The organism is Idiomarina sp. 28-8 (assembly GCF_000320945.2).
Taxonomy (GTDB): domain Bacteria; phylum Pseudomonadota; class Gammaproteobacteria; order Enterobacterales; family Alteromonadaceae; genus Idiomarina; species Idiomarina loihiensis.
On the sequence record NZ_DF266789.1, the window covers coordinates 733,113 to 783,257 of the forward strand.

Consider the following 50,145-nt stretch of genomic DNA (forward strand, 5'->3'; position numbering starts at 1 on the left):
CCTCATTATCTGAACAAAAACTGCAGATAAACAACTTTCGGCTCACCGATCATGAAATGCTGTTGTTACTGGCGTCTGCTGAAGAAAAAATTAACGACCCGCACTTATGGCAATTGGTTGTAGAAACACTGTTCAGTGACAGACTTAACCCACTGATTGACCTGACCGTTCACGCAAAAACACTAAAGCAGGCGCTTATTCATTTGTCGCGCTTTCAAAGCCTGCTACAGCCCTTTTTATTTACCCCCACCCAACGCTTTGAAAATTACTTACAACTGGACTTTATTCCGGTTGAGGGGCTGTCAGGGAAAATGAATCAACTCTGCTATTCTGCCAGTTGCAAAATTGGTGTAGCAATACTTTTAATGCTGGGCAGAGCTCGAGGCTTAGCTATTAACCAGTGGCATGTTGCTCTGCCTGATGATATTTCGCCCTTACCCACCTGGAAAAAATGGGTAAAAAAGGTGAGTTCACGCCCTATTTGTGGACTCTCTATTCCGGCGGAACAGCTTCAGGAACATTCGCCTGAGCGCAACTTAGCCCAATATCATCAGGCACTTAGCTTTTGTCAGATGCAGCATCAGACACAGGCTCAAGCTTCTGTCATGCTAAGCGTTTTTAAGTGGCTGGATTATCAGCTCGAAACGGGCCATGACGCCTCGCTAACCGAATTGGCGGCTGAAGTTGGCATTAGCCTTTCCTCGTGCAAACGTCTGCTGGCCAGTCATGGCTACAGCTTTCAACAAATATATGACCTGGTGCGGCTACACAAACTGCTGAACCTGCTGCAAAAGCACCCCTACAGCAATGTCGAGCTTGCGCAGAAGTTGGGGTACAGTAACCCCAACAACTTTCGACGCGCCTGCAAACGCTGGCTGGGTATTGTCCCGGAAGAGCTGCGCCAGCAGCAATCTGCGCTATTTATTTCCAATTCAGCTTTATGATCGGGCTACTCCCTCATCTGACAAGTAGGTAACAACAGCACCCGCAATATGCACAACAAGCAAAGCCGGCAGTACGTAAAGGCCGGTAATTTTATGCACTTCTTCCGCCGGTTCGTGAACAATACTGAGAGCAGTGAGATCAAGATTAACGGTAAACCAGTCAAACACAGCCAGTCCTTCATTTTCAGTAAACAAATACAAGGGACCGGTAATAATCAATAGTGTCAGCCCGAGTAAAATCAAATAGTGAACAACTCGGGCAAATTCGTGACGCCTATCTTGTTTTTTGTGCGCAGGGAAACCCATTTTTAAACGGTAGATTGTGCGCCAGAGCAAAAACCAGAAGGCAAAAAATCCAACGCCAATATGGGCGGCTTCGGCGTATGAGCCAGAGGCTCTGTCATTTGCAAAAAACATCATATAACCCAGAGTCAGTATGACAACCACAAAGATCACGCTGAACCAGTGGTTTATTCGCGACAAACCCGAATATCGAATATCCATAACAACTCCAAAAGGTGTTTAATGACTTGAGTATAGGCACACTACCTTAAGGAAATATTAAGCTTATGCGCTCAACGCCGGGAATACAGCCGCTTATTGATCCGTATCAAAAGTTACAATAAAACAGAACTCATCATCGATATGTCGAAAGTTAATCTGAACGCCGAGTTGCTCGGCCAAATTCTTCACAATACTCAGACCCAGTCCGGAGCCCTCAACATCTAGCTGTTTTCCGCGATAAAACCGCTCGGTAATTCGGTCAATATCAATAACATGGTCTGCAGCGACGCGGTTACAAACAAATATCTGGTTTTCGGTGACTTCGATTCCGATATGAGAGCCCGGAACCGCATACTTAATTGCGTTATCCAGTGCGTTAGCAAACAAAAGATAGAGGTAACTTTCATCACTTGTTTGCTGAAACACAGTAGGAAGTTGTGCATGGTAGCTCAGCCCCTTCGATTCCGCAGCGACGTACTGGTCGGCAAGTACCTGCCTGAGAACACTGGCAACATTCACTTGCTTTAGCTGTTCAGGTGGCAGCTCAGCTTTAGACAACTGCAATAAGCTTTCAACCAATTTAACCAACCGTTCGGTACTGTCTAGCAGAGGCTGAAGCTCATTCTGCTGCTCTGAGGTAGCGCTCCCAAGTCGACTCTGAATCTGAGCCTTCAAACTGGCCAAAGGAGTTCTAAGCTCATGAGCTGCATCTGCGGAAAAACGCTTCTCACGTAAAAACGTTTGCTCTATACGATTTATGTAGTGATTTAAAGAACGTTTTACTAATGCAACTTCCTCTCTGTCGTTATCTTCAACAAAGGCGGTGTAGTCGTCAGCACGTTTACGCCTTAACTCACCAGCCAAGCGATTAAAGCTGGAGAAGTTCCGGTTGATGGTCCACCATCCCAACCAAAGCATAAAAGGTAAAATCAGTAATATCGGAATAACTGTATCGACGGTTAAATCCATTCTAAGTTCAGAACGAAAGCCGTCTTCCTGCAACATTAGTATTCGCTGTCCAGTTGCGTTCTCTAAGCCAAATGCATGCCAAAGTTCGTCTTTCACTCTCTTAACTGAAAAACCCGGGATAAACTCAAAAGCACAGGCATCCGGGGCGCCTTCAGTTTGCATAAGAAGCAGCTCTTCAGTGTTTTCTATCCTATAAGACAGCTTATCTTCATAGTTGTGCGCACCGATTGATTCAATGATCACCCCGGCTTCAGGCAAGCGCTCGGAATTCACGGACATAAATGCAGATAAGGTTTTTGCCTGCTGCAGCATTTCTGCATCAAAGAGTTCATCAACTTCATGGCTCACTTCAAAGTAAATCCATACTGCTGACAAGGTTGAACTGACAAGATACAAAAGAGATACAGCAACAAGAATACGCCTACGAATAGAGTTTAGCTTGTGCCTTACACGCTTAACTAATTGCATTGCAGTCGGTAACCAATACCGCGAATAGTCTGAATCCACTCTTTATGGCCCAGCTTTTTACGTAAATTATGCACATGAACCTCCAGCGCGTTACTCTCTACCTGGGCTTCATTCTGAAACACAACCTGCTCGAGCTTGTCACGGCTGTGCACACGTTCCGGTGCGGACATTAATGCTTTCAGTAGCTCAAATTCGCGTCGGGAAAGGTTAACAGCCAGCCCTTCAACAACAACGGTATGGTTAGCGTCGTCCAAAACAATATCACCCACTTTTAACTCCGGGGAAGCATAGCCGCGCTGGCGACGAACCAGCGCGCGCAGACGGGCAGCCAGTTCGTTCATATCGAACGGTTTGATCATATAGTCGTCAGCGCCGTTATCCAGCTGCTTTACAATTTCACTGGATTGATCTCGCGCTGTCAGAACCAATACAGGCAACGTCATACCCTTTTTTCTGAGGCTGGCCAAAACGCGGGTTCCGTCTAAATCCGGCAACCCCAAATCCAGAACAACAGCATCGTAGTGAGTTCGGTTTAACTCGCTAATAGCCGCCGCTCCCGTGCGTACCCGCTGAACCAGGAACTGACGCTCGGACAAGCCGAGTTCCACAGCCTGTCCTAACATCGCATCATCTTCAACCAGTAACAACTCCATGCGGCCAATTACCTCTTCAGCTCGTGATGAATCTTTTTCAGTAACGCCTGAACCTCTTTGCGTCGCTCCGCATCAGCTAATGGTCTTTGTTCCCGCACTTCAGCGCTCAGCGCGTGCTCTGCGTATTTTCTTGCATCTGAGTACTTGCCCTGTTCATACAGATAGTCGGCGTAAAAGTAGTTAGGGTCAATACCGTCCGGGTTTATTTCCAATGCGCGTTGCAATAATTCACTGGCTTTGTCGTCGTCACCAAAACCAAACGGCCAGCCGGGAACTTTGTAATATAGCGTACCGAGACTTGCATAAGCAGAACCCTGCAAAGCTTGAGGGTCAAGCTGCAATGCTCTTTGCAGAGATTTTCTAGCGTCTTTTGCCAAACCCAGCGCACTCAATCCACCTTCAGCACCGGCCTGAGTACTTTTAATAATACCCAGCCAAATATGCGCTTCGGCGTTATCGGGCTCTTGCTCAACCCATTTTTCAGCTTGCGCCGACAGTTCTTCAAACGCTTTTAGCTGCTCGTCGCCCTCGATCTTATAATTCACTTCAGCCCAGCGTTGCTGAACGCTCAGCAACTGGCTGACTTCTTCTGCAGCAACCGGCGACAGGTAAAGCGTTACAGCTAACGCCATTGAGGTAACTAATACAGTTATTGGTTTCATAGCGATTTTTCCTTGATCAATTGGTGTAATAAAATTCGTGGCTTTTTCATACTGCGGTTAACCAGTTCCGGTAACAGCCCGTTAAGCCGGGCAAATAACTTTTCCGGCCAGCCCAGGGTTTTCAGTGGTTGTTGTTGCTCAATTTGATGAACGATTTGTTGCGCAACCCATTCCGGCGCATCAGCCGAGGTTTTCAACTGCTGGTTTAAACGACTGATAACGCCGTTATTGAGTTGCGTCTGTATTGCTCTGGGGGCGCAGTAAAGCACTCGTACGTCCTCTGGTTGCAACTCTCGCTGCAGCGCCTCACTAAACCCTCGTAGGCCAAACTTGCTGGCGCAATAAAGTGCCTGCCCCGGAAAACCAATGGCGCCAAATACAGAGCCAATATTCATGACCCAGCCATGATTTGCTCTTAGTCGAGGCAGTAGCCTATGAATAAGAGCCACGGGCACGGTTAGGTTGGTGTCGATAACACGCTGAATGTCCTCAGAGGTTGCGTCTTCAAGCAGTCCTTCATGTGTGGTTGCTGCATTATTGATAAGACCGGTAATGCGCAGGTTTTTCTGCTCAATAAACTGGTGCAAATGGCTTACTGCATCGGACGCACAGAGATCCAACACAAAACAGTCCTGCTGCAAATGCGCGGCAAGTGCAGTTAGCTCGGGCTCTGAGCGTCCTAATAATAAAAGTTTTGCTCCTTTAGCACTAAGCAGCTCGGCAAGTTGAATACCTAGCCCTCCGCATGCGCCCGTCAGTACTATGCTTTGTGATTTCCAGTTTATTTTGCTCATACACTCGCTTCCGGTTGTTCACCCGCAAGCTCCGGCAAAGCTCTGAACATATCACCATACAAGCGATAAACGTGTTTAGCGGTTTGAATAATGGCGCGCTGCGCGTCGGCGTCTTCAACTCGGTTCATCAGTTGCTCAAAAAACTGAACGTGCTCCTGATCCAGGTCTCCGTGGGACAGCAAATAACTAAAAGCTGACTCCGGCAAGCCAAGTGTGCTCTGGATTTTATGTGCGGCGGCCGTTGCCAGCTTCACGCTGGTTCCTTCCAGTACGTGTGCCATGCCAAAGAACGCCGTAGGATGCACATTGTCTATCGCGTTATAAACCAAAGACACCATGGCCTGTGTCGGTGTATGTGGCTCTGAGTTCTGCACCATATCCACATCGCCGCCAGCGGCATCGAGGTCGTTGAGTATCCAGCGCTCATGACCATATTCTTCGCCAATGTATTCAATAACCGCTTTGCGTAACCACTCATCGTTTAGCGACAGGCGGCTGCCACAGCGCATCAGCAATGGAACCGTATGCTTTACATGATGGTAAGCCTGACTTAAAAAAGCCTGATAACGAGGCAATGAAATATCGCCCTGCAATGCCTGTTGAATAGGTCTTGCGCTCAGCAAATACTGCTGTTCTGTCTGGGTCTGCTCACATAAAGTGTTAAAAAAGGACATAAAATACCTCTATAGCGTTAATAGCTCGGAATAGTCGTTAGCAATTTGCTGACGACGAAGACGTCCGGTTCCGGTCAACTGTTGGTTGGCCTGAGAAAAAGGTTCAGTGATAAGAAAATACCGCTCGATTTGCGCGTAGTCAGGAAGCTGCTGATTAACCGCTTTAACACGAGCGGCAACAGAGTCGATGTTTTCAGGAGAATATAGCAGCGCGGTAATGGGTAACTCTTCCGAGCCCCAAATGGCCGCTTGTCGGATGTTGGGCTGCAGGCTCAACAGGGCTTCTGGCCACTCAGGGTCAACATTGCGCCCAAACGCCGTAATAATAATATTCTTAATACGCCCGCCAATGCGCAGGTTGCCCTCAGCATCCCATGAGCCAAGGTCGCCAGTTCTTATCCTTTTCGGATACCAGGAGTCTGGCTCACCCAGGTAACCCAGCATGCAGTTGCCGGAGACCACAACTTCGCCCTCATCAATAGTCACCTGTGCATGAGGTAGCGGTTTGCCAACCGAAGCGACAACCGGACGGTCGGGTGAGTTCAATGCGACAACAGAACAAAACTCTGACAATCCATAGCCGTGAACCAGCGGCAGGCCTAATGCCAATGCTTTTGACTCCAACGGCAGGGGTAATTTTGCGCCTCCTATCGCTAACAACTTGAACTGCTGACTATCTAACAAACCTTGCTCAACACCCGATACAATAGCCGCCAACAGTGCAGGCGTTAGAATTAGGCTATCCGGTTGGTAGAGCCGTAGCGCAGCAAAAAAAGACTCTGCACAGAGTGATGATGATCCTTTCAGCCCCAGAGTTTCTGAACCAACCAGAACCACTTCATTACCTAGCCAAAGCGATAGATACACCCCGGCAATATTTTCCAGCAATACAGCAAGCGGCATCAGTACCATATGCCGCTTAACCTTCACCGCTCCCAGACGCTCCGCCAGTGCTTTCACTGTTTCCATCTGAGACGCGGCAGCAAGACAAACTCCTTTAGGTTCACCGGTTGTTCCTGAGGTATAGGTGATTTTAGCTGTCATCGACGGCAATTGCGGCGACGACAAGGTTTGCTGAACCAAATGCTGCTTCTGCTGTTCAGTAAAAAATGGTGGTACCGGGACACTGACTTTGCCCGCCCACAGCAGCGCCAGGTCATCTATAACCCAATCAATGGAGTTGGGTTTGTCGATAAGAACAACAGGGTCTGGCTGTTGCAGGTAATAGTCGCGTCGGGCGGCCACCCGACTAAGTAACGTGTGGTAAGTAATAGCCGTTTGCTCGTCACTTACAGAGAGCTGATTTGGATTACTTTTTGCGTGCGCTTGCAGTTGGTCAAAAAACTCAGTTACAGGCATGACGCAGCCCCTACTGTCGACCTGAAAACAGACGCAGGGCGTTGCTTAGTGAATAACGCATGCCCCTGGCTCAGCCAACCACCCAGCACAAACGGTGTGTGCTCATAGTAATTGCCCCATATATCGCGGACAGACTCGGGCAAAGCGTTTTTCTTAGCTTCGGCTAGAAGGGTTAATTCTATGCCTTGTCTCGCGAAATACTTTTGCAGAGCCCGGGTTGCAGTGAAGACAACAGCGGTTATTCCTCTCGACAAGAGAGAATCGATAACCGCCTGAAACAGCAAAGGTAAATAAGGCGGTGCCAGAGCGGCCATTGAACCGACTTCAGCTATATTTTCAAGCGCTGGCATCGGCTTGTTGCCAACAGAGTATTGTTGCAATGGCTTATCGAGATAGAACTCTGAAAACAACGGCTTTTGTTCGGCAAACTGAATACCACATGCCGCAACCAGAGTGTCGTTTTCGTACAGGGCTAGCAGCACCTCGGGCAGTTGACTAAGGCAGGCATTAAAATTGAGCCAGTAGCGTTCACAGATAAAAGCCTCAACCGACGACCGGTTAGCCTGTGTTGTTGTAACCCATTGGTAGCGCATGACGATTACTCCTTTTCCAGCGGACATCGCTGACAGAATCATTCATGCTGCTACTGTATGAGCGTTTACTTAAGAGAACCTTAAGGGCTATTAAGGAATAGTGGAGCGTTAGTTTGTAGAAAGTTCCTGAACATACCCAATAAATCAAAAAAACAGAATGCTAACCCAGACCACGAGCATAAACAGTAGGGCAAAAAATACCGCTGCAGAGGCTAAGTCTTTCGACCTTCCACTAAGCTCGTGGAACTCTGCCCCAACACGGTCAACAACGGCTTCTACCGCCGAATTAAGAAGCTCAGTAATGAGCAGAATAAAAAGACTTGCAAGCAATAGCAGCCGCTCAGCCAACGATGCTTCAACGTAAAAAGCGACAGGTACCAAAATCAAACACATTAGTGCTTCCTGTCGAAAGGCCGCCTCGTACTGCCACGCACTTTTCAGGCCTCGCAGCGAATTGAAAGTTGCGTACCAAATTCGTTCTAAGCCTTTCTTTCCCGGTTTCATTCTATCGCCCTCTTAGCCATCAACATCTTTAAATAACTTATTAAATGTTTCTTAAGGCTTACTTAAGAATGCGCTGCTAGTTTGCCTTTTATTAAGCAGCAACAAAGAACTAGTACAATATTTATGATCAAACCAATTTTACCAATTGCAGAATTATTGCGGCCAATATTTCTTTTCTTTGTTTCTGCGCTCGCTCTGCTTAGTGGATTCCGCTTTCTTCACTTCTCTCTGTACAGCAACCGTGTCAGCGAAGCTATAGGGTTAGGAGAGTTTTTCATTCTGGGCTTACGAGCCGATCTTATGCAAGTAAGCTATTTTATTATCATCCCATTTCTTGCGTTCCCACTTTTTATTCCTTTTATGAACCGATATCGAGTCCAGAGTCTCTGGTATCGTGCTGCTTTACTGTGGTTTACATTATGCTTCATCATTTTATGGTTCATGGAGATTTCAACACCGGCTTTTTTGGCTCAGTACGACACTAGACCCAACCGCTTATTCTTTGAATACCTAGAGTATCCCGCCGAAGTATTTTCCACACTATGGAACGGATTCAAAACTTGGTTAATGATAGGTGCGGCTTCTACTTTACTAACCATATACATTTTAAAGCGCATAGCCCGTATTATTGCTCAACGATTTCAACCAGAACCAATGCGCCGTCGGTATTTGTTGGGTGTTTACCCTCTTCTTCTAGTGATGGTAGTACTCGGCATCCGTTCAACACTAGCGCATCGCCCGGCTAACCCAGCATTTTTCGCGGTTACCTCTGATGCCATGGTCAATTCATTGATTCTGAATTCCACTTATACCTTAGAGTATGCACTTTACAATTTAAAACACGAATCAAAAGCAAATCTTATATACGGTGATATGAAAACCGATGAAGTTTTAACAACAGTTAAGCAGAACACTCACCTTAAAGAATATGAGTTTCCTTACAAAGATTACCCCACAGTACACTTTCAGCCTGCGACACGGAAAAGAGAAAAACCTCTTAATATTGTCATTATTTTAGAAGAAAGCCTGGGTGCGACATTTGTCGAATCACTTGGTGGCGTACCGGTAACACCTAATCTGGAGCGACTGAAATCAGATGGCTGGTGGTTTGAGCGGCTTTACGCAACAGGAACCCGTTCAGTACGCGGTATAGAGGCTGTTGTTTCAGGTTTTTTACCGACTAGAGCACGAAGCACCGTGAAACTTTCAAACTCACAGCGTCAGTTTTTTACACTTGCCGATGTTTTATCCCGGCAGGGTTATTTCACCGAGTTTATCTACGGCGGCCAGGCTCACTTTGACAATATGGCCAACTTTTTTGTCGGTAATGGCTTTCAATCGATTATCGATCAAGATGATTACAAAACACCGAATTTTACTGGGAGCTGGGGTGTTAGCGATGAAGATTTATTTAATAAACTACATCAGCGATTAGTAGTCAACACAGCTAAACACCCCACCTTCACCCTGGCTTTTAGCTCCTCTAATCACGAACCGTTTAAGTTCCCCGATAACACTATAAAGCTTCATGAGGAGCCTAAAAATACCGTGAATAATGCGGTTAAATATGCGGATTACGCACTCGGAGAGTTCTTTAGAAAAGCCAGACAAAGTAACTACTGGGATAACACCTTATTTTTGGTCGTGGCCGATCATGATACCCGGGTTTACGGTGACGACTTAATCCCTGTCAATAAATTCCACATACCAGGACTGATTTTAGGTGCAGATCTTGAACCCCGAACCATTAAGTCGACAGCAAGCCAAATTGATTTAGCTCCCACATTACTCTCTTTAGCAGGTGTTTCCGCCTATTTGCCAACAGTAGGGCAGGATTTAAGCCGCACAGATAAAGCTCCCGGAAACCGGGCAATGATGCAGTTTGGCGACAACTACGGATGGTTGGAAGGTGAGACTTTAACCGTTCTTAGGGTAAATAAGCCAACTGAGCATTATCGCTATATCCCGGAAGTCGATAAGCAAGAGCCGATAGAGGATCCGCTAAGCCCCGAGCAGTTAAAAAAAATAAGAGCATTCGCTATGTTGCCGTCTATTTTGTATCAATCGCGAGAATATTATGTTCCTAAAGATTAGACTACTTCGGCGTACCAAACAGAATCTTGTCGGCTTGACCAGCTAACGCAATGATCATGGTCACAACCCAAACGCCCAGTATCCACCAAAAAGTTGACCAGGACATCCATGCCAGGTCTAAAAACAGCAAGTCGAAAATCCAGACAATAAATGCCGCGAATAAAATTGAAGGCAGAAATACAACGAAAAGAACGCAAAGGGCTAGAGGTATCGTGCCCAGAGTTTTCATCCAGTTTAACAAAGAGGACATAATGGCTTCAGATTAGTGAGAATGGACTGAAAATTACATTGAGTTGCGGGAGATATCAACTCACCCCGTGATTTCCCGGAAAAATCGACTACTATTTGTTCTTAGGAGGCCTTTATGACTCAAGAAGAAATCAATTCTCAGGAATGGCATGACGAAAGCAACTGGTCACGGCCTTTGTGGCTCGGCATATACTTTAGCAAGAAAGATACGCGCAGCTGGGTGCCGAAATTTTATCCAATGCTTGGCTGGACAATTAATTTAGGAAAGCGGGCTGGAGCTGCATGGTTTATCGCTATTATTGCCGGGGCACTTGCCGCAGCATTTTTTGCAGGGTGGCTAACAGCCAGCAAGTAGCCACCCCTAAACCCTTTATTTTTTAAATTGCTGACTGGCCGATTTCAGCGCCGTTGATAAAGACTCTGTTGCCGACTCAAGTCCCTTACTAACGTCAGACCATGCGTCTTTGCTGGATTTCTTAACTTCTTCCAGCTTAGTTTCTGCATCATTTCTTAACGCTTCAAGTTCACTAATTTTTTCTTCATACTTAATTTCAGACTCCGCTTCCGACTGCTTTGCTTTCGCTTTTAAGCGGTCAATCTCAGCTTTCATTTCTTCTATTTTTGCTTCGTGCTTTTTCTCAAATGCGTCTTTGTTATCCATTTAAACCTCCAAGTTTTTACCGTTACTCAGTAACTTAATTAAAATAAGCATGGTCAAAAGTCGTCGGGGAATCAAGCGCCCCTTGGTTCTCATGTATGATTACTGTAAAGATGCTTGTCCGGTTTATGGTTTTCGGGTTTCATATTCGCATTACCCAATAGACAGGGACGTCATGGCAAAAAGTAGAACAAGCACGCTAGATCGGAGTATCAGGCTCTATGAGCGTTTTAAAGATTATGCCTGGTTAATGCCTGAGCCGGTGCACAATGCTTCCTGACTTTATGCCATTCATAATAAAGCTGATCTTGTCGCAAATAGTCTGCCGATGTCACAAAAGCTTAAATGAACTGTCAACGGCGGTTCATTTAAGCAGAGGAGTATGGACGAAACCCACAGTGGGAGATCGTTATGCCTCAGGCTCGCTTGAACGCCCGAACTTTGTTTATTTCCGACGTACACCTTGGCTCTAAAGATTGCAAAGCCGAATTTCTGCTTCACCTGCTCAAACGCGTTGATATTGAGCGGTTGTATCTGGTTGGCGACATTGTCGACTTTTGGGCAATGAAACGGCAGATATTTTGGCCGGATCAGCATCATAAGGTACTTCAGCAAATACTGGCAATGGCACGTAACGGTGTCGAGGTTATCTACATTCCCGGCAACCATGACGAAGTTATGCGTAAATATCGCCATCCAGATGTGGCCAGTATTCGCATTCAACGTCAGGCTATTCATACTACCGCTGACAACAAACGTTTGCTGGTAATGCACGGCGACGCGTTTGATGCCGAAACCTGCCATAGCCGCTGGCTGTCGTTTGTTGGCGACCATCTTTATGACTTCTTACTGTGGCTTAACCGAACAACAAACCGCATTCGCAACCTGTTTGGCCACAATTACTGGTCATTGTCGGCCTACGTGAAAAGCCAAATTGGTAAAGCCGAAGAAGTCATTGGCCGCTATCGGGCGGCCTCATTCCGCGAAACTAAAAAGCGTGGTTTAGACGGTATTGTATGCGGACACATTCATCACCCAGAATTGGTTGAGTCTGACGGCTTACTGTACGCCAATACCGGTGACTGGGTGGAAAATTGCACGGCTCTGTTTGAAAACCATGACGGCGAGCTGTCGCTGATGAAATACACATTCTCGGATGCTCAGCCAGCTCGCTTAAGTCGCTTTCGTCGGCGCCGTCGCGCCTATAACAACGCGGCCTAAAGGCTAAGTTAAGGTATCGACAATACCGCCTTCGACTCGCAGCGCTGCGCCGGTAGTGGCGCTGGCCTGCGGCGATGCCACGTAAACACTCATATTAGCAACCTCTTCAGGCGTTGCTAAGCGCTGAATAATGGACGAAGGCCGGTTCTCCTGAACAAAGCGGGACTCTATTGTTTCCTGTGAAACGCCCTCTTCCTCAGCCATGTCTTTAAGCATATTAAGCACGCCTTCTGAGCGTGTGGGTCCGGGCAGTATGGCGTTAACTGTCACTTGAGTGCCGCTAAGTACTTTCGCCAACCCCCGGGAAATGGACAACAGCGCTGATTTTGTCATGCCGTAATGCACCATTTCACTAGGAATATTAATGCCCGATTCACTGGATATAAACTGAATACGCCCCCAGTCACGCTCCTTCATGCCTTTCGCATAATGGCGCGAGAGTCTCACCGCACTCATCACGTTCACATCGAAAAATTGCTGCCAGGTATCATCATCCACCTCAAAGAAGTCCTCAGGTCCGAAAATACCGACATTATTAACCAAAATATCAGTGTCTGGTTGCTGTTCAGTCAGAGTTTTACAACCTTCCGCGGTTCCAAGATCGGCTGCGACACCTTCAATGCCAGCATCAGGAGCCGCTTTTTTAATCTTGGCGATGGCTTCATCAACCCGCTGTTGAGTACGCCCGGTGATCACAACATTAGCACCAGCCTTGGCGAGCCCTTCGGCAATTGCAAAGCCAATACCGGCTGTAGAGCCAGTAATAATGGCGTGTTTTCCGTTCAGATCAATGTGCATAAGCTGCTCCTTTTTTCTGAATACCCGTGCTACATAGAAAAACGATGAACGCACGGCTTGTTAAGGAAAACATGGGACTCTTTTTATTATATTCAAGGTGCAGAAGGCCGGAAAGTCGCCGCCTCTTTCTCTTCATTAGACGAAGGTTTACTCAGCTTCAGACTGCCTTCATGTAATACCAGATAGACCTCTGGCTTATCTGCCAAATGATAAGAAGACCACTCACTATTGGACAGGCCTTCAACTTGCTTAAAGGTCGCGTTGGCGATAAAACTGTCTGAGCCATCATGCTTGCTTACGGTTAACTTACCGTTTTCCGAAACAAGGTAGAAACCAGGTGATGCTTCAGGCTGAAACGAAACCGTATTCTTCTCACCGCGTAACGACTGCAGATGCCACAGCTGGCTATAGTTTTCTTTCTCACCTGCAGCAACAGCGGCACCGTCACCCTGATAAGTCAGAAACTCTTTATTTGAAAAGGCCTGCAACTGTTTCGCATTGTAGTGAATACCCGACGCCGTTGGGGTAATTTTCTGGATGCTGCCGTCCTCATTGTACTCAAGATGTTCTATCGAAACCGAACGACGATAATTCCCACCCGTTGGCAGCGCGGCGGTGTGATAAACCAAATACCACTGCTCTTCGAACTCAAGAACAGCCTGATGGCTAGTTCCGCTATCAGGTAACACATCCATTATCAGCCCCTGATATTCCCACGGCCCTTCAGGCGAGTCACTTACCGCATACGCCAGCTCTTCAGGATAATTCATCGCAAATGTCAGGTAATATTTATCCTGGTATTTATGCAGCCACGGCGCCTCAGTGAAGGTACCTGGCATGTTATTGATATCAACTTTATGAATTTCGCTGTCCAGTTCGGTCATATTGTCTTTCAGACGTGCGTAGTAGAGGTGCGTGTTCCCCCAATACAAATACGCTTGTCCGTCATCATCAATAAATACAGTTGGGTCGATATTGTCCCACGGCTCATCCTTCATAAATTCAGGCGATTCTGTCATATCAGCGGTTATCAATGGCCCGCCTATTGCGTCTTTCCAACCATTAACCGGGTCATCCGACACCGCCACTCCTATCGCAAAACCTTGTTTTTCCGGAGCGGGGTCGTCGTTTAGTACGGTTACATACCAGTAAAACTTACCGTCTCGTTCAGTCGCCTGGGCAGCCCAGGCGGTATCGCCTTTTGCCCACTCAAATTCCGTGCGGGGAAAAGCGCCTTCCAGCGTCCAGTCCTTTAAGTTTTCTGACGAATAGATAGACCACTCGCGAAGGACAAAAAAGTCGCCGTCTTCTTTAGCTTCGTCATGGCCTACATACAGATAGACCACACCGTCATGCACTAAGGTTGCCGGGTCGGCGGTAAAGCGTTCTTTAATAATAGGATTTCCGGCCACAGCAGAGCCAATAGCTGAAGCCGCCAGCACAAAGCCCCCGAGCATAGTCATTAATTTATTCGGCATATAACATGATTCCTGGTTTAAGGTATCCGGGAAATAGTTTTAGAGACTACCCCGAACCTAATTCGCACAAAGTTAATTTGTATTACTATAAGACATTAACTTATTTAACTATAAACCCTAAACTTTGTTTGTAAGCTGACTTTGCGTATCATTGAGACAAACGACACAGGAGCAACGCATGGCAGACAATAACAGTAATAAAGCGCTCAGGCTGGATAACCAGCTTTGCTTTGCGTTGTACTCAACCTCACTAGCAATGAATAAGCTCTACAAGCCGCTGCTCTCGAAGCTTGATTTGACCTATCCGCAATACCTTATTTTATTGCTTTTATGGGAGCGCGATGGCGTGACCATTACGGAAATAAGCCGCAAGTTGTTTCAGGAAAAAGGCGCGTTAAGTCCGGTTATTAAGCGGCTGGAGCAGCGCGGGCTAATAACCCGAAAGCGCAATATCGACGATGAGCGACAACTGCATTTATACCTCACCGAACAAGGTCGGCAACTGGAACAGTCTGCCTGCGATGTTCCGGAGCAGGTTTTCTGCGCCACTCAACTGGAGCCTGATGAGGCCCTTGCCTTAAAACACACCCTTGAATCACTGCGGGCGCAGTTACAAGACAAGCCCGACCACTAGCCAAGTCCGATGTATCGAAAATATCGATAACTTCGTTCGGAAAATACTGTTATCGCGATAACTGTTATTGCACTAACATTATGCGTATTAGTTCCCAACACACCAAATAGTGAGGTAATCGTTATGGATATTCTGTACAAAGCTGTAGCAACATCAACCGGCGGACGCGATGGTCAGTCAGAGTCTGACGACGGCCAACTGAAAGTAAAACTGACAACACCTAAAGAACTCGGTGGCGCAGGCGGTGATGGTACAAACCCTGAGCAATTATTTGCGGCGGGTTATTCAGCCTGTTTTATCGGCGCACTGAAGTTCGCTGCGGGTCAGGAAAAAGTTAAACTGCCCAAAGACACTGAAGTTAAAGCCGAAATAGGTATTGGTCAGATTGAAGGCGGGTTTGGTATTGATGCCACGCTGAACATTCATTTACCGGGCATGAGCCAGGACGAAGCGGAATCTCTTGCTGAAAAAGCACACCAGGTTTGTCCGTACTCAAACGCGACTCGTAATAACATCGACGTACGCCTGAACGTTACGGTGTAGCTGCGACTAACACCCGTGGTATTCAGAGTTTCAGCCGATCAGATTAACTGATCGGCTGGCTATTTCAGGCTCCAACGACTCCGCCGTCTTCACGAGTAATAATAACCGTTGCTGAACGCGGACGCGCACCGTTACCGGCAGGCCAGCTACTGCTAAACTTACCAGGCGCCAGTCGGTCACCAGGGTGCTGAACATTCACGAACATGGTTTTCCCGTCGGGCGTTGTAACCACCCCGGTAATTTCGCAATCCACAGGCCCCACCAAAAAGCGCTTCAACTCGCCAGACTCAGGGTTCGCAGCGTACATACCGTTATTACCAAAACTGCCCTCACTTAACAGCTCACCACTCATGTCCGTTTGGATCCAGAGCGTGCCTCTATGATCAAACCACAAGCCATCCGGACAGGCGAACTGGTTGTCAGACGTTAAAGTCAGGTCATCCCCTTCGGCACTTGGAGTGCGGGTACCCGCTTCGCCGCCCATTAAGAAAATGTCCCAGTGAAAGGATTCAGCGCTTTGCTGGTTGCCTTCGCTCCAGCGCACAATATGACCGTAAGCGTTTTCTGCACGTGGGTTCACAGCATTAGTCTGCACTTCAGTACGCCGGGTGTTATTGGTTAAACTGAAGTAGACTTCTTTGGTCGTTGGGTGAACAGCGCCCCATTCCGGACGGTCCATTTTCGTCGCCCCCATAACATCGGCCGCAAGCCGGGTATTTAACAGCACATCGGCCTGAGAATGGAACCCGACGCCCGCTTCGCTGGCCTTTGCCTGGAACTCTGAGTTTTCAATATCTAACGGCAGCCAGCGACCCGTTCCGTCATCATTAAAGTGCGCAACATACAGCGTACCTTCATTCAGCAAATCGCCTGAAGCAGTTGCTTTGTAATAAGGTTTCGCCGAAACAAACTTATAAATATATTCAAAGCGCGAATCATCGCCGGAATAAGCCACCAGCGGCTCTCCTTCCACTGCCGGAGCAAACACAATACCTTCATGAGCAAAACGACCCAGCATGCTTCGTTTAATATGTTGTTTGAAGGAAGCGATGTCAGCACCGCCTGCTATCAGGTGGGTTATGAAAGTCCATCTCAGTTTAGCCGCGAGTATAGCCGCTTATTTGGACAGTCGCCGAAAGCCGACATTAATGAATTCCGAGAGGCGTCTGAAAACAGTTACGCTCAGTTGGCCGGGTGATACTTCGTTTGATTCATTTTTTCGATGGTTGAGATAGATTATTTCTAATTATCTAAAGCTAGCGCACGAGCTAGTATAGGTGCCTCAAAATTGCTTTCACAGCAAGCGCAGTAATTAACAGGAGTACTTAAGTTGTCCGCATTATTTCAACCGTTCGAGTTAAAAGACGTACGTTTGCGTAACCGCATTGCCGTTCCCCCAATGTGCCAATATATGGCTGAAGACGGTGTCGTTAACGACTGGCATTTAAGCCATTACACCAGCCTGGCGCGTGGCGGTGCTGGCTTAGTGATTGTTGAAGCCACCGCGGTTTCTCCTGAAGGCCGCATTACCCCCAACTGCACCGGTCTCTGGAACGACGAACAGGCAAAAGCTTTTGCGCCGGTTGTCGAGAATATTAAAAAAGCAGGCGCCGTTGCCGGTATTCAAATTGGTCACGCCGGACGCAAAGCCAGCGCAAACCGCCCTTGGGACGGTGACGACCATATAGCTGAAAATGATGCTAAAGGCTGGCAACCAATATCGCCTTCTCCTATCGCTTTTGGTGCAAACCTGCCTCGCGAACCTAAAGAAATGTCGCTGGATGACATAAAACGCGTGCAAAATGACTTTGTTTCCGCTGCGGAACGAGCTCGTGATTTAGGATTTGAATGGCTTGAACTGCACTTTGCTCATGGTTATTTGGGACAAAGCTTCTTTTCCCCTCATGCCAACCAGCGTACTGACGAATACGGTGGTTCATTCGAGAACCGCGCCCGTTTTCTGGTGGAGACAGTTCGTGCGGTAAAACAGGTATGGCCAGATAATTTCCCACTAACTGCACGCTTTGGTGTAATTGAGTTTGACGGTAATGACGAGCAGCAGATGCAGGAGTCCGTTAAACTGACTCAGTTGCTAAAAGCTGAGGGACTGGACTTTTTAAATGTCAGTATCAGTTTCTCAACACCAAACGCCGAAATCCCCTGGGGTCCGGGCTTTATGGCACCTATTGCTGAGCGCATTCGTAAAGAGGCGGATATTCCAGTGGCTTCCGCCTGGGGCATTGATTTACCTCAGCTGGCAGAACACACGGTTGCACAAGGGCAACTGGATTTGGTCATGGTGGGTCGTGCTCATTTATCGAATCCTCACTGGCCTTACGACGCAGCCAAAGCACTGCGTGTCGAGAAGCCTTCGTGGGTATTACCAGCACCTTACGCGCACTGGCTTGAACGCTATTAGGTAATAAGTTGTTCGCAGCTCAAGCAAAGGCGGTCACCCTATACGGTGGCTGCCTTTGCTTATTAAGCGCCGAGATCCATTAAGTCGGTTTACGCGTATAAAGGGGTGATGAACAAATAACAGGAGGAATAATGAATACAAGTGATAAAACAGCTGAATTCACCGCCCCTGGGATTAAAGACAAGTCTGCCCAAGACGCTATAGCACTGCTCGACGACCGCCTGGTCGCACTGCTTGACCTTCAACTGACGCTTAAACATGTTCACTGGAACGTAGTTGGTCCAAACTTTATTGGCGTACATGAAATGCTGGACCCGCAGGTTGATAGCATTCGTGAAATGACCGATACCATCGCAGAGCGCATCGCCACTATGGGCGGCGTTCCCGCCGGTACCCCGCAGTCAATTGTGGACCGCCGTTCATGGAAAGACTATTCGATAGGCAGAGGTCTGGTAACTGAACATTTAGTTGCACTTGATAAAGTGTACAACGGTGTAAATAAAGACCACAGAGACGCGCTCAATAAACTCGCTGAACTAGACCCTGTTTCGGAAGACATGCTCACCGGCCAACTAGCCGAGCTTGAGCAATTCCAGTGGTTTGTCCGTGCTCATATCGAGTCAGCATCGGGTGAACTCAAAAGCTAATTAATTTGTACAATTAGTAAACCAACCCGGAAGCCCAGCAAGGATGTTGCTGGGCTTTTTGCTTTTAAAGCCAGACTACTGAAATTAAGAAAAGCCTATAAATACCGGGCTTCCCCCGATATAGCTAACAATTTATAACTTTGTTAATATCATTTGAATTAAAAATAATAATCATAACGAGATCCCCACATGCAAAAGCTTCGCCCACTGTATATTGCTTTATTAAGTGCTGCATTATTGCAGGCCTGTTCTCCTGCGAATCAAAACACCGATACCAGCTCATCGACCTCTAAACAAGTCGTTGAAGCTCCGGTAGCAGAAAAAATCCCTCATGAAATGATCATTCATGGTGATACCCGCATCGATAATTATTACTGGATGCGGGACGATGAACGTAAAGACCCTAAAGTATTGGCTTATCTTGAGGCTGAAAACGCTTATACGGATGAGATGCTGGCTCACACGGAAGATCTGCAGCAAAAGCTGTTTGAAGAAATGAAAAGCCGCATTGCCAAAGATGATAACTCCGTGCCAGTACGTGACGGCGGCTACTATTACTCAACAGAAATGCGCGGCGATAACGAGTACCCGATTTACGTTCGCAGTAAAGATTTTTCCGGTACCAACAAGCAAATTTTGTTAAATGTTAATGAGCTTGCTGAAGGTAAAGATTATTACTCCGTAGGCAGTCTGGAAGTTAGCCCGGACGATGCGATTCTTGCCTATAGTGAAGATACCGTTAGCCGCCGTATGTATGAAATTAAACTTAAGAATATGAAAACAGGTGAGTTACTCCCGGATCAAATCAAAAATACGTCTGGCGATATTGTCTGGGGTAACGACGGACAGCATTTTTACTACATAAAGAAAGACCCGGAAACCCTGCTGGGTTATCAAGTCTATCGTCATAAAGTGGGTACCGAACAGCAACAAGATGAACTGGTCTATGAAGAGCAGGACACAACCTTTTACACCGGCATTCGCAAAAGCAAAGACGACTCAAAAATTTATATTATCCATGATGCGACCGAATCTAAAGGCGTCTCGCTAATTGATGCCAATGACCCCAACGCCAAGCCGGTTGAGTTTGTGCCACGGGAAGACGGCCTAGAATACAGCATAGCTAAACACGGTGATGATTATTATGTGTTGACCAATCTGGATGCCGTGAACTTTCGCCTGATGCGGGTAAGCGCAGATAAGCTTGGCGACAAGCAGCACTGGCAGGAAGTTATTCCACATAAAGAAGACACTCGACTGGAAGACATTGAGCTGTTTGACCAGCATTTGGTTTATAAACAGCGCCAGCGCGGACTAACAGAGGTGTTCGTACGAAACCTAAATACCGGTGATGAACAAGAGCTTTCATTCCGCGACAAAGCTTACACGCTGTATTTTTACGGTAACAAAGAAGCCGATAACCCTGAGCTGCGCCTTTACTACACCAGTATGACCACTCCGGGTAGCCATTATAATGTAGACCTGAACAGTCTGGATAAAACGCTGTTAAAACAACAGCCTGTACTTGGCGATTTTAAACCTGAAAACTACGCTTCCGAACGGTTATTTGTCACCGCCCGGGACGGTGCTGAGGTACCGGTAACACTGGTTTACCGTAAGGACAAATTTAAAAAAGATGGCACCAACCCACTTTATCAATACGGTTATGGCTCTTACGGTTCTACTTCAGAACCCAGCTTTAGCAGCAACCGTCTAAGCTTACTGGATCGCGGCTTTGTTTTTGCTATCGCCCATATTCGCGGCTCACAAATGCTCGGTCGCCCCTGGTACGAAGACGGCAAAAAACTGAGCAAGAAAAATACCTTTAATGACTTTGTTGATGTGACTAAGTCATTGGTTGAGCAAGGCTATGGCGCTGAGGATAAAGTCTTTGCCATGGGTGGTAGTGCTGGTGGTCTGTTAATGGGCGCAGTGATCAATCAGGCTCCGGAACTTTACCTTGGCGTAGCGGCACATGTACCTTTTGTCGACGTTGTGACGACCATGCTGGATGAGAGTATTCCTCTCACTACCAACGAGTTTGACGAATGGGGTAACCCGAAAGAGAAAGTTTATTACGACTATATGCTGTCGTATTCACCTTATGATCAAATCAGCGCACAGGACTACCCTAACCTGCTGGTAACCACCGGACTCTTTGACTCGCAAGTTCAGTATTTTGAACCGGCCAAGTGGGTTGCCAAGCTCAGAGATTATAAAACCGATGATAATCTACTGCTGTTTAAAACCGAAATGGAAGCGGGTCACGGTGGTGTTTCCGGGCGCTTTAAGCGCTTGCAAAACACGGCGCTGGAATACGCTTTCTTTCTCGATTTACTGAAAAGCAAATGAGCCAGTTCACACAGTCTCGAACCTATAAGGCAACATTATGAATATTCGCGGCATTATAAGCAGCGCCCTACTTATGTCGGTTAGTCTGTTCACTCAGGCTGCCGACACCGGGCAAACATCTTCGCACAGCCTAACCTTGTCCGAAGCGAATAAGCTAATCACCCTGCCACTGCATTGTGTCGAGACACCTTATCCATACAAAACGGGAGTAATACTGGGAAGTGCCGATGATTTAAAGGAACCGTCGGTTATACACCCGATTTTTTATGGCTGCTTTGACTGGCACAGCGCTGCTCATGGTTATTGGTCAATGGTGACTTTATTGCGTCAGTTTCCAAACTTAGAACAGGCCGACGAAGTCAAAGCCATACTTAAACGTAATTTAACCGCTGAAAAAGTAGCGCGCGAAGTCGACTTTTTCAGTAAAGATATTAATGACTCGTTCGAGCGCACTTACGGTTGGGCCTGGTTGTTAAAGCTGTCTGACGAGCTCCATTCCTGGCAGGACCCTATGGCCAAAGACCTAGCCGCCAACTTACAACCATTAGCCGATTTAATTGTTGATCGCTATATCAACTTCTTACCTCGATTAGTTTACCCAGTGCGGGTGGGCGAGCATACCAACACGGCCTTTGGCTTAAGTTTCGCCTACGACTATGCCGTTAATCAGCAGCACACCGAACTACAGCAGTTAATTGCCAAACGCGCGAAAGACTATTTTCTGGAAGATAAAAACTGCCCCATAGGCTGGGAGCCCAGCGGCTACGACTTTCTTTCGCCCTGCCTGGAAGAAATTGGCTTAATGCAGCGCGTTCTGCCGAAGCAGCAATTTTTAACCTGGCTAGATGATTTTATGCCACAGCTCTCCGATCCCGAATTCAGTCTGGCGGTAGGTGAAGTTGGCGACAGAACCGATGGCAAACTGGTCCATCTGGATGGATTAAACTTTAGCCGCGCCTGGAACCTCTATGCGCTGGCGAACCAATACCCGCGGTACGGGCATTTACGCAAAATAGCCGATAAGCATATGGCGCACTCTTACCCCAATCTAATCGGCGATAGCTACGAAGGTGGTCATTGGCTGGGCAGTTTTGCTATTCAGGCGTTAAATCAGACCCCGCGGTAGTTGCTGACAGAAAAGACGGGGACAAAAGAGTTTATAAACGGCCACTCATTGAGGAGTGGCCGGTAAGTTAAAAGCTAACCCTGCGAGGAATTACTCCTTAACCACGTTGATTGCCTTAACATTAACAAACTCATGCATGCCAAAACCGCCATGTTCGCGGCCGTAGCCTGAGTCCTTAACACCACCAAAGGGCATCTCTGGTGTTGCAACGCCGAAGCCGTTGATGAAAACCATACCGGTATCGAAGTATTTGCTCGCCAACTCCGTGGCACGCTGCACATCTTTTGAGATAATACCACCACCAAGGCCGTAGCGGCTGTCGTTAGCTATGCGCATAGCGTCTTCGTCATCCTTAGCACGAATCAATGCGGCAACTGGGCCGAACAGCTCGTCATCGTAAGCCGGCTGACCCGGTTCGACATTTTCCAGCACGGTTACCGGATAAAAGGCACCTTTGCCCTCAGGTTTCTCCCCGCCACAAAGTATGCGGGCGCCTTTACTCACGCTTTCTTCAACCTGTTTATGCAATTGGTCTCGCAGATCAACACGGGCCATAGGGCCTACATCCGTATCGCTTTGCGTAGGGTCACCAACTTTCAGAGCTTTCATCTTCTCAACATAGCGCTCTTTGAATGCCTCGTAGTTAGCCTCGGTCACCACGAACCGCTTGGCAGCCACACAAGTCTGTCCGGTGTTGAATACCCGTCCCATAACGCAGGTATCCACCGCAACCTCGAGGTCGGCATCGTCGAGCACCAGGTACGCGTCGTTAGAGCCAAGTTCCAGCACCGTCTTTTTGAGATGCTTAGCAGCCTGAGTCGCCACTTTACGTCCTGCGCCGTCGCTCCCGGTGAGAGTCACACCACGTACCAGTGAGTGAGCAATGACTTCATCCGAAGTCTCGTGGGAAATAACCAAGGTGCGGAACACGTTTTCAGGCAGTCCTGCTTCGCGATAAATTTTTTCCAGCAACAAGCCACTACCGGTAACGTTTTCTGCATGTTTCAGCAGCACAGTGTTGCCGGCCATGATGTTAGCTATCGAATAGCGCACGACTTGATAAGCGGGAAAGTTCCATGGCTGAATGCCATAGACGATGCCTATTGGCGAGTAAGTGACAATACCTCGCTGACCGTTGCCTGGCTTGCGTTCTTCATCAGCCAACTCTTCCGGGCCATGCTCAGCGGTGTAGTCGCATATACCCACGCACAGGTCAATTTCCTGACGTGCCTGTTCGGGCAGTTTCCCCATTTCTTTAACCATGAGGTCGGCAAACTCTTCCTTGTGTTCTTGCAGCGCCTTACCGATAGCTTTCACGCTCTTAGCACGCTGCTCCAGCGACTCAAGACGCCATTGTAAAAATGCAGCGTGGCTCTCCTCGATTATCTGAGTGACCTCGGCAAGATCCATTTTCGTATAGCTTTTCAGCTGTTCGCCGTTAGAGGGATTGATCGTAGTAATTTGGTTACTCATTCTATCTCCCGTTCATTGTCTATAAGTAAACATTGGTAAATTCTCTAAACCAATCAGGTTTTAGATCGACGTGTTTTAACGCCTTGCGCTATAGACGACCGGTCTATTCTTAACTGTAGCGGACAATGAGCAATTCTGTCAAATCGACTCAGAGTGATGAGCCGGTGAACTCGGGTATAGCGGATAACGGCCTTTTAAGCCTTAGTATCGCTGCAATCCAGCATTAGAAGAGTTGAATTCCGCGCTTCATGTAGAGGTTCCTTGTCCTGGCTTAATTTAGCGAGCAATGCCGCACCCATCCACATCTGGTAAAGCACCCGAGCCAATTGAAGGGGAGGAGCTCCATCAGCTAGCGAGCCATCACTACGACCATTCTCAATCAAAGTCGCAATCTTTACTATGAGCTGCTGCACGCCATCATCCAGGATCTGCCGCATAGTCTCAGACATGTCTGCAACCTCAGCCGCAAGCTTCACCACCAGACACTCTTCCGCCCAACCACGTGTCGGGTCATCAGGGTCAGCTATCCAGGCATCCCAGTAACGCATTAAATTGTCTCGGCCACTACCCGATGCCGTAAGCAGCTGCTCAAACTTACATCCGTAATCATTGGTGTACTCTTTCAACAACTCGCAACCAAAGGCTTCCTTCGATGGAAAATAATGATAGAAGGAACCTTTTGGGATACCACAACTCTTAAGAATTTCCTGCAACCCCACCGCAGCAAAGCCTTTTTTAAGTACCAACCGGTACCCCGTCTCAAGAATATGCTGGCGTTTGGTTGCCGCTTTTTTTGTTCGTTGCATTAATAGAACCTCTAATTACGTCGCCTGAACGTTCCTAATTTTCTAAATGGTTTTAAGCGCTACAATATAACTTAAAATAGAAGTGCTTATTAGCAATAGGGTGTAACAAGTGACACCCGTTTATGAAAAAATCGATTCAGTCTGAATTCGAGGTCACTTGTCTCCAGATAGCAAGCTTCGGGTCGGCATTATAGTAAGCGTGTGATACTTCTAATCTTACCTGCAGTTCCACCTTATTAGTGGATGGTGGTGTATCAATTCGTTACGTTTAAAGGTATTGATTATGTCTGACTACACTCGCATTGAAAAAGCCATGACCTATATGTCAGGGCATGTATCGAGCCAGCCGACCCTGGAAGACGTTGCTGCTCATGTTCATCTCAGTCCGTTCCACTTCCATCGGGTGTTTTGTAAATGGGCAGGCACCACACCGAAACGCTTCCTGCAGGCCCTCACGCTGGAGCGAAGCAAACGAATGCTGAAGGGAGAAAGCTCTCTTATGGATGTTTCCCTCAGCATGGGTTTAAGCGGAGGCTCCCGACTGTATGACCACTTTGTAAAGCTAGAAGCCGTAACGCCAGGTGAATACAAGAACGAAGGCCAGGGAGTTACTATCCAACACGGCGTAAATGAAACTCCTTTTGGTAAGATATTTGTCGCAATTACTCCACGGGGCGTATGCCGCATTGAGTTTTTGGGCTCCAGAGCTGTTGACGAGATACTTACTGATTTATGCAAAGACTGGCCCAAAGCCGCGCTCGTAAGCAACGAAAACGCGACGAACTATGTGGCTAACGTACTGTTTAGTCGGTTAAAAGACGGGCAGTCTAACCCCTTGTCATTGCACGTTATGGGTACTAATTTCCAAGTGGCCGTATGGCGAGCGTTATTGAGGATACCACCGGGAAAGCTGGCGAGCTATTCGCAAATTGCCAATGTACTCGATTGCCCAGGGGCATCTCGTGCAGTTGGTAATGCTGTTGGAGCTAATCCTGTTGCAATGCTAATTCCGTGTCACCGTGTTATTCAGAAAAGCGGCGCTTTAGGCGGGTATCGCTGGGGTTCTGCGAAGAAAGAGATGCTTCAGGCGTGGGAGCTGCTGTGCGAAAAGCCAATAGAAGTATAATTGCTGAAAAACTTTATTAGCCCCTACAAAAAAGCCCAGCAAATTACACTGGGCTCGGGATTGCGTAATTAATTACGCTTTTTTAGCAGGTGCATGCTCAGATTGCTTTTGGTCTTTTTGCTGACCGGGTGCTGCCTGCTTCTGTTCGCCTGGTTTGTTTGGCGTTTGTGAACCTTTATTTTTTTGCGTATCCATTGTCAACTCCTTAAAGAGTTTGTCAGCATCATTCAATTATGACGCTATTTAAAAGTATAGACGGCTCTTAGAGATATGTATGTCCATTACTGAAAATAACTTCGTATTTCTGCTTTTTCCTCGCAAGCATCTAACGATATCTCGACGGATAGCAGCCCCACGCATGCAATCCTCTGAATAACTTATTCTGTGGCAATCCCGAAGGCCTTGTTTTATTTCAAATGAACAATATAATCATTCTCATTTAGATTTAATAAAACCTAAAGGGGGAACTGTTTTGAATAAGTTTATCTTTACTGGAGCGGTGTTTTCGCTATTTAGCCCAGTCCTGTTTGCGCAGACAGCGGATGTTGAAAATAGCGATAAAGAAGAGAAACAAATAGAGCGAATTTCTGTCGTTGGCGCCGCCACAAACTTTAGTGTAACTGCAGACGACATAGAGCAGTTTCAGGCGAATGACCTTGCTGACATTTTCCGGGAATCTCCCTCGGTAAGCGTAGGTGGTTCTGTTGGTGTAGCCCAAAAGATTTATATTCGCGGCCTTGAAGATGCATACCTTAATGTGACGGTAGATGGTGCGCAGCAAACTTCCACCCTGTTTCACCATATTGGTCGCGTAACCCTGGACCCAGATTTACTCAAACAAATAGACGTACAGGCCGGCGCTGGCGAGGCGACCAGTGGCCCTGGAGCTATTGGCGGCTCAATACGCTTCAAGACAAAAGATGCTCAGGACTTACTGCACAATGACGAGCAGTTTGGCGGTCGTTTAAAAGCGAACTACTTCTCTAATGATGGCACGCGTTACAGCGGCACGTTATACGGGAAGCTTAATGACTCATTTGGTCTTTTAGGCTATTTCAGTACCGTTGACCGCAACACCATGGAAGACGGTGACGATAATAAAATATACGGTACAGCAGCAGACCAGGACCTCACCTTTTTAAAAGCAAGTGGTGACATTGCCAATAATCATTATGTGTCATTCAGTTTTGAGCAGCGCGATGAAGAAGGTGAATTCTCTGCTCGCCCGAACTGGGTTGTACCCGAAGGTTCGCCGCTTTATCCAAGCGCGGCTAAACGTGACACCTATGTCGCCAATTACCGGTTTGACCACAGTGACGCGGTGTACCTTAAAGCAACCGCTTACCAGACAAGCTCATCGTTTCGCGGTGGCCGTTTTGATTGGTTAGCTGAAATTGACACTCAGGGTTTTGATATTCGCAATACCAGCGAAACTCTCAACCACAGCTTTACTTACGGCGTCGATTACCGCAGTGATGAGGTAGAAAGTGGCCCTGCTGCCGGCCCGAAAGAAAACTCAGAAGAAAGCAGTGTATTAGGCGTTTACGCGCAAGCGCATAGTCATATTACAGCCGATCTTTTGTTTAGCTACGGCGTGCGCTATGACGACTATGAATTTCAGCAACAAATTCTGCTTGATGAGTATTCTGGCGAGCCTGTAACGGATACGCCGGCGAGCCTCGATGACAGTGAGCTTAGCTTTAACGCCGGTTTGTCGTATCAGTTGTCGCAGGCATGGAAGTTTGGATTAAGTTACGCCGAGGCCGCCAGAGGTAAAGAAATTGGCGATGGCTTTACTCTGGACGAATACCTTTACGACGGAAACGATATTCCCGTTGTCGCCGGTGATGTCGTACCGGAAACGGTTGAGAACATCGAAACCTCGATTGAGTACAGTGCTAATAATCTGAATGCAAAATTCAGTGTTTATCAGTCAACCATATATGACGTCATTTTCAGTGGTTTTGCAGGGAACTCTGTCTACAACAACATTGGTGACGTTGAGTCGACAGGTGTTGAATTTAACCTTGCGTATCGTTGGAACTCTCTGGACATGTACTTCGGCTTTTCCAGCGCAGACTCTGAGCTTTCTCCGCGCGACGGCTTGTACACTGAGAGTTATGATTCAATCGATTTGAACGCCTATGAGTTTAATGGTTTGGGTAACAGCCGTGGTAACACTATTGTTTTGGGTGCAGACTACTTTGTTACAAGCGACCTGAGCTTTGGCTTTAATGTGACTCGAGTAGATGACATTCATATTAAGACCCTGCATCAGGCGCTGGAGAATGGCTGGACCGACTTGCTGTATACTTTGAACAAGCCAAGTTATACCGTTGTTGATCTCTATAGCGCGTGGGATATTACTAACAACTTTTCGGTGAACATAGCGGTAACTAACCTGCTGGACGAGCAATACATAAACCATTCAAGTGTCGGCGACTACAGCGAAGTGTTCCCAACCGTGGTGGGGCCTTATGAGGCCGGTCGTGACATTCGCCTTTCTGCCACCTATGATTTTTAAAGCATTGCGTGCGTAAAGAGCCATTCGTCGGTTGATGCGTATAAAAGACTGATGAACAAACGACTCGTAAGCCCAGCAACTGTGTTGTTGGGCTTTTGTGCTTTTACGTAAGTCCATTTAAGAAGAGTGCGAACGCCAGATTCGAAAGCGCGTCACTATGTACCAGATAAGACCGCCGATAAACATAACCAGAGGTATCACATTGATTTCGTTACTTTGTTGAGATTCTTCTGAGGTTAAAAAGAACCAAAGCACACCCACGATAAGAATAACGAGCGATAACACACCTTGTATCTGCAAACTTTTCGATGTGTTCTCAGACGTAATCGCGCTGTTTTCGCCCGGTTGGTTCTCTTGCTCCGATTTTTCACTCTTCACAAAACCACAGGCAGGACAGCTATAGTTATTATCCAGTACCTGATCTTCACACTTTGGACATTTTTCAAATGCCATTGAGGTACCTCTCTGCTTTATTGATGAGTGTTCATTGTTGAGTGTAGTCAAAAACTTTTGTGTTTGTCATTTCCATTACGCTGATGACATCCGTTATAAGCTGTGCCACGTAATAGGATTTTATGTATTTAAGTATATTTCTGACAGCCTTTCTGGCCGCCACAATACTGCCTGCTCAGTCTGAGTTTGTGGTCGTGGCAGCCCAGCGCATGGATTACGATGTCTGGATAATCTGGTGGCTGGCCTCAATCGGTAATACGCTGGGGTCAGTGGTCAACTATGTTCTGGGTCGTTTTTTGGTACGGTATCAGGATCGCCGCTGGTTCCCGTTCAAACCCAAATCTTTAGCCCGTGGGCACCGCTGGTTTGAACGTTTTGGCAAATGGTCGCTGCTGATGGCCTGGGCACCCTTCATTGGCGATCCTCTTACGTTTATAGCCGGTATGCTGCGATTAACCTTCTGGCAATTTTTGATTCTGGTTTTCATCAGTAAAGCTGGCCGCTACGCTATTTTGTTGGGTATTACGCAGTTGTTTTAATAACTCTCATCGCACCATTACACCTACCGGATTCACTCTAAAACGGTGACCTGTTTTTTTTAATCTGTGAACACAGACGAAATTTTTCTTTAAAGCTATACTCAGGTTCGATAATACGAACATAAGGCTTTGCAATGGAGTTTATTGATTATTACGAAGTACTGGGTGTAGAGCCGACCGCCGATAGTAAAGCAATTAAAACCGCGTACCGCAAACTCGGCCGAAAGTATCATCCCGATGTAAGCAAGTTACCAGATGCAGCCGAGAATTTTAAGCGCGTAGCCCAAGCCTATGAAGTATTACATAGTGCTGAAAAGCGTGCTGAATATGATGCTTTGTGCGAGGCTCGCAAACGCGGTTATAACAATCAAAATAGGAAATCGAGCGCCAACTATCACACTAATAATAGTACGATGGGTAATCAGGACTTTACTGACTTCTTTAACTCAGTGTTTGGAGCAGCAGGTTCCCGCAGTCGCCAACAACATCGTCAGCAACCTTGGTATGAGGACGCCAACCAAGCCAAAGGAGCTGATGTTGAATTCGACTGGCCGGTTATGCTCGAAGACACCTTGGCCGACACGACCAAACAAATTGAGTTCGTTATTCCGGTTTATGACCAACAAGGTTACCAGCAGCAGGTAAAAAAATCGCTCAAAGTAAAAATTCCTGCTGGCGCACGAGATGGCGAACGTATTCGACTAAAAGGACAAGGTGCCCCGGCTTACGGTAACGCCCCAAGCGGCGATGCTTACTTAACCATCAAAATACTTCCGCATCCATTATTTGATGTGGAAGCCAATAATCTTTTGCTCACCTTACCGCTCGCGCCATGGGAAGCGGCATTAGGAACTAAAGTAGAGGTGCCGACGCTCTCTGGCAAAGTTCAACTAACCATTCCAGCTAACAGCCAGGCAGGTCAGCGCTTACGTGTAAAAGGCAAAGGCTTGGTCGGGAAGCTCTCAAATGGCGATTTGATTGCCACAATAAAGATTGTGATGCCATCCTCACTAAATGAAAACAGTAAGACCCTTTGGGCTCAGCTCGCGGACAGCGAAGCCTTTGACCCTCGTCGCGAATGGAGCGATAGATAATGACAACCTTACAACAAGTGTACTCACCCAATTTTCACCTGAGTTTCGAAGAGCTCTGTCTTTCTGCAAATGTCAGCGCCGAAACCATGCTTGAGCTGATTGAGCATGAGATTGCGGTACCAGTCACCGGAGAACACCCACGTCAGTGGATGTTTCATGTTACCTCTGTGATGACAGTAAAAAAGGCGGCGCGTCTCAACCGGGATCTAAATATAGACTGGGCCGATCTCTATTTAGTGCTAAACCTGCTTGATGAAATTGAGCAGATAAAAGCTGAGAACCACAGGTTGAAGCAACGGCTCAATAGAAAAATTTAGAAGAGCCGCCGGTAAATCAAACGTCTGGTCGGAGTCGATTACAGCACGTTAAAGCTTATCGAACTCGGATACTCAGAGTTGTGATAAATTTTATGAGTTGCCTTTGTAAAGTCGCTCTCTTTTGCATTAAAAATGTTTTCAACGTAATTCTGGGGGTTAATATCCAGAAACGGAAACATGCTGCTTTGTATTTGAATCTGCAGCTTATGCCCGCGTTTGAACGTATGTAAAACATCGTACAACTCAAACCCAACCTCCGTTGGTTGATTTGGAACGAATGCCTTAGGCTCACTCATACTGTCACGAAAACGCCCGCGTAACACGCCCCAACGCACAAGCTCATGGCGGTTCCCGCGCTCCATGTCAGCCTTATTGGTATTCTCATCAATGGAAGGAAAGACATCGACAAGCTTCACCACAATATCCGCCGCTGATTTATTGGTAGCGAACCATAGGTTAAGGTCGATGGCGCCGGCAATTGTTAAGTCCGATTCCAGCGTATCGGTCTCAAATACCAGAACGTCAGGTCTTCTCGCCGTAAAACGCTGATCTTCTACCATGTATGGTCTATCCCAGCCGCGACTGATTTCGGCAGAATGAGGAACCGGCTTGTTAGGATCACTTAGGTACTCGCTGCTACCCGTATTGTTTTCCTGCTCAACGATTTTTTCGTCATCCGCTAAATACAGGGTTTCTCTAGATGTATCCTTAGGCGGCCAAGCTTCAAAATGACGCCAGCGATTACTGCCGGTTTCGAACATGGTTGCCCTAGTCAGATTGGCTTCATCAGCACCTTTTAGGTGCTCTTTAAAAAATGGCAGCAACACATCTCTTTGAAACCAAGCACTGGTATCAAAACCAAAATGAGCCTCTCCAAGTTCAGTACCGCCCTGCTCGCTTTGCCATTGACCGTGATACCAGGGCCCCATGACCAGTTGAACATGATCCTTCTTATTGTTGTCTGACATGGTTTGATAGGTATAAAGCGGTCCGTAAAGGTCTTCTGTATCATACCAACCGCCAACAACTAGCGTGGCAGGCTTAGTGTTTGATAAGTGCTGTAAGACATTCCGCGCCTTCCAGTAATCGTCGTAATTTGGATGCTGAATAATCTCATTCCAAAATGGGCGTTCTCCGTTAAAGTACTTATCGTTTACATTGGAAAGTGGCCCAAGATTTTTGAAAAACTGATAGCCGTCTGGCGTTTCAGTTTTCATACCTTCAGGCCAGTAAGCGAAGGTGCCATCGCGCTGCTTATCGAAGGTATCAAAAAATATGAAAGCCATAGGCGTGACGAAAGCACCATTTCTATGAAAGTCATCAAAGAACCAATCAGCAATGGGAGCCTGAGGAGAAATTGCCTTAAGCGCAGGGTGACTGTTAATTGATGCCACCGACGTGTAGTAACCGGGGTAAGAGGTTCCCCACATACCCACTTTTCCGTTGTTACCCTTTATATTGTTTACGAGCCAATCAATCGTGTCGTACGTATCTGTGGCGTCATCCGTTGCGTTCTTTCCGCGAGTGTAGGCATCCTGCGGGCGCATGTTGACGAAATCCCCCTCCGACATGAACTTGCCGCGCACGTCCTGGAAGACAAAAATAAAACCGTCTTTTTCAAATGCTTCGCTCGGTCCCAAACGTTTTTTATACTCGTCTACCCCGTACGGTGCAACGCGATAAGGCGTTCGCTGCATCATAATAGGGTAAGATTTGCTGGTATCATTGGGTACGTAAACCGACGTGAATAACTTTACGCCATCGCGCATCGGGATTTGATATTCATATTTGGTGTAGTTAGCCCGGATATAGGCTTCCCTTTCATCCGCTACACTTTGTTTACTGAATGCGGAGTTCACCGTCAGCAAACATATAGCCAGCAAAAAGCTGCGTATAACAACCTTCATGTTCTGTCCCTTTTATTATTGAACCAACTCGTTTACCACCTCGAATGGATGCCGCGGATAGCCGTTTTCGACCTTTCTTTGTTATAAATCCAAAACCACTCAGTAGCAAGTTTTGTGTTTGTTCAAAGTTTTAGTTGTGGGAAGGCCGCCGAAGTCCCAAAAATTCTCTGTCTTCGCGTTAATATCGACTGCTACAGCCATCGTGTATTGGGGAGCCAGCTTTGAGCGCCACGGGACACGCCACCATGATTGGCAAGTATCCTTCTGGGTTAATGAAGGAACACTTCCAAATAACTTTTTAGATCGTTCATATCAGCAGTTTTTTCCTTGCTAGATCCAGAACGCCTTTGGTTATTTGTTCTCCTGTTTCCCGATAAAAGTGTTCGGGAGCATCAGCCCAGGTTTTATCAAGAGCACCCTGCAACTCCTCATTTATCGCACCAATTAATTCTTGAGCAATATCGGGGGAAAGGCCAGAAAATTTGGCATGATTAGGCCAATGCCGAGGTAAAATTTTATGCCAATGATAATGGGAGTTTTTACTTTTTACCCTCATTGCCATTTTAGCTTTTTTCGGCTGTATTTTACCCAGGGTTGGATACGCTGAAAGGACATCATAGATTGGCGTTAACCAATAACCCGAAGCGTCCAAATAAACACTGAAATTCTTTGCATGACCATCAATAGCACACAGTAACCAGAATACGTATTGACTCAAAAAAAACACTTGCTGATCTTTTAAACCTTGCTGACTTGTTGCGAGCAGATCCGATATTTCAAAAGCGCCCGGGCCTCCTTTATCTTCATACTTCGATTGCCCGGCTCTGCCCAGAGCCTGGCACATATCTTCCTGGCTTATCCTTAAAATTTGACCATCTTCATCCGTATGTCTATCAAAACGTTCGACAACAAGTACCTTTTGCTCACCAAAAACTTCTATCTCAGCGTGCGCTACATCAAACCCTAAATGATGCATAAAGCGTAAACAAAACCATTCATTGTCGACACTTTGCTCCATATTTATGCCACTAGGTAACTCTCCCATAGCCATTTTAAAAATATGGGTTGTAGGAGTGTTACCTATCGGTTGATGCCACTGACCACGGTGATAGGTTAATGCTGTTTTTTCCTGAGCTCCTGCAATAGAAATACGAAAAGTATCGTCATCCCCCATTCCGAGGGTATGCCCGGTAACCGCATGATTTAAAATCTCATTGATTTCATTCTCATCGACCGGGTTCATCTGCATAGATGGTTCTGGAGGTATTTCCGTTAAGGAAAGAGATAACGCTCCCACACAGTCACGCCCGATAGCTGATAGCAAATCCATAGTGTCTGTTGAGTAAGCGCCGATTCTATCAACAATTTGCTGACGAACTTCTTCATTATCTGGCAACAAATTATCAAAAAAATAACGAACGCGCTCGCCTGTATGTCGTTTAGATGTCATTGGCAGTGACAAGCTTATCGAATGCGCATATTCTGCTCCCAACCATTCATCATCATAAATAAACTCGAAGGTGCCACTTTTCCGCCTTACGGTTCCTACTTTTATTCCATTAATCCCGCAATGTAATTCTCGTGTAGCCTTGCGCCTTGGCATGACGAATCTTCCTTTTACTTTTTAGGTGGTGATTTTCGAATCACAATAGGCCTACGATTGCTCTTAAGCGCATCAAGAGGCCGATGCTTGGTTTGCGGGAGATTTTCATCCACAGACGCTTTCCTGACCCTATTTAAGACTTCATAACCGTCATCTGCGGAATTAGAAATATCGAACCGAATGTTCAAAGCAGCCATTACTTTCATTAAGTTAGCGAAAGTAATGGATGATGTTTTGGTCTCAACACGGGATATAAAACGCTGATCTTTACCAATCCGTTTGCCTAATTCCATTTGGCTATAACCAGCTTCCTGTCGCCGTTGTGCTATATATTTACCCAAGGAACCGGGAGTGGTGATTCGCATTTTAATTCCTTATATAGAATATAGGCATTTATACTAAATAGAGAATATAAAAATTTAGTTTATATATGGAATATAGTCAAATAATGCATATATGGATTATCTCGTAACTAAACCCACTGAATTGAGTGCATCCACAAGTCTGTTATAAGCTCTCCGATGTCTTTCCTCACTCATTTCTCCAAGATTTTTCAGCTTCCACCTAACCGCCGGTAGCCGATCAACACCATCAAGTCCGAGTAATGACCAATCCGGTTTGCGTGATTTAAACGTCAAAAGAAACGACCTCTCCTCGTCAGTAAATGCCGCATGCATGAGTTTTACAATTTTCCCACGCGCAGCCACAAGCTCCGCGAATGGGACATCGATGTCCGCCATCGATTTAAACTCCCCCTCATAAAGTTCGGAAATATCTTTGAAATGAGGTCGTAATAACTCCGAAATAGGACGGGGGTGGCTGACAATATAAACAAGTAACGCTTTACGAATATCATCAGTGAAGCCTTCGTTATCCAGAAGTAGTTTTACGTCAAACAAATCTCTGGGGTGCTGCCGGTCGAGCGCGGCGCAAATCTTACCAGCATAGAGATCGGCGAAATTAACCACGGAAATTTCTGCGAAGCCAAATTCATTTTCCACCGCTTCAGTAACACTCAAGGTTGTCGGTTTGTAGACAGTTCCTCGAAGTACGGGTGACAGTTCTATCTTTATCTGAACCTTTGTACCGCGAACCTCACGCTCCACCAATAAACGGAGCGCGTCTTTTTTGACTTCAAATGGGCGTATGACAGTCACATTCTGAATTTCGGCTGTGAGCTTTTTACCTATTTTCTCCAGGTGACTAGTGATCGTATTAAGTGCTTCATCTCGATCCATCATAGGTAGAAAAACGAGATCAATATCAACCGACAGTCGCGGAAAGTCTCTGACAAATAGGTTAATCGCTGTGCCGCCTTTGAGCGCAAAGCAGTCATGAGCCGCAACAAATGGTAACACCTGCATAAGCAACTGAACCTGCCGATAATAAATGCTATTTCTATCCATGATAATTTACATCTCCTTGGGTACCGTGATCTGCCATTTGCTTTCCAGGCGACCATTTACCGCGATAGCTCTTTTACCTGAGCCTAGATCGTAGTCTGTTGACACTAAACGTTTAAACCAGGGCTGTTGATTGCGCTCCGCTAGCCAAAAGAATAGCCGTTTTACTTTGACATTAAGGCAGTTTTTTAGCAGCGTATCTAACTTCCGGGGTGATAAGTTATGCAACCCCTGAAGCAGCGCATCAGCATGCTCAAAACTGATATGTTTAGGTACCTCGTTGAGCACTTCCAGATAAGCTTTTTCAACACAAGAATACGTTATTTCCGGCAAACCTTTTGACCATTCATAAGGACGGAGAACGCGCTGGTCGCGCATGAGTGATTCTGGCCACAATCGCTTCGTTCCATGCCATTCGAAAGTAGCTTCCACACCAATTTTATCAACCCATACAGGCAGCTTCTCAGGACAATATAGACCAATCGTAGGTTTTCCACTTTGATTTACGTAATGGCTTACACCATTTAACTCTAGAGCTGTCAGGCCCCCCACATTGACTGCGAACGTAGCTATTCGCTGCAATGAAGCCACAACACCTTGCCAGGTTGGGTAAGCTTCTTCGCGATAATAGACCCCGGGCGTAGCAACGATTAAAGCTCCTCGTCGGACGGAGTTGTCGATATAGTGCAAACTCAAGCCCTGCTCTTGTAGCCAACGCTTTGTTGCTATCATACCGAGAGGAAGTTTTTGCTTTAGCGTTTTGCCCGCTTCATGATTTAACATGTGATGCTCTTTTGGTTTGCAATATACTTTATACACGTTAATTATTGACGTGTATAATGAATTAGTCAAACTGAAGGCACAGGAAAATCGTAAACCTGTGGTTAGCTTCTCTTGACCACTACAGTTAGTGTCGCCCGTCTGTCGTGTATATTTCGTGACCGACACCGACGTTGTTGCTTCATCATTGAGCCTGAATACAGATACCAGGAGAATTTGAATGATTAAAAAATTGAGAGAACGTAAAAATTGGTCTCAAGAACAATTAGCGATAATGTCAGGCTTGAGTGTAAGAACAATTCAACGTATAGAAAGCGGCAATAAAGCAAGTATGGAATCTCTTAAATCACTGGCCTCTGTATTCGAAGTTGATGTGTCGAAGCTAACGGAGGAAATTACTGTGATTGATAAAGAATCTAAATACTGGAAGCAACAACCGGTCTGGTTCAAATTAAGTTTGTTTGGCGTCAATAGAAGAAATAAACTCGTTTGGGTCGAGTACTTAAGCGTGTTACTGGGACTGGCAACCTGGATTATGCATCCAGACATTTTTGCGACGCCTGCTTTTTTCTTAGCTGCTTACTTAATAAGTAAATTGGTAAACAGAGCAGATAGCCGGAAAGTTTGGTAAAGAATAATAGGCAAAGACCTGTTGAAAAAGAACCGTTATACGTAAAGGGAGTTAAACATGTTCTGGCAAGTATCCTTCTGGATTTTAGTTGGGATACTCGTTCTGTCGTTGCCGACTCGGGCATTACTGATGGTTTATAACCCCGTAGCGCCACGGCCGATTCGCAAGTGCCCGAGCTCGGCAACAGCCTGGCTTACTCCGAATCCGCTCCCATAATTTCATAGCCAGATGGCGCTAAGTCGAACATTTCAGGGTCTATCGCTTCATTAAATGCCACATCTGCCTCAAAAACAAAATACGGTCCATCCATTGTCTCTACTCTTATACGAATAGGTAATTCAGTCTTAGGATCGACCCATAAAGTCAATCTCATGTTTTCAGGCTCCACTGTAAAGACAGTCGTTTCTATTCCATCGATAACTACACCTGGTTCACTCTTCACTTCACCGTCGTAATTTAAAATTTTCGTGTGCCAATCAAGTAACTCATTTTCCAGCGCCTCTTTCGCGTTTTGACCAGGCGTAAAATTAATAGGCATGGCAACTTTGCGTTCAGGGAAGAGTATTAACCCCTTACCAAGTTTAGTATCCATCACGTTCACTACTGAAGGTGCACCTTCAATGTCTGGAAGCGGTGTGTTGACCACCCTAATTTTACTGGGCGATTGGTAAAAAACCTCTACTGTCATAATAACTTGGTCATCCGACTGCATTTGTCCTGTGTACACCATACTGGTGATTTCGCTTAACTTCTTGACCACCGATGCAAATGCAGGTTTGCTCACCGACGTGGTGATAATCAACACAGCGGTTAGCACCAAAGCGGCAGCCGTTCCAGCAAAGCCAAATCGCTTTGGTTGTGAGGCGGTTTTTAACCAACTCCAAAGACGAATCATACCGTTGCCGGGTTCTTCTTCATCTACAGGGTTGTCTTGTGCATCAATGGCAGCGTGAAGTCGGGACTGCATTGCTATATCGTCATGTTCCGAAGGCTTTTGTCCCTTAACTTTATTAAGCATAGTCTGAATAGAATCGTGATTAGTGTTCATGACGAGCTCCTAAATATTCTGATTTACCTACGATACTGGAGAGTTTTAGCTGTGAGCGATGCAGGGATACGCCGACTGAATTGCTAGAGACATGCATTAATTCGGCGATTTCTTGGTAAGAGTATCCTTCGACATGACGCAGGCAATATATGTGAGCGTCTTGCTCTGTCAATTGCAAAAGGGCTTGTTTGAACAGTATCAAATCACGGTCTCGTAAAACTTGGTTCAAAGGGTGCCTTGATGTATCACTTTCATTTTCAGGCACGCTTTCCAAGTCGTCTTCCGCTAATCTTTTATTACGACGTAGATAATCAATCGCTGTGGTAACTGCCATAGACTTTAAATAAGCAGGCCAGTTTTTCACCTCGTTCATGCTTTTAAGAGATTTTTTAAACAGTTTAATAAATACGTCTTGAGTCACATCCTCTGCAAGGTGTGTATCGCTTAACAGTCGATATGCGCAGTGAAAGACTAGCCTCCCGTGTTGCAGTGCCAAGTCAGATATTTTCGCTTTGTGTTGCTGCAATGTCATTCTCCAAAAACACATCTCGACTTAAAGACGATCCAGTTGTCGAAAATATTACCGTTTTTTTAATTCTTTCAGAGCAGCATATGTTAATTGTGCTTTGTTGACAGTTAGGAAAGCAATGAAGGGTAAAACGCCCTACTAAAATAACAAAGTTATCGTAAGCGTGTAGTCGGAGATAATTTGGGACACAGAATGGACACAAGAGAAATTGAGTTAATAGTTACTATCAATGCGAGAACTTCAAAAGATGGCGCGCCCGACAGGAGTCGAACCTGTGACCTCCGCCTCCGGAGTAAATAGCGACTGGCTGACGTTAAATGGTGAGAGAAGTTACTAACCGTGCAGGCCACGTTCTATAGGGATCTCAGGAATATTTTAACGAGGCCATTTAGCCAGATGTTTTAGCGTTTTATCTCCAACCCCTGCAAAACTTGCCACAAAAGGGTATGGAAAAAAGGATAGTTAGCCAGATAACCACTACCCTAAATTATGCGTCGATTAGCAATCACCGTGGTTTAAATATTAACTAAAACGCCTATAATTTGGTAGGAGCAAGTGCTCTTGAAAGGGAGCTAAACCTCCCTATGCAGTTTCTGCCTCTGTGTATTATCTTCATTGGACTCTCGGTACTGATGTTAACTTATGCTGTAACTTTGGGAATTTAAATCTACCGGGCGCTTCTTAGCAGCGCCTGGATTCTACCCACTCAGTTTTTACAAGATAAATTCTGGGTTCCTCATTGCCATTAGGCTCGAGACACATCGCTACATGGAGAGAACTCGAGGCCAGTATTGCTAAGGCTGACAAGTTAAGTATCAAGACTAATGCCGTGTACGGCATAAAGCGACCAACCAATCGCCCAGGGACTCAAGCCCGGGACTTTTAGCGGTACTGGAAGGGTAAACAAAATAGAAACTGTCATCGGTTTGAATACTGTGAAACGGCAATTCAAACAAACTTTCTTCACGCTCTTGCTCGGTTGTCATAAACTCATTTAACAGCGCAATTCCCTGTCCGTATTTAGCCGCCTCGGCAGCAAGTAATAAATGACTAAAGTGGTGAACCCTAGCGCTCACAGGTAACCGAAGGTTGGCTTTTTTAAACCAACGCTGCCAGTCGGTTCCCGGTTCGCCGCTGGCAAATGCGCTTATCGCTGACAGTAATGGATATTGAATGAGGTCACCCGCACTTTCGAGCCGATGAGCCTCAGCCCATAATGCTTTTGAACAATAGGGCTTTAACGTTTCATCATACAAATGGTAGCGCTGATAACCCATGCCTGGCGGCTGTGTTGTAATAAAGCAGTCAGCCCACTGGGTATCAAAATTACCATCCTGAGTCAGCATTTGCAGCGTCAATTCCACATTAGGATAGCGTTGTCGGAACTCATCGAGGGCCGGTATCAGCCACTTTACCGCTAACGAACCATGCACCGCCAGCTTTACCTGCCGGGTATCATATTGCCTGACGTTTGCAGTCGCCCCTTCAATCGCGTTAATTGCTCCAGCAACTTCATTAAAATAGTTCTCGCCGACTGCTGTTAACAAAATTTTGCGGCCCCGCCGAACAAAGAGATCATCACCCAAATATCCTTCAAGTAGTGCCACCTGATGACTCACGGCACTTTGTGACACATGTAAGCGCTCTGCTGCCAGGGAAAAGCTCTCGCAACGCGCAACTTCAACAAAATAATGGATGGAGCGAAGCGGAAGGCTCATTATCTAAAAACCTCATGTGAAAATTAGTTAATATCATTATATTTAATAAAAAGAGCCACGTAAAATGCCCTCATCGCTAACAGTTTAAAGAGGAGAACAAAGGTGGATCGCTCATTGCTCATGGCTATTATTATGTTGGTCTTAGGAAATAACATCGTTATTCTCTCAGATTCTTTGATTAAGCTACTGGATGGTTTTGAGGCACCTTTTCAATTTGTTTTATACCGTCAAATAAGTGCCACGCTGATGCTTTTACCGTTTATGTTGCTTTTTAAGCGCCCATTATTGCCTAAGAATATACGTTGGCATGCCACTCGCGCTCATATTTTTTTACTCGGTACGGTGTTTATGGTGATATCATTAACCACTTTACCGCTAGCGACTGCGAATGCCATATTTTATGCGGCGCCTATTATCACGGTTGTATTAGCCCGCATGTTTTTTAAAGAGCGTGTCACACGCTTATCTTTGATTACTGCAGTCTTAGGCATGGTTGGCGTATTGGTAATTGTGAACCCCTCCTCTACAAACATTTTTGCGTTGGCGGCCCTGGTGGTTGCTACAACCCTGGCGCTCAATAATCTGCTAGTAAAAAAGCTTCCGGCTGAACACAGTATTCTGGACACGCTTTACTTAACTAACCTATTGGGTATTCCTTTAGCTTCTGCAATGGCATGGTTTGAAGGTGCCAGTTTTGATGTCAGTACTTTTTTAATTTCAGTGGGCTCCAGTTTGTTTGCGATGATTTATGCCGGTACCTGCGTTTTTGCTTATCGAGCCGCAGAAAGCAACAAAGTCACCAGCGCCGAGTATACAGGCCTTATTGGGGCGGTAATACTGGGGATTGTGTTTTTTACCGAAACCCCTGACGCAAGGTTTTATATAGGTTCAGTCCTTATCATTGCACCACTCACCGTTTTAACTCTGCGGAACTCTAATAGATCGGCTTAAAGTCGGAAGTCTGGCCTTAAATTACTCTTTGCTCAGCCGGTGGCGGCGTGAAGCCGAACCATCCTCTAAAAAGCTTTCAAGGGATCAAGTAACCCCCGTGACGAAGAAATGGCGCGGCTTAAACGCGAGAATTCCCGGCTTAAAAAGGAACGGGATTTTTGCGAGAAGCGGCAACGTTCTTCGCAAAAGACTCGTTCTGAGATATCAGGCGATAGAGCGTTGCCGAGATAAGTTTCCGATACGCTTAATGTGTCGATGTCTGAAAATGTCACCCAACGGATATTACGCCTGGGCAGCACAGCCTCCCAGTGCCCGGGACGTCGAAAATCAGCGGATACTGACGCGCATTAAGGAGATCCACGAGGACAGTGGTGGTGTAATTGGCGCACCACGTATGCATGAAGATCTGTCTATTGAAGGTGAACGAGTGAGTCTGAATCGTGTGGCCCGCTTAATGGCCGTTAATGGCTTTCAGGGCTGGACTCATAAGAAAGGACGAGGCCGAAAGCGACCGGCCGCCAGACCCGCTGGCCTTAAAGATCACCTGGCACGTGACTTCACAGCAACAGAGCCTGAAACTAAATGGCGAAGTCAAAACCACCGAAGGTAAACCGTTTCTGTGCGTTGTGCTCGACTTGTACAGCAAACTGATAGTGGGCTGGTCTATGCATCATCGGCAGGATCGTTACATGGTTGTTCGCGCAGTGGAAATGGCCGTCTGGCAACGAACAGGCAATCAGCCTGTGATTTTACATTCGGATAGCGGTTCTCAATTTACCAGCGGTGATTATCAGCGTGCTCTCAAATTTAATAACCTGATCAGCAGCATGAGCGCAGTCGGTAACTGCAGCGACAACGCCGGCTGTGAAGGATTTTTTGGGATACTGAAGCGTGAAAGAGTGAATTATCGCCATTATCGAACAAGGGATAAAGCTCGTTCAGATATTTTTGATTATATTGAGCGGTTTCATAATCCAAGAATGCGTCGTAGACTGGCAAAACAAGATCAGCAGTTTAGCGCGATTTTAAACCGTCCGTGATAACGAAGTAGAACCCCAACTGGAAGGCGCATGGAATTACTAAAGGTAAGGGGCTTTCCGTAAACCAACGAATTGAGAGCGACATCAAAGCGCTTTGGTCTGTCATCAGAAGTAAACTTGAGCAGGCTGTTGATGACGGCATACTAAAGTAAACCAGCTAAACCGGGGGTGAAGGTTTCAAATGTCTGAAAAATTCATGCTGGAAGCTTTGAATATTTCCAAACAAGCACTTCCCCACTGTGAACCGAATCCTCCTGTCGGATGTGTGCTGGTTAAAGATGGCGAAGTAATATCCAAAGGCTTTACGCAGGCCATTGGTGGAAGTCATGCAGAAGTAGAGGCTTTAAATGCTCATTCAGGAGACCTAAGCGGCGTTACTGCATACGTCACTTTAGAGCCTTGTTCTTTTGTCGGCCGGACTGCTGCTTGCGCAAGCACACTTCTCGCTTCGGGCATCAAGCATGTGATTATCGCAATGCTCGACCCAGACATCAGAAACAATGGTAAAGGCGCAGAGATACTAACGGCGGGAGGCGTAAAAGTTGAGGTCGGCCTGTGTGCTGAACTGGTAGCACAATTCCTTTCCCCCTATTTAGCAAAATCATAAATAGTTTCGCTAAAAACCAGAAAGCTATGGTTTAACAAGGATTAGGTTATAACTACACGAATTTTCAGTCTTTCCAGCCCCTTAAACTCGATTAAAGGTTGAGCACTTCTGTTTACTGGGCAAGAACCGACTACGCTCCAATATTGAATGTAAATATTATGGGCAAAACTACTGCAGAAAAGGACGCTCTTGAATCAGTAGATCCCGGAATAGTAGGTGAAATAATAGGGAAGTGGGATGCCAAAAACGGTTTGGAGACAACGATGTATTTGTATAGCGAAAACGGAAAGCATTATATTGCCCAAGTATTCGGGCCAGGTGAAATTAGCAAGCATGAAGTAACATTAAGCGATATAAAACACGGAACAAAAATTGAGAATGTTGAAGAAAACACGTTTGGCGAATATTTCGTTATGAACGACTCAGGCTGGTTATAGTTCTGGAGCGATAACGGAAATTACTACACAGCTCCACCTGCTAAATAAAGCATGTAGTGAGCCGATTACTTTTTCTCTGGAGGAGTTCGTTTTATTATTAGATTAGGCAAAGGTCAAAATTTACATCCGCTAATTTGTCACCCGCAACCGCGGCCACAATCTGGACACAGAATGGACACAGCCCTGATCCAGCGCCAAATCAGCCACAATAGCTAACGGTCACGCCGAAAAATCAGCAAAGAAAAGAATTTAGAGTAGATACGAAAGGAGGAAAATCTCTGCAGGCTAGGGAAATGGCGCGCCCGACAGGAGTCGAACCTGTGACCTCCGCCTCCGGAGTAAATAGCGACTGGCTGACGTTAAATGGTGAGAGAAGGTACCAACCGTGCAGGCCACGTCTTATAGGGGTCTTAGGGATATTTTAACGAGGCCATTTAGCCAGATAACGCACCTGTTAAAATCAAGGTACCGCCAGAACTCTGCAAAACTTGGCACAAAGGGGTATGGAAAAAAGGATAGTTAGCCAGACGATCGGCTACTGAACTTCCTGTATAAATCAGGTGTTTTTGGTTAAAATCCTGCTCCTTTTTCCCGCTTTAGGTAATCTGCCATGGCACTCAGTGAATTCGAAATTAAGAAATGTGAGAAAGAACTTGAAGCGTTCATGGCGATACGAAGACCGCCCGTGCACATACGACCAGAGCTTGACCTTGCTTACCGAATTGAAAATCAGAGTATTGAGATTTTCGAGATCAGACCGCAATGGCAAAATCCTTCCGAAACCATGGAACTGCCGGTAGCAAAAACAACCTTTGTGAAAACGCAAAACTGCTGGAAAGTGTATTGGCAGCGTGCTGACTTAAAGTGGCATGCATACGAACCATCCCCTAAGGTTAAGCAACTTCGTGAGTTTTTAAAACTTGTGACTGATGACCAGCACGCTTGTTTTTTTGGTTGACCTTAATCTGGTGCATTACGCTGACTGGGTGATTGCTTAAAATCACTGATGAGCTGATGAGGATCCTGTGCGTCACGTTGTTTGAGGCTTGCCTCACACCACCAACGCAACTGCAAAAAAGTACGATTGAAGTAACTATCCCAACGGTCTGCATCGCTAACAGATTCGAGATAATCGCCACTTTCATCAAATACCTCTTGAGCTTTCGGAAAATGAAGCATGGCCGAAACCGGCAAACAACCAAGCTCGCTTAAAAATGCTCTCATACTAATAGCTGCCCGAGCGCCGCCCCATTGACCAGCTGAATAGGTTACGATAGCACTGGGTTTGTAAGAAAATAATGACGCACCAAAGTGATTAAGAAGATTCGCTAATGCTGGGCTCATAGAATGATTATATTCAGGGCTGACCATTACATAAGCATCGGCTGTTTCGATTTTATCTGCAAGCTGGCTTAATTGCTCTGGGGCAGATTGACTTGAATACGCAAAGTGCGGTTTAAAAACCGGATCGAGTTCAATATCCAGCGGGTCAATAATCTCAACGTTCATGTCTGGAAAGTTTGCTTGTAACACACGCTGACAAGCTAAAGCCACTCGCTCGCCCAGTCGCGCTGGTTTTGGTGGGGTACTTTGTCGAACACTGCCAAGAAAAATAAGTAATTTCATAATTTATCCATTTGCATTGTGTTTCATAAGGTTGCCTTCGCTATCTAATATTTGCTCACCATCTTCTTTAAAATAGGGCCCGGGAGGCCACTCATCGAGTAGTGTTAGCACCGCTTCACTGGGTCGGCAAAGCTTAACGCCTTTCGGGGTGCAAACGATGGGGCGATTCACTAGTATCGGATGTTTAAGCATTCCGGACACTAGCTCGTCGTCACCAACGTTTTCATCAAGTAAGCCAAGCGCTTCTGCTGGCGACTTAGTCACCCGCAAAGCTTGTCGCGGCGTTAAGTCAGCGGCCGCAAATAGCGCCAAGAGCTGAGGTTTGCTCCATCCTTCGTGCAAGTAGTCGACCACAATGGGTGAGTAACCTGCATCCTTGATAATCTGCAACACATTTCTGGATGTGCCGCAATCGGGATTGTGGTGAATAACGATCATGGTAACCTCAACTCTGAAAGTGGTGGCGGGTTTTATTCGCGATTCGAACAAGGGCCAGCATCAGCGGGACTTCCACCAAAACACCAACCACAGTGGCTAACGCCGCACCGGATTGTAAGCCAAACAGCGCAATCGCTACCGCGACCGCTAGCTCGAAGAAATTGCTGGCACCAATCATGCCGGCAGGCGCTGCAACATTATGCGGAACTTTCCATTTTTTCGCCCAGCCGTAGGCGATAAAGAAAATCAGGAAGGTTTGAATGATTAACGGGATCGCAATCAACAGGATATGCAACGGGTTGGCAATAATCACATCACCCTGAAATGCAAACAGCAACACTAAGGTCGCAATTAATCCTATAGGTGTAACGCGAGAAATGCGCTTCATAAAAACGTTTTTAAACCACTGATTACCTCGACGTATAATCAACACCTGGCGCACGAAAACCGCTGCAGCCAATGGAATCACGATATAAAGCACGACCGACAAAATAACCGTGTCCCAGGGTACTTGAATATTAGAAACACCAAGCAACAGCACCACAATAGGCGCGAAAGCCACCAGCATGATGAGGTCATTAATCGCAACCTGAACCAAGGTGTAAGCAGCGTCACCCCGCGTGAGATAACTCCAAACGAATACCATAGCTGTACAGGGCGCTGCACCTAACAAAATGGCACCCGCCAAATATTGGCTTGCAGTTTCAGTGGCTAGAAAAGGTTCAAACACCACCATGAAGAAGAACCAGGCAATCGCGAACATGGTGAACGGCTTAATTAGCCAGTTTACTGTGGTGGTGATGACAAGACCTTTGGGTTGCCGGCGCACATTTTTGATTGAGGTAAAGTCAATTTGCAACATCATCGGGAAAATCATGGCCCAAATTAAAATCGCAACAGGAATCGACACCTGAGCATATTCAAACCGTGAAAGTGTTTCGGGAATAGTTGGAGCGAACTGCCCGATTAGCACGCCAGCAACAATGGCCAGTGCCACCCATAACGATAAGTAGCGTTCAAATAAGCCCATGCCCTCGGACGCAGACGGTGTTTTCAAAGCTTTAGTCATTACCAACTCCCTAAATTGAACGCAGATTTACGCGTTGGCTTAACGCATCGGCACTTTCAACACGCTCAGAATACCGGTCAACAAGCAGTGACTGGTTATCGCGCAACAGCAGCGTGAACTTCATCAATTCCTCTAAAACATCGACGATGCGATTGTAATAGGGTGAAGGTTTCATACGATCATTGTCGTCAAACTCAAGATAAGCTTTGGCGACCGATGATTGATTCGGAATGGTGAACATGCGCATCCAGCGGCCCAGCACGCGCAGCTGATTCACAACATTGAACGATTGGGAACCACCACAAACCTGCATAACCGCAAGGGTTTTCCCCTGCGTTGGGCGAACACTTCCTATGCTCAATGGCACCCAGTCCAACTGGGTTTTAAAGATACCAGTCATGGCGCCATGCCGCTCGGGTGAGCACCAAACCTGACCTTCAGACCAGGTCATCAGGTCACGCAGCTCTTGTACCTTTGGGTGCTTCTCGTCTTCCGTGTCCGGCTGAGGTAACCCTTCAGGATTAAAAATTCGCACCTCGGCTCCCATGAGGGTCAACAGTCGAGCGCTCTCCTCAATCACTAAACGGCTGAATGAACGTTTACGAAGCGATCCATATAACAAGAGGATACGCGGTGGATGCACAGATGCGGATGCTGAAAAGTTGGGCCGAATCGGTGTCTGAATTCGTTCAGCGTTTAAATTTGGCGTATCTAGTTGCTCGTTCATTGGCTCTGTCCATTTACCGCTGTGTCAGAAGATATTTGGAAAAGCTCGCTGAAACTCAGTTCTGTTGTTGTCGAGCGTCGATTTAATGACGGCACGGGCCCAATTCGGAAGCTCAGGCGACAATTGGTAGTACATCCATTTCCCCCGACGCTCACTTGTAACGAGCCCACACTTTCGCAACTGCCCTAAGTACTGGGAGGCTTTTGGTTGGTCAACGCGAAGCGCGTCTGTGATTTCGCAAACGCAAGCCTCTCCGGCCTCATGGATTAGGCAAAGGCAGGTCAGCCGATTGATATCAGAGAGGCATTTGTAAAACTTAATAATATCCATACACAACACATTCATTAATTAATATATGTAGATTATTGCATGTATTGGTTTGGTATTCAACAATCGGTATGGTTCTAAAAGTCATGTGCACGAAGGGCGGCAACTCGAAGTCGCATGCTTGTTTCTTTGGTTGAGCATCAATCTACTCCTAACTGTTTAAAAATTTAAATTATTGGGTACTAATAGCTCCTTAATATAAAATAATATAAACTCACAGTTAATTTGGTTTATAAATTATAGTAGGTTGGCACTATGAGTACCGAATCACCATCTAAATTAAACAAGCTACTCAGAGCCCAACCCGCCGGGGTTGTGCTTTGCTCTGCCTGGCTTGCTGATAATGGTTACAGCAACGACCTGCAAAAGCGTTATAAGAACAGTCAGTGGTTTGAATCTGTCGGTACGGGTGCATTAATCCGCTTCGGCGATCAGGTCGATTATCTGGGGGCTGTATATGCACTGCAAACCCAACTGGGTCTATCCGTCCATCCAGGGGGTAAGACTGCTTTGGCGTTGCAGGGCAAATCACATTATTTAGAGCTCTCTCCAAAACATGCGCAACTGTTTGGCGACCAGGGTGAGCATTTACCGCTTTGGTTTAAAAAACGGGATTGGGGCGTGAACATAAAATGCACGCTCACCAATTTCCTACCGCCGGAGCTTGGTTTGATCGAACTATCGCATAAGCAATTTAAAGTGAAGGTATCCGACCCTGCACGCGCAATCATGGAATGTTTATACCTCGCACCAAAGTCACAATCATTAACGGAGCTGTTCGAGTTAATGGAGGGGCTGAACAACCTACGACCGGCATCCGTGCAAAAACTGCTTGAGGCTTGCAATTCAATCAAGGTCAAACGTCTATTCCTTTATATGGCCGACAAAGCAAACCATGACTGGGTACGTTACCTCAATTTAGACAACGTGGACCTGGGCTCTGGTAAGCGCTCGATAGTAGCTGATGGCGTTTATGTAGCGAAGTATCAAATCACCGTACCGAAAGCGCTGGAGTCAATGGCATGAATGAAGCTTATAGAAGACAGGTGAAGCTGCTTCTGAATGTGTTGCCAAAAATCGCGAAAGAGCATTGTTTTGCAATGCATGGCGGTACGGCCATCAATTTGTTTTTGCAGAACATGCCAAGATTGTTCGTAGACATCGACTTAACCTACGTCGAAATAGCTGAGCGAGCTGAAACATTGGATGCCATCAATGCCGCACTTTTGCGCACAAAAGGACGCATAGAAAACTTGCGCTATAACGTATAATGCTGGCAACAAAATAAGCGCGCTGCACCACGCACAATTTTTCGCCATGCACAAAGTATTTCAATATCTCTCGCTTCATCTCTTTTGTCGAATCCAACCTAACGCTCGTCCAACTGTCTTAGAAAGGCGTGTTAGATTTATTTCACTTAGATACCGATCTCAACAAAAGCAAAAAGTGGCTGGAAATCGCCAGCATCAGCGGCGCGAAGGGCGGCAATATAATTTTCACGACGTTTATTGTCAGCTTGCAGATCGAAGCCACTTGCCCATGCAATGGGTGGATGGTCGTATGCTTCTTCAAGCATAATGTCAGTTGCAATACGTGCGTGTCGTCCGTTGCCGTTAGGAAACAGATGGATCTGTACCAACCTATGATGAAAACGAGCAGCCGCTTCCAAAGGCGAAAACGTCTGATGCTCCGCCCAAAAGCTCGCGTTGTCGAGCAGCATGCGTAACTGCACTGAAATTTGAAGTGGATCTATACCGATGTTTTTTTCCGTAAGTCGATACTCACCTGCCCATGACCAAACATCTCCGAAAAGCTTTTTGTGTAAAGTCCTTATAAAACCATCATCAAAGACTGAACCGCCCCGCCTGCGAGATATCCAGGTAAGGCCCTGCTCGATATTGGCTTGCTCCAATTCATCTAGCTCTCCTCGAGTCGCAACATGTTTAAACTTTAGGCCCCGTATTTCATCGGGGTCAAGCGGAGTTGCTCCATCCGGCTCTTCAAACATTATTTAACTTCCCAGAAGTCAGCGGGCATATCCCGGATGAGTTCATTTGCGAGATCATCAATACGCTGCGCCGTTTGCTTGCTCGTCAAGGATTGTTTCTCCAATGCCATATGGGCACTAGCTCGTTTAATATGGTCTTCTGCTTTGCGACGCGCCTGCTTCTGGATAATATCTGAGACTGCTCCGTTCTCAGGCACAATGGCATAAACGAAACGCCCACCCATTGCCTCGGCAAACTTTTGCATCTGTTTGATTGTAATGGCTCCATCAGTCTCGTTGCGCTCAGCTTGATAGATGGCATTACGGCTAACCCCTGCCCGAATTGCAACTTGTGCCCCAGACATACCCAAAGCCTTTCGTAGCACTAAAAGCCACCCTTCTTGGGGTTTTCTTACAGATGCAAGCTGCTTCGCAGCGCTATTTACTATCTGCACGTATTGTTTTTTTACTGTGTTTTTAACACTCATTGCATATTATCTCATTGACTAAAACTCATATATTGAATATTGAATAATATGCAAATAATTCTATATTGTCAATCAATTGATATACTTTATGGTGGATGATTCTCGGTCTATTTCACGCTATGGCAAGAAAATGTTTAGCTGGTAAGTGGCGATG

At 46.3% G+C, this 50,145-nt stretch carries 56 protein-coding genes and 1 pseudogene; 24 read left to right on the forward strand and 33 right to left on the reverse strand.

All coding sequences use genetic code 11. The features are described 5' to 3' along the window. A partial coding sequence (locus RJ32_RS03645) for a helix-turn-helix transcriptional regulator (RefSeq protein ID WP_235598911.1) occupies window positions 1-944 on the forward strand: 944 nt, incomplete at its 5' end. On the opposite strand, the gene RJ32_RS03650 is transcribed toward RJ32_RS03645, so the two are convergent. The 9 genes from RJ32_RS03650 to RJ32_RS03690 form a co-directional block, all read right to left on the reverse strand. Beyond that, complete coding sequence (locus RJ32_RS03650) at window positions 939-1,448, reverse strand: cytochrome b (protein ID WP_034819164.1); 510 nt, start codon at window positions 1,446-1,448, stop codon at window positions 939-941. The two genes, RJ32_RS03645 and RJ32_RS03650, sit on opposite strands and share 6 nt — an antisense overlap. 93 nt (window positions 1,449-1,541) lie before the next feature. After that, complete coding sequence (locus RJ32_RS03655; RefSeq protein WP_235598912.1) at window positions 1,542-2,885, reverse strand: histidine kinase dimerization/phospho-acceptor domain-containing protein; 1,344 nt, start codon at window positions 2,883-2,885, stop codon at window positions 1,542-1,544. Then, the gene (locus RJ32_RS03660; protein WP_034819167.1) at window positions 2,876-3,538 is read right to left on the reverse strand and encodes a response regulator transcription factor; all 663 of its coding nucleotides are present in this window, start codon (window positions 3,536-3,538) and stop codon (window positions 2,876-2,878) included. Before RJ32_RS03660 ends, RJ32_RS03655 begins: the two co-directional genes overlap by 10 nt. Window positions 3,539-3,546: 8 nt before the next feature. Further along, window positions 3,547-4,200: a hypothetical protein gene (locus tag RJ32_RS03665; RefSeq protein ID WP_034819169.1), complete on the reverse strand. Its 654-nt coding sequence runs from the start codon at window positions 4,198-4,200 to the stop codon at window positions 3,547-3,549. Further along, window positions 4,197-4,994, reverse strand: coding sequence for an SDR family oxidoreductase (locus RJ32_RS03670; protein WP_034819171.1), 798 nt, complete (start codon window positions 4,992-4,994; stop codon window positions 4,197-4,199). The genes RJ32_RS03665 and RJ32_RS03670 overlap by 4 nt, the downstream gene beginning before the upstream one ends. Beyond that, window positions 4,991-5,668 (reverse strand): TenA family transcriptional regulator, encoded by a 678-nt coding sequence (locus RJ32_RS03675; RefSeq protein WP_034819173.1) that lies wholly within the window; start codon window positions 5,666-5,668, stop codon window positions 4,991-4,993. The genes RJ32_RS03670 and RJ32_RS03675 overlap by 4 nt, the downstream gene beginning before the upstream one ends. A 9-nt stretch (window positions 5,669-5,677) precedes the next feature. After that, on the reverse strand, window positions 5,678-7,027 hold the full coding sequence (locus RJ32_RS03680) for an AMP-binding protein (RefSeq protein WP_011233354.1): 1,350 nt from the start codon (window positions 7,025-7,027) through the stop codon (window positions 5,678-5,680). Next, window positions 7,018-7,620 (reverse strand): thermostable hemolysin, encoded by a 603-nt coding sequence (locus RJ32_RS03685; protein WP_034819176.1) that lies wholly within the window; start codon window positions 7,618-7,620, stop codon window positions 7,018-7,020. The genes RJ32_RS03680 and RJ32_RS03685 overlap by 10 nt, the downstream gene beginning before the upstream one ends. A 144-nt stretch (window positions 7,621-7,764) precedes the next feature. Beyond that, a complete protein-coding gene (locus RJ32_RS03690) occupies window positions 7,765-8,124 on the reverse strand; it encodes a diacylglycerol kinase (protein WP_011233352.1) in 360 nt (119 codons plus the stop codon). A 123-nt stretch (window positions 8,125-8,247) separates the two neighbouring features. Between RJ32_RS03690 and RJ32_RS03695 the strand changes: the two genes are divergently transcribed. Beyond that, window positions 8,248-10,218 carry an LTA synthase family protein gene (locus RJ32_RS03695; protein ID WP_011233351.1) on the forward strand — a complete coding sequence of 657 codons (1,971 nt, stop codon included), beginning with the start codon at window positions 8,248-8,250 and terminating at the stop codon, window positions 10,216-10,218. A gap of 1 nt (window position 10,219) precedes the next feature. On the opposite strand, the gene RJ32_RS03700 is transcribed toward RJ32_RS03695, so the two are convergent. After that, window positions 10,220-10,468: a hypothetical protein gene (locus RJ32_RS03700; protein WP_011233350.1), complete on the reverse strand. Its 249-nt coding sequence runs from the start codon at window positions 10,466-10,468 to the stop codon at window positions 10,220-10,222. Window positions 10,469-10,582: 114 nt separating this feature from the next. On the opposite strand from RJ32_RS03700, the gene RJ32_RS03705 reads away from it, so the two are divergent. After that, a complete protein-coding gene (locus RJ32_RS03705) occupies window positions 10,583-10,822 on the forward strand; it encodes a hypothetical protein (protein ID WP_011233349.1) in 240 nt (79 codons plus the stop codon). Between the two features lie 15 nt (window positions 10,823-10,837). On the opposite strand, the gene RJ32_RS03710 is transcribed toward RJ32_RS03705, so the two are convergent. Then, window positions 10,838-11,128: a hypothetical protein gene (locus tag RJ32_RS03710; RefSeq protein WP_011233348.1), complete on the reverse strand. Its 291-nt coding sequence runs from the start codon at window positions 11,126-11,128 to the stop codon at window positions 10,838-10,840. 408 nt (window positions 11,129-11,536) lie between these two features. On the opposite strand from RJ32_RS03710, the gene RJ32_RS03715 reads away from it, so the two are divergent. Continuing rightward, complete coding sequence (locus tag RJ32_RS03715) at window positions 11,537-12,346, forward strand: UDP-2,3-diacylglucosamine diphosphatase (RefSeq protein WP_011233347.1); 810 nt, start codon at window positions 11,537-11,539, stop codon at window positions 12,344-12,346. 3 nt (window positions 12,347-12,349) lie between these two features. On the opposite strand, the gene RJ32_RS03720 is transcribed toward RJ32_RS03715, so the two are convergent. Both RJ32_RS03720 and RJ32_RS03725 read right to left on the reverse strand, forming a co-directional pair. Then, a complete protein-coding gene (locus RJ32_RS03720; RefSeq protein WP_011233346.1) occupies window positions 12,350-13,144 on the reverse strand; it encodes an SDR family NAD(P)-dependent oxidoreductase in 795 nt (264 codons plus the stop codon). Between the two features lie 92 nt (window positions 13,145-13,236). Next, window positions 13,237-14,622, reverse strand: a complete 1,386-nt coding sequence (locus RJ32_RS03725; RefSeq protein ID WP_011233345.1) for a family 43 glycosylhydrolase — start codon at window positions 14,620-14,622, stop codon at window positions 13,237-13,239. A gap of 178 nt (window positions 14,623-14,800) precedes the next feature. Between RJ32_RS03725 and RJ32_RS03730 the strand changes: the two genes are divergently transcribed. Both RJ32_RS03730 and RJ32_RS03735 read left to right on the forward strand, forming a co-directional pair. Then, window positions 14,801-15,256: a MarR family winged helix-turn-helix transcriptional regulator gene (locus RJ32_RS03730; RefSeq protein ID WP_011233344.1), complete on the forward strand. Its 456-nt coding sequence runs from the start codon at window positions 14,801-14,803 to the stop codon at window positions 15,254-15,256. 123 nt (window positions 15,257-15,379) lie between these two features. Continuing rightward, a complete protein-coding gene (locus RJ32_RS03735; RefSeq protein ID WP_034819178.1) occupies window positions 15,380-15,799 on the forward strand; it encodes an organic hydroperoxide resistance protein in 420 nt (139 codons plus the stop codon). A 64-nt stretch (window positions 15,800-15,863) separates the two neighbouring features. On the opposite strand, the gene RJ32_RS03740 is transcribed toward RJ32_RS03735, so the two are convergent. Beyond that, window positions 15,864-16,817 carry a PhoX family phosphatase gene (locus tag RJ32_RS03740; RefSeq protein ID WP_235598913.1) on the reverse strand — a complete coding sequence of 318 codons (954 nt, stop codon included), beginning with the start codon at window positions 16,815-16,817 and terminating at the stop codon, window positions 15,864-15,866. On the opposite strand from RJ32_RS03740, the gene RJ32_RS14470 reads away from it, so the two are divergent. The 5 genes from RJ32_RS14470 to RJ32_RS03760 all read left to right on the forward strand — a co-directional run bounded on the left by RJ32_RS14470 (window position 16,797) and on the right by RJ32_RS03760 (window position 22,343). Then, a complete protein-coding gene (locus tag RJ32_RS14470; RefSeq protein ID WP_370543288.1) occupies window positions 16,797-16,997 on the forward strand; it encodes an AraC family transcriptional regulator in 201 nt (66 codons plus the stop codon). The genes RJ32_RS03740 and RJ32_RS14470 overlap by 21 nt on opposite strands. A 132-nt stretch (window positions 16,998-17,129) precedes the next feature. Continuing rightward, a complete protein-coding gene (locus RJ32_RS03745) occupies window positions 17,130-18,218 on the forward strand; it encodes an NADH:flavin oxidoreductase/NADH oxidase (protein ID WP_034819180.1) in 1,089 nt (362 codons plus the stop codon). A 131-nt stretch (window positions 18,219-18,349) separates the two neighbouring features. Then, a complete protein-coding gene (dps, locus tag RJ32_RS03750) occupies window positions 18,350-18,865 on the forward strand; it encodes a DNA starvation/stationary phase protection protein Dps (protein WP_034819182.1) in 516 nt (171 codons plus the stop codon). 189 nt (window positions 18,866-19,054) lie between these two features. Then, the gene (locus RJ32_RS03755) at window positions 19,055-21,217 is read left to right on the forward strand and encodes a S9 family peptidase (RefSeq protein ID WP_034819184.1); all 2,163 of its coding nucleotides are present in this window, start codon (window positions 19,055-19,057) and stop codon (window positions 21,215-21,217) included. A gap of 37 nt (window positions 21,218-21,254) precedes the next feature. After that, window positions 21,255-22,343: a DUF2891 domain-containing protein gene (locus RJ32_RS03760; protein ID WP_034819186.1), complete on the forward strand. Its 1,089-nt coding sequence runs from the start codon at window positions 21,255-21,257 to the stop codon at window positions 22,341-22,343. 90 nt (window positions 22,344-22,433) lie between these two features. On the opposite strand, the gene RJ32_RS03765 is transcribed toward RJ32_RS03760, so the two are convergent. Continuing rightward, complete coding sequence (locus RJ32_RS03765) at window positions 22,434-23,816, reverse strand: NAD-dependent succinate-semialdehyde dehydrogenase (protein WP_034819188.1); 1,383 nt, start codon at window positions 23,814-23,816, stop codon at window positions 22,434-22,436. A gap of 194 nt (window positions 23,817-24,010) precedes the next feature. After that, window positions 24,011-24,622, reverse strand: a complete 612-nt coding sequence (locus RJ32_RS03770) for a TetR/AcrR family transcriptional regulator (protein WP_034819190.1) — start codon at window positions 24,620-24,622, stop codon at window positions 24,011-24,013. A gap of 283 nt (window positions 24,623-24,905) precedes the next feature. Here RJ32_RS03770 and RJ32_RS03775 point away from each other — a divergent pair, with 283 nt between their 5' ends. Next, window positions 24,906-25,748, forward strand: coding sequence for a bifunctional transcriptional activator/DNA repair enzyme AdaA (locus RJ32_RS03775; RefSeq protein ID WP_034819192.1), 843 nt, complete (start codon window positions 24,906-24,908; stop codon window positions 25,746-25,748). Window positions 25,749-25,820: 72 nt separating this feature from the next. On the opposite strand, the gene RJ32_RS15340 is transcribed toward RJ32_RS03775, so the two are convergent. Beyond that, the gene (locus RJ32_RS15340; protein ID WP_255801540.1) at window positions 25,821-25,943 is read right to left on the reverse strand and encodes a hypothetical protein; all 123 of its coding nucleotides are present in this window, start codon (window positions 25,941-25,943) and stop codon (window positions 25,821-25,823) included. Between the two features lie 277 nt (window positions 25,944-26,220). Here RJ32_RS15340 and RJ32_RS03780 point away from each other — a divergent pair, with 277 nt between their 5' ends. Next, on the forward strand, window positions 26,221-28,272 hold the full coding sequence (locus RJ32_RS03780; protein ID WP_034819195.1) for a TonB-dependent receptor: 2,052 nt from the start codon (window positions 26,221-26,223) through the stop codon (window positions 28,270-28,272). Window positions 28,273-28,389: 117 nt separating this feature from the next. Here RJ32_RS03780 and RJ32_RS03785 read toward each other — a convergent pair whose 3' ends face one another. After that, a complete protein-coding gene (locus RJ32_RS03785) occupies window positions 28,390-28,725 on the reverse strand; it encodes a zinc ribbon domain-containing protein (protein WP_011233331.1) in 336 nt (111 codons plus the stop codon). A gap of 122 nt (window positions 28,726-28,847) precedes the next feature. Here RJ32_RS03785 and RJ32_RS03790 point away from each other — a divergent pair, with 122 nt between their 5' ends. The 3 genes from RJ32_RS03790 to RJ32_RS03800 all read left to right on the forward strand — a co-directional run bounded on the left by RJ32_RS03790 (window position 28,848) and on the right by RJ32_RS03800 (window position 30,675). After that, on the forward strand, window positions 28,848-29,264 hold the full coding sequence (locus RJ32_RS03790; protein ID WP_011233330.1) for a YqaA family protein: 417 nt from the start codon (window positions 28,848-28,850) through the stop codon (window positions 29,262-29,264). A 134-nt stretch (window positions 29,265-29,398) separates the two neighbouring features. Continuing rightward, on the forward strand, window positions 29,399-30,358 hold the full coding sequence (locus RJ32_RS03795) for a DnaJ C-terminal domain-containing protein (protein WP_034819197.1): 960 nt from the start codon (window positions 29,399-29,401) through the stop codon (window positions 30,356-30,358). Next, window positions 30,358-30,675: a chaperone modulator CbpM gene (locus tag RJ32_RS03800; protein WP_034819199.1), complete on the forward strand. Its 318-nt coding sequence runs from the start codon at window positions 30,358-30,360 to the stop codon at window positions 30,673-30,675. Before RJ32_RS03795 ends, RJ32_RS03800 begins: the two co-directional genes overlap by 1 nt. Before the next feature lie 38 nt (window positions 30,676-30,713). Here RJ32_RS03800 and RJ32_RS03805 read toward each other — a convergent pair whose 3' ends face one another. From RJ32_RS03805 to RJ32_RS03825, 5 genes are all read right to left on the reverse strand, one after another. Beyond that, the gene (locus tag RJ32_RS03805; protein WP_034819201.1) at window positions 30,714-32,582 is read right to left on the reverse strand and encodes a CocE/NonD family hydrolase; all 1,869 of its coding nucleotides are present in this window, start codon (window positions 32,580-32,582) and stop codon (window positions 30,714-30,716) included. Between the two features lie 307 nt (window positions 32,583-32,889). Beyond that, window positions 32,890-34,185 carry a type II toxin-antitoxin system HipA family toxin gene (locus tag RJ32_RS03810; protein WP_034819203.1) on the reverse strand — a complete coding sequence of 432 codons (1,296 nt, stop codon included), beginning with the start codon at window positions 34,183-34,185 and terminating at the stop codon, window positions 32,890-32,892. Between the two features lie 14 nt (window positions 34,186-34,199). Further along, a complete protein-coding gene (locus tag RJ32_RS03815) occupies window positions 34,200-34,550 on the reverse strand; it encodes a helix-turn-helix domain-containing protein (RefSeq protein WP_034819205.1) in 351 nt (116 codons plus the stop codon). A 96-nt stretch (window positions 34,551-34,646) separates the two neighbouring features. Beyond that, a complete protein-coding gene (locus tag RJ32_RS03820; protein ID WP_034819207.1) occupies window positions 34,647-35,591 on the reverse strand; it encodes a nucleotidyl transferase AbiEii/AbiGii toxin family protein in 945 nt (314 codons plus the stop codon). 6 nt (window positions 35,592-35,597) lie between these two features. Further along, window positions 35,598-36,371 carry a type IV toxin-antitoxin system AbiEi family antitoxin domain-containing protein gene (locus RJ32_RS03825; protein WP_034819209.1) on the reverse strand — a complete coding sequence of 258 codons (774 nt, stop codon included), beginning with the start codon at window positions 36,369-36,371 and terminating at the stop codon, window positions 35,598-35,600. A 217-nt stretch (window positions 36,372-36,588) separates the two neighbouring features. Here RJ32_RS03825 and RJ32_RS03830 point away from each other — a divergent pair, with 217 nt between their 5' ends. Continuing rightward, window positions 36,589-36,999: a helix-turn-helix domain-containing protein gene (locus tag RJ32_RS03830; RefSeq protein ID WP_034819211.1), complete on the forward strand. Its 411-nt coding sequence runs from the start codon at window positions 36,589-36,591 to the stop codon at window positions 36,997-36,999. 193 nt (window positions 37,000-37,192) lie between these two features. On the opposite strand, the gene RJ32_RS03835 is transcribed toward RJ32_RS03830, so the two are convergent. From RJ32_RS03835 to RJ32_RS03845, 3 genes are all read right to left on the reverse strand, one after another. Beyond that, complete coding sequence (locus tag RJ32_RS03835) at window positions 37,193-38,047, reverse strand: hypothetical protein (RefSeq protein ID WP_011233319.1); 855 nt, start codon at window positions 38,045-38,047, stop codon at window positions 37,193-37,195. Then, a complete protein-coding gene (locus RJ32_RS03840) occupies window positions 38,037-38,579 on the reverse strand; it encodes an RNA polymerase sigma factor (RefSeq protein WP_011233318.1) in 543 nt (180 codons plus the stop codon). The genes RJ32_RS03835 and RJ32_RS03840 overlap by 11 nt, the downstream gene beginning before the upstream one ends. An 818-nt stretch (window positions 38,580-39,397) precedes the next feature. Further along, window positions 39,398-40,294 carry a LysR substrate-binding domain-containing protein gene (locus RJ32_RS03845; RefSeq protein WP_011233317.1) on the reverse strand — a complete coding sequence of 299 codons (897 nt, stop codon included), beginning with the start codon at window positions 40,292-40,294 and terminating at the stop codon, window positions 39,398-39,400. Between the two features lie 102 nt (window positions 40,295-40,396). Here RJ32_RS03845 and RJ32_RS03850 point away from each other — a divergent pair, with 102 nt between their 5' ends. The 5 genes and pseudogenes from RJ32_RS03850 (at window position 40,397) to RJ32_RS03870 (ending at window position 44,287) form a co-directional block, all read left to right on the forward strand. Continuing rightward, window positions 40,397-41,245: a DMT family transporter gene (locus RJ32_RS03850; protein WP_011233316.1), complete on the forward strand. Its 849-nt coding sequence runs from the start codon at window positions 40,397-40,399 to the stop codon at window positions 41,243-41,245. A 19-nt stretch (window positions 41,246-41,264) separates the two neighbouring features. After that, window positions 41,265-42,285, forward strand: a pseudogene (locus RJ32_RS14475) (IS3 family transposase); the annotation flags it as partial. A 181-nt stretch (window positions 42,286-42,466) separates the two neighbouring features. Further along, complete coding sequence (locus RJ32_RS03860) at window positions 42,467-42,892, forward strand: bifunctional diaminohydroxyphosphoribosylaminopyrimidine deaminase/5-amino-6-(5-phosphoribosylamino)uracil reductase RibD (protein WP_011233313.1); 426 nt, start codon at window positions 42,467-42,469, stop codon at window positions 42,890-42,892. A gap of 158 nt (window positions 42,893-43,050) precedes the next feature. Beyond that, window positions 43,051-43,329, forward strand: coding sequence for a hypothetical protein (locus RJ32_RS03865; protein ID WP_011233312.1), 279 nt, complete (start codon window positions 43,051-43,053; stop codon window positions 43,327-43,329). 610 nt (window positions 43,330-43,939) lie between these two features. Further along, entirely contained in the window at window positions 43,940-44,287 is a 348-nt protein-coding gene (locus RJ32_RS03870; RefSeq protein ID WP_034819214.1) for a DUF3024 domain-containing protein, read from the forward strand. A gap of 2 nt (window positions 44,288-44,289) precedes the next feature. Here the strand turns inward: RJ32_RS03870 and RJ32_RS03875 are convergent, their stop codons facing one another. The 5 genes from RJ32_RS03875 to RJ32_RS03895 are packed head-to-tail and all read right to left on the reverse strand — an operon-like array spanning window position 44,290 to window position 47,534. Then, the gene (locus RJ32_RS03875) at window positions 44,290-44,955 is read right to left on the reverse strand and encodes an NADPH-dependent FMN reductase (protein WP_034819216.1); all 666 of its coding nucleotides are present in this window, start codon (window positions 44,953-44,955) and stop codon (window positions 44,290-44,292) included. 3 nt (window positions 44,956-44,958) lie between these two features. Continuing rightward, on the reverse strand, window positions 44,959-45,393 hold the full coding sequence (locus RJ32_RS03880) for an arsenate reductase family protein (RefSeq protein ID WP_034819218.1): 435 nt from the start codon (window positions 45,391-45,393) through the stop codon (window positions 44,959-44,961). A gap of 7 nt (window positions 45,394-45,400) precedes the next feature. Continuing rightward, entirely contained in the window at window positions 45,401-46,462 is a 1,062-nt protein-coding gene (gene arsB / locus RJ32_RS03885) for an ACR3 family arsenite efflux transporter (protein ID WP_034819220.1), read from the reverse strand. A gap of 10 nt (window positions 46,463-46,472) precedes the next feature. Beyond that, window positions 46,473-47,189 carry an arsenical resistance protein ArsH gene (gene arsH / locus RJ32_RS03890; RefSeq protein WP_034819221.1) on the reverse strand — a complete coding sequence of 239 codons (717 nt, stop codon included), beginning with the start codon at window positions 47,187-47,189 and terminating at the stop codon, window positions 46,473-46,475. Window positions 47,190-47,213: 24 nt separating this feature from the next. Beyond that, complete coding sequence (locus tag RJ32_RS03895; protein ID WP_051018724.1) at window positions 47,214-47,534, reverse strand: metalloregulator ArsR/SmtB family transcription factor; 321 nt, start codon at window positions 47,532-47,534, stop codon at window positions 47,214-47,216. Window positions 47,535-47,771: 237 nt separating this feature from the next. Here RJ32_RS03895 and RJ32_RS03900 point away from each other — a divergent pair, with 237 nt between their 5' ends. Together RJ32_RS03900 and RJ32_RS03905 are read left to right on the forward strand one after the other, a co-directional pair. Next, the gene (locus tag RJ32_RS03900) at window positions 47,772-48,542 is read left to right on the forward strand and encodes a type IV toxin-antitoxin system AbiEi family antitoxin (RefSeq protein WP_034819223.1); all 771 of its coding nucleotides are present in this window, start codon (window positions 47,772-47,774) and stop codon (window positions 48,540-48,542) included. Further along, a complete protein-coding gene (locus tag RJ32_RS03905; protein ID WP_034819224.1) occupies window positions 48,539-48,787 on the forward strand; it encodes a nucleotidyl transferase AbiEii/AbiGii toxin family protein in 249 nt (82 codons plus the stop codon). The genes RJ32_RS03900 and RJ32_RS03905 overlap by 4 nt, the downstream gene beginning before the upstream one ends. Before the next feature lie 146 nt (window positions 48,788-48,933). Here the strand turns inward: RJ32_RS03905 and RJ32_RS03910 are convergent, their stop codons facing one another. Both RJ32_RS03910 and RJ32_RS03915 read right to left on the reverse strand, forming a co-directional pair. Then, a complete protein-coding gene (locus RJ32_RS03910; RefSeq protein ID WP_034819225.1) occupies window positions 48,934-49,524 on the reverse strand; it encodes a mobile mystery protein B in 591 nt (196 codons plus the stop codon). Next, window positions 49,524-49,991 carry a mobile mystery protein A gene (locus tag RJ32_RS03915; protein WP_034819226.1) on the reverse strand — a complete coding sequence of 156 codons (468 nt, stop codon included), beginning with the start codon at window positions 49,989-49,991 and terminating at the stop codon, window positions 49,524-49,526. The genes RJ32_RS03910 and RJ32_RS03915 overlap by 1 nt, the downstream gene beginning before the upstream one ends. Window positions 49,992-50,145 lie beyond the last annotated feature (154 nt).

Coding starts and splice junctions, on each gene's coding strand:
- RJ32_RS03870 (WP_034819214.1), top strand. CDS start 43,940: ATGGCACTCAGTGAATTCGAAATTAAGAAATGTGAGAAAGAACTTGAA.
- RJ32_RS03655 (WP_235598912.1), bottom strand. CDS start 2,885: ATGCAATTAGTTAAGCGTGTAAGGCACAAGCTAAACTCTATTCGTAGG.
- RJ32_RS03845 (WP_011233317.1), bottom strand. CDS start 40,294: ATGAGCCTTCCGCTTCGCTCCATCCATTATTTTGTTGAAGTTGCGCGT.
- RJ32_RS14470 (WP_370543288.1), top strand. CDS start 16,797: ATGAGCAAAACGACCCAGCATGCTTCGTTTAATATGTTGTTTGAAGGA.
- RJ32_RS03715 (WP_011233347.1), top strand. CDS start 11,537: ATGCCTCAGGCTCGCTTGAACGCCCGAACTTTGTTTATTTCCGACGTA.
- RJ32_RS03705 (WP_011233349.1), top strand. CDS start 10,583: ATGACTCAAGAAGAAATCAATTCTCAGGAATGGCATGACGAAAGCAAC.
- RJ32_RS03795 (WP_034819197.1), top strand. CDS start 29,399: ATGGAGTTTATTGATTATTACGAAGTACTGGGTGTAGAGCCGACCGCC.
- RJ32_RS03760 (WP_034819186.1), top strand. CDS start 21,255: ATGAATATTCGCGGCATTATAAGCAGCGCCCTACTTATGTCGGTTAGT.
- RJ32_RS03650 (WP_034819164.1), bottom strand. CDS start 1,448: ATGGATATTCGATATTCGGGTTTGTCGCGAATAAACCACTGGTTCAGC.
- RJ32_RS03675 (WP_034819173.1), bottom strand. CDS start 5,668: ATGTCCTTTTTTAACACTTTATGTGAGCAGACCCAGACAGAACAGCAG.
- RJ32_RS03765 (WP_034819188.1), bottom strand. CDS start 23,816: ATGAGTAACCAAATTACTACGATCAATCCCTCTAACGGCGAACAGCTG.
- RJ32_RS03880 (WP_034819218.1), bottom strand. CDS start 45,393: ATGATCGTTATTCACCACAATCCCGATTGCGGCACATCCAGAAATGTG.
- RJ32_RS03735 (WP_034819178.1), top strand. CDS start 15,380: ATGGATATTCTGTACAAAGCTGTAGCAACATCAACCGGCGGACGCGAT.
- RJ32_RS03815 (WP_034819205.1), bottom strand. CDS start 34,550: ATGCGAATCACCACTCCCGGTTCCTTGGGTAAATATATAGCACAACGG.
- RJ32_RS03755 (WP_034819184.1), top strand. CDS start 19,055: ATGCAAAAGCTTCGCCCACTGTATATTGCTTTATTAAGTGCTGCATTA.
- RJ32_RS03690 (WP_011233352.1), bottom strand. CDS start 8,124: ATGAAACCGGGAAAGAAAGGCTTAGAACGAATTTGGTACGCAACTTTC.
- RJ32_RS15340 (WP_255801540.1), bottom strand. CDS start 25,943: ATGGATACGCAAAAAAATAAAGGTTCACAAACGCCAAACAAACCAGGC.
- RJ32_RS03865 (WP_011233312.1), top strand. CDS start 43,051: ATGGGCAAAACTACTGCAGAAAAGGACGCTCTTGAATCAGTAGATCCC.
- RJ32_RS03875 (WP_034819216.1), bottom strand. CDS start 44,955: ATGAAATTACTTATTTTTCTTGGCAGTGTTCGACAAAGTACCCCACCA.
- RJ32_RS03700 (WP_011233350.1), bottom strand. CDS start 10,468: ATGTCCTCTTTGTTAAACTGGATGAAAACTCTGGGCACGATACCTCTA.
- RJ32_RS03830 (WP_034819211.1), top strand. CDS start 36,589: ATGATTAAAAAATTGAGAGAACGTAAAAATTGGTCTCAAGAACAATTA.
- arsH (WP_034819221.1), bottom strand. CDS start 47,189: ATGAACGAGCAACTAGATACGCCAAATTTAAACGCTGAACGAATTCAG.
- dps (WP_034819182.1), top strand. CDS start 18,350: ATGAATACAAGTGATAAAACAGCTGAATTCACCGCCCCTGGGATTAAA.
- RJ32_RS03685 (WP_034819176.1), bottom strand. CDS start 7,620: ATGCGCTACCAATGGGTTACAACAACACAGGCTAACCGGTCGTCGGTT.
- RJ32_RS03900 (WP_034819223.1), top strand. CDS start 47,772: ATGAGTACCGAATCACCATCTAAATTAAACAAGCTACTCAGAGCCCAA.
- RJ32_RS03770 (WP_034819190.1), bottom strand. CDS start 24,622: ATGCAACGAACAAAAAAAGCGGCAACCAAACGCCAGCATATTCTTGAG.
- RJ32_RS03775 (WP_034819192.1), top strand. CDS start 24,906: ATGTCTGACTACACTCGCATTGAAAAAGCCATGACCTATATGTCAGGG.
- RJ32_RS03820 (WP_034819207.1), bottom strand. CDS start 35,591: ATGGATAGAAATAGCATTTATTATCGGCAGGTTCAGTTGCTTATGCAG.
- RJ32_RS03800 (WP_034819199.1), top strand. CDS start 30,358: ATGACAACCTTACAACAAGTGTACTCACCCAATTTTCACCTGAGTTTC.
- RJ32_RS03695 (WP_011233351.1), top strand. CDS start 8,248: ATGATCAAACCAATTTTACCAATTGCAGAATTATTGCGGCCAATATTT.
- RJ32_RS03680 (WP_011233354.1), bottom strand. CDS start 7,027: ATGCCTGTAACTGAGTTTTTTGACCAACTGCAAGCGCACGCAAAAAGT.
- RJ32_RS03670 (WP_034819171.1), bottom strand. CDS start 4,994: ATGAGCAAAATAAACTGGAAATCACAAAGCATAGTACTGACGGGCGCA.
- RJ32_RS03825 (WP_034819209.1), bottom strand. CDS start 36,371: ATGTTAAATCATGAAGCGGGCAAAACGCTAAAGCAAAAACTTCCTCTC.
- RJ32_RS03910 (WP_034819225.1), bottom strand. CDS start 49,524: ATGTTTGAAGAGCCGGATGGAGCAACTCCGCTTGACCCCGATGAAATA.
- RJ32_RS03905 (WP_034819224.1), top strand. CDS start 48,539: ATGAATGAAGCTTATAGAAGACAGGTGAAGCTGCTTCTGAATGTGTTG.
- RJ32_RS03805 (WP_034819201.1), bottom strand. CDS start 32,582: ATGAAGGTTGTTATACGCAGCTTTTTGCTGGCTATATGTTTGCTGACG.
- RJ32_RS03730 (WP_011233344.1), top strand. CDS start 14,801: ATGGCAGACAATAACAGTAATAAAGCGCTCAGGCTGGATAACCAGCTT.
- RJ32_RS03895 (WP_051018724.1), bottom strand. CDS start 47,534: ATGAATGTGTTGTGTATGGATATTATTAAGTTTTACAAATGCCTCTCT.
- RJ32_RS03785 (WP_011233331.1), bottom strand. CDS start 28,725: ATGGCATTTGAAAAATGTCCAAAGTGTGAAGATCAGGTACTGGATAAT.
- RJ32_RS03740 (WP_235598913.1), bottom strand. CDS start 16,817: ATGCTGGGTCGTTTTGCTCATGAAGGTATTGTGTTTGCTCCGGCAGTG.
- RJ32_RS03810 (WP_034819203.1), bottom strand. CDS start 34,185: ATGCCAAGGCGCAAGGCTACACGAGAATTACATTGCGGGATTAATGGA.
- arsB (WP_034819220.1), bottom strand. CDS start 46,462: ATGACTAAAGCTTTGAAAACACCGTCTGCGTCCGAGGGCATGGGCTTA.
- RJ32_RS03725 (WP_011233345.1), bottom strand. CDS start 14,622: ATGCCGAATAAATTAATGACTATGCTCGGGGGCTTTGTGCTGGCGGCT.
- RJ32_RS03720 (WP_011233346.1), bottom strand. CDS start 13,144: ATGCACATTGATCTGAACGGAAAACACGCCATTATTACTGGCTCTACA.
- RJ32_RS03835 (WP_011233319.1), bottom strand. CDS start 38,047: ATGAACACTAATCACGATTCTATTCAGACTATGCTTAATAAAGTTAAG.
- RJ32_RS03915 (WP_034819226.1), bottom strand. CDS start 49,991: ATGAGTGTTAAAAACACAGTAAAAAAACAATACGTGCAGATAGTAAAT.
- RJ32_RS03840 (WP_011233318.1), bottom strand. CDS start 38,579: ATGACATTGCAGCAACACAAAGCGAAAATATCTGACTTGGCACTGCAA.
- RJ32_RS03665 (WP_034819169.1), bottom strand. CDS start 4,200: ATGAAACCAATAACTGTATTAGTTACCTCAATGGCGTTAGCTGTAACG.
- RJ32_RS03710 (WP_011233348.1), bottom strand. CDS start 11,128: ATGGATAACAAAGACGCATTTGAGAAAAAGCACGAAGCAAAAATAGAA.
- RJ32_RS03790 (WP_011233330.1), top strand. CDS start 28,848: ATGTATTTAAGTATATTTCTGACAGCCTTTCTGGCCGCCACAATACTG.
- RJ32_RS03860 (WP_011233313.1), top strand. CDS start 42,467: ATGTCTGAAAAATTCATGCTGGAAGCTTTGAATATTTCCAAACAAGCA.
- RJ32_RS03660 (WP_034819167.1), bottom strand. CDS start 3,538: ATGGAGTTGTTACTGGTTGAAGATGATGCGATGTTAGGACAGGCTGTG.